Annotated in this window: 57 protein-coding genes and 1 tRNA gene (1 of these 58 only partly in view); 49 read left to right on the top strand and 9 right to left on the bottom strand. The window is 55.2% G+C overall.

The genetic code is table 11. The features are described 5' to 3' along the window. The 10 genes from FGQ86_RS11055 to FGQ86_RS11010 form a co-directional block, all read left to right on the top strand. On the top strand, nt 1-67 hold the final stretch of the coding sequence (locus FGQ86_RS11055; RefSeq protein WP_243127244.1) for an ABC transporter ATP-binding protein. The gene continues 1,694 nt to the left of window position 1, outside the view; the window shows 67 of its 1,761 coding nt (coding positions 1,695-1,761); its start codon lies off the left edge, out of view; it ends in the stop codon at nt 65-67. 65 nt (nt 68-132) lie between these two features. Continuing rightward, nucleotides 133-954, top strand: coding sequence for a DUF5011 domain-containing protein (locus FGQ86_RS11050; RefSeq protein ID WP_138304072.1), 822 nt, complete (start codon nt 133-135; stop codon nt 952-954). Between the two features lie 11 nt (nt 955-965). Further along, nucleotides 966-1,571: a Wzz/FepE/Etk N-terminal domain-containing protein gene (locus FGQ86_RS16485; protein WP_138304070.1), complete on the top strand. Its 606-nt coding sequence runs from the start codon at nt 966-968 to the stop codon at nt 1,569-1,571. After that, the gene (locus FGQ86_RS11040; RefSeq protein WP_138304068.1) at nt 1,505-2,383 is read left to right on the top strand and encodes a CpsD/CapB family tyrosine-protein kinase; all 879 of its coding nucleotides are present in this window, start codon (nt 1,505-1,507) and stop codon (nt 2,381-2,383) included. Before FGQ86_RS16485 ends, FGQ86_RS11040 begins: the two co-directional genes overlap by 67 nt. Further along, nucleotides 2,373-3,824: a polysaccharide biosynthesis tyrosine autokinase gene (locus FGQ86_RS11035; RefSeq protein WP_138304066.1), complete on the top strand. Its 1,452-nt coding sequence runs from the start codon at nt 2,373-2,375 to the stop codon at nt 3,822-3,824. The genes FGQ86_RS11040 and FGQ86_RS11035 overlap by 11 nt, the downstream gene beginning before the upstream one ends. Continuing rightward, nucleotides 3,748-4,923, top strand: coding sequence for a CpsB/CapC family capsule biosynthesis tyrosine phosphatase (locus FGQ86_RS11030; protein WP_171031554.1), 1,176 nt, complete (start codon nt 3,748-3,750; stop codon nt 4,921-4,923). The genes FGQ86_RS11035 and FGQ86_RS11030 overlap by 77 nt, the downstream gene beginning before the upstream one ends. 368 nt (nt 4,924-5,291) lie before the next feature. Next, nucleotides 5,292-6,455, top strand: a complete 1,164-nt coding sequence (locus FGQ86_RS11025; RefSeq protein WP_147581206.1) for a hypothetical protein — start codon at nt 5,292-5,294, stop codon at nt 6,453-6,455. Further along, nucleotides 6,452-7,333, top strand: a complete 882-nt coding sequence (locus FGQ86_RS11020; RefSeq protein ID WP_138304060.1) for a hypothetical protein — start codon at nt 6,452-6,454, stop codon at nt 7,331-7,333. Before FGQ86_RS11025 ends, FGQ86_RS11020 begins: the two co-directional genes overlap by 4 nt. Beyond that, nucleotides 7,296-7,910 carry a hypothetical protein gene (locus tag FGQ86_RS11015; RefSeq protein WP_033126754.1) on the top strand — a complete coding sequence of 205 codons (615 nt, stop codon included), beginning with the start codon at nt 7,296-7,298 and terminating at the stop codon, nt 7,908-7,910. Before FGQ86_RS11020 ends, FGQ86_RS11015 begins: the two co-directional genes overlap by 38 nt. A gap of 12 nt (nt 7,911-7,922) precedes the next feature. Beyond that, the gene (locus tag FGQ86_RS11010; RefSeq protein WP_138304059.1) at nt 7,923-8,567 is read left to right on the top strand and encodes a GDSL-type esterase/lipase family protein; all 645 of its coding nucleotides are present in this window, start codon (nt 7,923-7,925) and stop codon (nt 8,565-8,567) included. A gap of 29 nt (nt 8,568-8,596) precedes the next feature. Here the strand turns inward: FGQ86_RS11010 and FGQ86_RS11005 are convergent, their stop codons facing one another. Further along, nucleotides 8,597-9,298 carry a pentapeptide repeat-containing protein gene (locus tag FGQ86_RS11005; protein ID WP_138304057.1) on the bottom strand — a complete coding sequence of 234 codons (702 nt, stop codon included), beginning with the start codon at nt 9,296-9,298 and terminating at the stop codon, nt 8,597-8,599. Continuing rightward, complete coding sequence (locus FGQ86_RS11000; protein WP_033126751.1) at nt 9,295-9,945, bottom strand: DUF1847 domain-containing protein; 651 nt, start codon at nt 9,943-9,945, stop codon at nt 9,295-9,297. The genes FGQ86_RS11005 and FGQ86_RS11000 overlap by 4 nt, the downstream gene beginning before the upstream one ends. A 247-nt stretch (nt 9,946-10,192) precedes the next feature. On the opposite strand from FGQ86_RS11000, the gene FGQ86_RS10995 reads away from it, so the two are divergent. The 3 genes from FGQ86_RS10995 (at nt 10,193) to FGQ86_RS10985 (ending at nt 14,218) form a co-directional block, all read left to right on the top strand. Further along, nucleotides 10,193-11,491: a 5-bromo-4-chloroindolyl phosphate hydrolysis family protein gene (locus FGQ86_RS10995; protein ID WP_243127242.1), complete on the top strand. Its 1,299-nt coding sequence runs from the start codon at nt 10,193-10,195 to the stop codon at nt 11,489-11,491. 21 nt (nt 11,492-11,512) lie between these two features. Continuing rightward, complete coding sequence (locus tag FGQ86_RS10990) at nt 11,513-12,586, top strand: toxic anion resistance protein (protein WP_243127252.1); 1,074 nt, start codon at nt 11,513-11,515, stop codon at nt 12,584-12,586. Between the two features lie 207 nt (nt 12,587-12,793). Continuing rightward, nucleotides 12,794-14,218, top strand: coding sequence for an alanine/glycine:cation symporter family protein (locus FGQ86_RS10985; protein WP_138304053.1), 1,425 nt, complete (start codon nt 12,794-12,796; stop codon nt 14,216-14,218). Here the strand turns inward: FGQ86_RS10985 and FGQ86_RS10980 are convergent. After that, complete coding sequence (locus tag FGQ86_RS10980) at nt 14,213-14,683, bottom strand: GNAT family N-acetyltransferase (RefSeq protein WP_033126749.1); 471 nt, start codon at nt 14,681-14,683, stop codon at nt 14,213-14,215. The two genes, FGQ86_RS10985 and FGQ86_RS10980, sit on opposite strands and share 6 nt — an antisense overlap. Nucleotides 14,684-14,961: 278 nt before the next feature. On the opposite strand from FGQ86_RS10980, the gene FGQ86_RS10975 reads away from it, so the two are divergent. Next, nucleotides 14,962-15,711: a carboxymuconolactone decarboxylase family protein gene (locus FGQ86_RS10975; RefSeq protein WP_033126748.1), complete on the top strand. Its 750-nt coding sequence runs from the start codon at nt 14,962-14,964 to the stop codon at nt 15,709-15,711. A 16-nt stretch (nt 15,712-15,727) separates the two neighbouring features. On the opposite strand, the gene FGQ86_RS10970 is transcribed toward FGQ86_RS10975, so the two are convergent. Beyond that, nucleotides 15,728-16,912 (bottom strand): MFS transporter, encoded by a 1,185-nt coding sequence (locus FGQ86_RS10970; RefSeq protein WP_138304052.1) that lies wholly within the window; start codon nt 16,910-16,912, stop codon nt 15,728-15,730. Between the two features lie 249 nt (nt 16,913-17,161). On the opposite strand from FGQ86_RS10970, the gene FGQ86_RS10965 reads away from it, so the two are divergent. After that, on the top strand, nt 17,162-17,530 hold the full coding sequence (locus FGQ86_RS10965) for a UvrB/UvrC motif-containing protein (RefSeq protein ID WP_033126746.1): 369 nt from the start codon (nt 17,162-17,164) through the stop codon (nt 17,528-17,530). Next, nucleotides 17,520-19,964: an ATP-dependent Clp protease ATP-binding subunit gene (locus FGQ86_RS10960; protein ID WP_138304050.1), complete on the top strand. Its 2,445-nt coding sequence runs from the start codon at nt 17,520-17,522 to the stop codon at nt 19,962-19,964. Before FGQ86_RS10965 ends, FGQ86_RS10960 begins: the two co-directional genes overlap by 11 nt. A gap of 85 nt (nt 19,965-20,049) precedes the next feature. Here the strand turns inward: FGQ86_RS10960 and FGQ86_RS10955 are convergent, their stop codons facing one another. Next, nucleotides 20,050-20,511, bottom strand: a complete 462-nt coding sequence (locus FGQ86_RS10955) for a MarR family transcriptional regulator (RefSeq protein WP_033124651.1) — start codon at nt 20,509-20,511, stop codon at nt 20,050-20,052. A gap of 187 nt (nt 20,512-20,698) precedes the next feature. Here FGQ86_RS10955 and FGQ86_RS10950 point away from each other — a divergent pair, with 187 nt between their 5' ends. The 11 genes from FGQ86_RS10950 (at nt 20,699) to FGQ86_RS10895 (ending at nt 33,586) form a co-directional block, all read left to right on the top strand. Next, entirely contained in the window at nt 20,699-21,253 is a 555-nt protein-coding gene (locus FGQ86_RS10950; RefSeq protein WP_052083817.1) for an inorganic diphosphatase, read from the top strand. Next, nucleotides 21,243-22,022, top strand: coding sequence for an HD domain-containing protein (locus FGQ86_RS10945; RefSeq protein ID WP_207742295.1), 780 nt, complete (start codon nt 21,243-21,245; stop codon nt 22,020-22,022). The genes FGQ86_RS10950 and FGQ86_RS10945 overlap by 11 nt, the downstream gene beginning before the upstream one ends. 27 nt (nt 22,023-22,049) lie before the next feature. Beyond that, the gene (locus FGQ86_RS10940) at nt 22,050-22,910 is read left to right on the top strand and encodes a YitT family protein (protein WP_033124653.1); all 861 of its coding nucleotides are present in this window, start codon (nt 22,050-22,052) and stop codon (nt 22,908-22,910) included. Nucleotides 22,911-23,064: 154 nt separating this feature from the next. After that, nucleotides 23,065-24,180, top strand: a complete 1,116-nt coding sequence (locus FGQ86_RS10935; protein WP_033124654.1) for an aminoglycoside phosphotransferase family protein — start codon at nt 23,065-23,067, stop codon at nt 24,178-24,180. A gap of 352 nt (nt 24,181-24,532) precedes the next feature. Further along, entirely contained in the window at nt 24,533-26,719 is a 2,187-nt protein-coding gene (locus FGQ86_RS10930) for a PTS transporter subunit IIABC (RefSeq protein WP_138304048.1), read from the top strand. A 30-nt stretch (nt 26,720-26,749) separates the two neighbouring features. After that, entirely contained in the window at nt 26,750-27,577 is an 828-nt protein-coding gene (locus FGQ86_RS10925; protein ID WP_033124656.1) for a PRD domain-containing protein, read from the top strand. 284 nt (nt 27,578-27,861) lie between these two features. After that, nucleotides 27,862-28,854: an Rpn family recombination-promoting nuclease/putative transposase gene (locus FGQ86_RS10920; protein ID WP_171031553.1), complete on the top strand. Its 993-nt coding sequence runs from the start codon at nt 27,862-27,864 to the stop codon at nt 28,852-28,854. Between the two features lie 508 nt (nt 28,855-29,362). After that, a complete protein-coding gene (locus FGQ86_RS10910; protein WP_138304042.1) occupies nt 29,363-29,794 on the top strand; it encodes a DUF3783 domain-containing protein in 432 nt (143 codons plus the stop codon). Further along, nucleotides 29,791-30,711, top strand: coding sequence for a leucine-rich repeat domain-containing protein (locus tag FGQ86_RS10905; protein ID WP_052083821.1), 921 nt, complete (start codon nt 29,791-29,793; stop codon nt 30,709-30,711). The genes FGQ86_RS10910 and FGQ86_RS10905 overlap by 4 nt, the downstream gene beginning before the upstream one ends. Then, nucleotides 30,708-32,069 (top strand): VWA-like domain-containing protein, encoded by a 1,362-nt coding sequence (locus FGQ86_RS10900; RefSeq protein ID WP_052083823.1) that lies wholly within the window; start codon nt 30,708-30,710, stop codon nt 32,067-32,069. The genes FGQ86_RS10905 and FGQ86_RS10900 overlap by 4 nt, the downstream gene beginning before the upstream one ends. Further along, complete coding sequence (locus FGQ86_RS10895; protein WP_033124659.1) at nt 32,060-33,586, top strand: AAA family ATPase; 1,527 nt, start codon at nt 32,060-32,062, stop codon at nt 33,584-33,586. Before FGQ86_RS10900 ends, FGQ86_RS10895 begins: the two co-directional genes overlap by 10 nt. 144 nt (nt 33,587-33,730) lie before the next feature. On the opposite strand, the gene tpiA is transcribed toward FGQ86_RS10895, so the two are convergent. Then, on the bottom strand, nt 33,731-34,522 hold the full coding sequence (gene tpiA / locus FGQ86_RS10890; protein ID WP_033124660.1) for a triose-phosphate isomerase: 792 nt from the start codon (nt 34,520-34,522) through the stop codon (nt 33,731-33,733). A 329-nt stretch (nt 34,523-34,851) separates the two neighbouring features. Between tpiA and pdxA the strand changes: the two genes are divergently transcribed. The 5 genes from pdxA (at nt 34,852) to FGQ86_RS10865 (ending at nt 39,740) form a co-directional block, all read left to right on the top strand. After that, nucleotides 34,852-35,871, top strand: a complete 1,020-nt coding sequence (gene pdxA / locus FGQ86_RS10885; RefSeq protein ID WP_033124661.1) for a 4-hydroxythreonine-4-phosphate dehydrogenase PdxA — start codon at nt 34,852-34,854, stop codon at nt 35,869-35,871. Next, entirely contained in the window at nt 35,871-37,214 is a 1,344-nt protein-coding gene (locus FGQ86_RS10880; RefSeq protein WP_033124662.1) for a four-carbon acid sugar kinase family protein, read from the top strand. Before pdxA ends, FGQ86_RS10880 begins: the two co-directional genes overlap by 1 nt. A gap of 42 nt (nt 37,215-37,256) precedes the next feature. After that, nucleotides 37,257-38,306 carry a 2-keto-3-deoxygluconate permease gene (locus tag FGQ86_RS10875; RefSeq protein WP_033124663.1) on the top strand — a complete coding sequence of 350 codons (1,050 nt, stop codon included), beginning with the start codon at nt 37,257-37,259 and terminating at the stop codon, nt 38,304-38,306. A gap of 136 nt (nt 38,307-38,442) precedes the next feature. Continuing rightward, a complete protein-coding gene (locus FGQ86_RS10870) occupies nt 38,443-38,946 on the top strand; it encodes a YcxB family protein (protein ID WP_033124664.1) in 504 nt (167 codons plus the stop codon). Nucleotides 38,947-38,978: 32 nt separating this feature from the next. Further along, nucleotides 38,979-39,740, top strand: a complete 762-nt coding sequence (locus FGQ86_RS10865) for a DeoR/GlpR family DNA-binding transcription regulator (RefSeq protein WP_033124665.1) — start codon at nt 38,979-38,981, stop codon at nt 39,738-39,740. 139 nt (nt 39,741-39,879) lie between these two features. Here FGQ86_RS10865 and FGQ86_RS16480 read toward each other — a convergent pair whose 3' ends face one another. Beyond that, nucleotides 39,880-39,969 (bottom strand): putative holin-like toxin, encoded by a 90-nt coding sequence (locus tag FGQ86_RS16480; protein ID WP_138304041.1) that lies wholly within the window; start codon nt 39,967-39,969, stop codon nt 39,880-39,882. A 208-nt stretch (nt 39,970-40,177) separates the two neighbouring features. Here FGQ86_RS16480 and FGQ86_RS10855 point away from each other — a divergent pair, with 208 nt between their 5' ends. The 9 genes from FGQ86_RS10855 to mscL all read left to right on the top strand — a co-directional run bounded on the left by FGQ86_RS10855 (nt 40,178) and on the right by mscL (nt 46,705). Continuing rightward, on the top strand, nt 40,178-41,038 hold the full coding sequence (locus FGQ86_RS10855) for an N-acetylmuramoyl-L-alanine amidase (RefSeq protein WP_138304039.1): 861 nt from the start codon (nt 40,178-40,180) through the stop codon (nt 41,036-41,038). Between the two features lie 135 nt (nt 41,039-41,173). Beyond that, entirely contained in the window at nt 41,174-41,890 is a 717-nt protein-coding gene (locus FGQ86_RS10850) for a sigma-70 domain-containing protein (RefSeq protein ID WP_033124667.1), read from the top strand. A gap of 68 nt (nt 41,891-41,958) precedes the next feature. Further along, nucleotides 41,959-42,870, top strand: a complete 912-nt coding sequence (murB, locus tag FGQ86_RS10845; RefSeq protein WP_138304036.1) for a UDP-N-acetylmuramate dehydrogenase — start codon at nt 41,959-41,961, stop codon at nt 42,868-42,870. 2 nt (nt 42,871-42,872) lie between these two features. Then, nucleotides 42,873-43,754 carry an RNase adapter RapZ gene (gene rapZ, locus FGQ86_RS10840; RefSeq protein ID WP_033124669.1) on the top strand — a complete coding sequence of 294 codons (882 nt, stop codon included), beginning with the start codon at nt 42,873-42,875 and terminating at the stop codon, nt 43,752-43,754. Nucleotides 43,755-43,790: 36 nt separating this feature from the next. Then, nucleotides 43,791-44,717 carry a DNA-binding protein WhiA gene (whiA, locus tag FGQ86_RS10835; RefSeq protein WP_087175516.1) on the top strand — a complete coding sequence of 309 codons (927 nt, stop codon included), beginning with the start codon at nt 43,791-43,793 and terminating at the stop codon, nt 44,715-44,717. After that, entirely contained in the window at nt 44,692-44,949 is a 258-nt protein-coding gene (locus FGQ86_RS10830) for an HPr family phosphocarrier protein (RefSeq protein ID WP_033124671.1), read from the top strand. Before whiA ends, FGQ86_RS10830 begins: the two co-directional genes overlap by 26 nt. Before the next feature lie 84 nt (nt 44,950-45,033). Further along, entirely contained in the window at nt 45,034-45,993 is a 960-nt protein-coding gene (locus FGQ86_RS10825) for a YegS/Rv2252/BmrU family lipid kinase (protein ID WP_033124803.1), read from the top strand. Between the two features lie 117 nt (nt 45,994-46,110). Further along, nucleotides 46,111-46,182 (top strand) — tRNA-Glu (locus FGQ86_RS10820). A gap of 124 nt (nt 46,183-46,306) precedes the next feature. Further along, the gene (gene mscL / locus FGQ86_RS10815; RefSeq protein ID WP_033124672.1) at nt 46,307-46,705 is read left to right on the top strand and encodes a large conductance mechanosensitive channel protein MscL; all 399 of its coding nucleotides are present in this window, start codon (nt 46,307-46,309) and stop codon (nt 46,703-46,705) included. 82 nt (nt 46,706-46,787) lie between these two features. On the opposite strand, the gene FGQ86_RS10810 is transcribed toward mscL, so the two are convergent. Next, entirely contained in the window at nt 46,788-48,071 is a 1,284-nt protein-coding gene (locus FGQ86_RS10810) for an aminotransferase class V-fold PLP-dependent enzyme (RefSeq protein ID WP_087174785.1), read from the bottom strand. 143 nt (nt 48,072-48,214) lie between these two features. Here FGQ86_RS10810 and FGQ86_RS10805 point away from each other — a divergent pair, with 143 nt between their 5' ends. From FGQ86_RS10805 to FGQ86_RS10770, 8 genes are all read left to right on the top strand, one after another. Further along, a complete protein-coding gene (locus FGQ86_RS10805) occupies nt 48,215-49,129 on the top strand; it encodes a LysR family transcriptional regulator (RefSeq protein WP_138304033.1) in 915 nt (304 codons plus the stop codon). Nucleotides 49,130-49,300: 171 nt separating this feature from the next. Then, entirely contained in the window at nt 49,301-50,035 is a 735-nt protein-coding gene (locus FGQ86_RS10800) for a carboxyltransferase domain-containing protein (protein WP_138304030.1), read from the top strand. 3 nt (nt 50,036-50,038) lie between these two features. Then, the gene (locus FGQ86_RS10795; protein WP_138304028.1) at nt 50,039-50,992 is read left to right on the top strand and encodes a biotin-dependent carboxyltransferase family protein; all 954 of its coding nucleotides are present in this window, start codon (nt 50,039-50,041) and stop codon (nt 50,990-50,992) included. A 48-nt stretch (nt 50,993-51,040) separates the two neighbouring features. Then, nucleotides 51,041-51,475, top strand: a complete 435-nt coding sequence (accB, locus tag FGQ86_RS10790) for an acetyl-CoA carboxylase biotin carboxyl carrier protein (RefSeq protein ID WP_138304026.1) — start codon at nt 51,041-51,043, stop codon at nt 51,473-51,475. 12 nt (nt 51,476-51,487) lie between these two features. Beyond that, nucleotides 51,488-52,831 carry an acetyl-CoA carboxylase biotin carboxylase subunit gene (gene accC, locus FGQ86_RS10785; protein ID WP_033124678.1) on the top strand — a complete coding sequence of 448 codons (1,344 nt, stop codon included), beginning with the start codon at nt 51,488-51,490 and terminating at the stop codon, nt 52,829-52,831. 75 nt (nt 52,832-52,906) lie between these two features. Next, nucleotides 52,907-53,866, top strand: a complete 960-nt coding sequence (locus tag FGQ86_RS10780; RefSeq protein ID WP_033124679.1) for a D-2-hydroxyacid dehydrogenase — start codon at nt 52,907-52,909, stop codon at nt 53,864-53,866. A 58-nt stretch (nt 53,867-53,924) separates the two neighbouring features. After that, entirely contained in the window at nt 53,925-54,680 is a 756-nt protein-coding gene (locus FGQ86_RS10775; RefSeq protein ID WP_033124804.1) for a 5-oxoprolinase subunit PxpA, read from the top strand. A 29-nt stretch (nt 54,681-54,709) separates the two neighbouring features. Next, nucleotides 54,710-56,059: a dicarboxylate/amino acid:cation symporter gene (locus FGQ86_RS10770; RefSeq protein ID WP_138304023.1), complete on the top strand. Its 1,350-nt coding sequence runs from the start codon at nt 54,710-54,712 to the stop codon at nt 56,057-56,059. A 141-nt stretch (nt 56,060-56,200) separates the two neighbouring features. On the opposite strand, the gene FGQ86_RS10765 is transcribed toward FGQ86_RS10770, so the two are convergent. After that, on the bottom strand, nt 56,201-56,277 hold a 77-nt coding region (locus FGQ86_RS10765), incomplete at its 5' end, for a DUF4368 domain-containing protein (protein ID WP_138304086.1).

Here is a 56,277-nt window from a genome sequence, read left to right as displayed (position 1 = left end):
GGTGCAGGAGGGACATATGGCAGAGGTGACAGAGGAGGAAGTGGAGGAATTTCTCCAGGCCTTCTGATGGATACAGGAAATAGGGTACATACTGGTACGTGATTGCAGACAGATGATATAGGAGAGTGGCAAATGAGATATCTCAGACTGGCAGTGATCATCATTTTCATAGGCGCCCTGGGCGTGTACGGTGCGTCCCGGGTAAAGGAGTGGCGGGAGCGGGATCCCCATGTCCCAACCATCTCCAGCGACAGGAATGTGCTGGATGTGTCCTGCTCCGCTACGGAGGAGGAGCTGATGGAAGGGCTGACGGCTCAGGACGAGGAGGACGGGGATCTGACCAGCGGCATCATGATTGGCAGCAGATCCCATTTTACAGAGCCCGGCGTCTGTACCATAACCTACGTGGTGTTCGACTCTGCCAGCCAGTCCGCCACCTTTGAGCGGGAGACTCATTTTACAGACTACCGGACGCCACAGTTTTCTTTAAGCGAGCCTCTCGTATTTACAGCGGAGAGCGGGGACAGCACAGGCATACACGTGGGGGCCTCGGACATGCTGGACGGGGATCTGAGCATTGATGTAAAGATCACGGACAGCACGGTCAACTACCAGACGCCGGGAGCCTACACAGTGACTGTGGAGGTGTCCAACAGCTACGGGGATGTGTCGTCAGCGGTTCTCCCTGTGCATGTGCTGGAGTCCTGGCAGAATGAGCTGGATATCCAGCTTACAGCAGGGATCGTGTACCTGAAGACAGGAGAGGGACTGGACGCGGGCTCCTACGTGGCGGGACTAACTGACGGGGAAGGCAATGCCCTGGATCCGGGGCTTGTGCAGGCCCAGCCGGCAGTGGATGCGTCCACTCCGGGAATCTATGAGGTGCAGTACATAGCGGCAGACAGTCAGGGACGGCAGGGCAATACGTGGCTGACCGTGATCGTGGAAGAATAGGAGGAAGCAGGATGGAAGAGACAAAAGAAATACGCCTGGACGAGATCAGCATCTGGTGTATCCTGCGGGATGTGGTGAGAAATGCCTGGGTCGTAGTCCTGGCCGTGGTGGCGGCCTATCTTGGCATCGCGGGAGTCCTGGGCCTTCTGTACGAGCCAGTGTACACGTCCAGCGCCACCCTTGCCGTCACAGCCCGGGGCAACAGCGGCGGAGCCTACTCCTCGCTGAATATCACCACCCAGATGGCGGATGTGTTTACCGAAGTGTTCCAGAGCGATGTACTGCGGGAGCAGATCGCCCTGGACATGGGACGGGACAGCGTGTCAGGAGAGATCACGGTCAGTGTGATCTCGGAGACGAACCTGGTGACTCTGCAGGTGACCTCCGTGACGCCCCAGGACGCCTATGAGATGATCCAGTCCGCTTTGCGGAACTATGAGGGCGTGTCCGACTACCTTTTTCCAATGCCCGCCTGCAGATTGTGCAGAGCCCCCAGATCCCCTACGGCCCCTCCAATGTGCAGAATATCCGGCGCTATCAGCGGCTGGGCATGCTGGGGGCGGGAGCCCTGGTGGTGGCGTGTATTGCCCTTTTTAACATCATGCGCTTTACAGTGAAGACGAGAAAGAGCGCGGAGAGAAATCTGGACGGCCGCATCCTGGGAGAAATCCCCTTTGAGCAGAAGTATCACTCCTGGAAGGAGGCTCTGCACAGGAGCAAGCAGGCACTTCTCATTCAGTCGCCTGCTGTCAGCATGCAGTTCGCGGAGGCGCTGAGGCGTGCCTCGGCCAGGATCGAGCAGCACATGCGCCGAAGAGGGCAGAAGGTGCTGATCGTCACCAGCATCGGGGAAAATGAAGGGAAATCCTCTGTGGCGGCCAACCTTGCCATTGCCCTTGCGGAAAAGGGGCGGCGGGTGCTGCTGGTGGACGGGGATCTGAAAAAGCCGGCCCAGTACCGGGTATTTGACCAGCAGGACGCAAAATTGATCCAGCTCTCTGAGTGGCTGGAGAGTGGGAAGACCTTTAAGGGGCTTTTGCATTTTGAGAAGAAGTCCGGGATCTTCTGCATTTTCCAGAAGACCTCCGTGCGCGCCTCGGGCAGACTCCTGAAGTCGGACAAGATGAAGAGCCTCATGGAGGCCTGCAGGGAGCAGGTGGATTTTATCGTGATAGACACGCCTCCCCTGGCGGAGGTCAGCGACGGGGAGCTTCTCCTGGCCTACGGAGACTGTGCCCTTGTGGTGACCAGACAGGACTGGGTGGACGTGAGGATCCTGAACGACACGGCCGACACAGTGCGCCAGAGTCAGTCCGAATTTCTCGGCTTCCTGCTGAACGCATTTCACAGGGACAGGCTGTCCGCTTTGTCGAGATACGGTAACTACAGACATTACAGAGGATCGCAGGAGGTGCCGGATGGAAGATAAAAGACAGGAAGAGGAGATGGAAATAGATCTTCTGATGCTGGTGCAGGATGTGTGGAAGGGCGTGAAGAAATTCTGGTTCCTGGCTGTGCTGCTGGCGCTGGCCGGGGCGGCCTTCATGTATCTGCGCTCCTCCCGGGGCTATGTGCCTATATATCAGTCGGAAGCTACCTTCACAGTCATGACAAGCACCTCTGACGGGCAGGAGGGGAGTGCGGGGTACAATTTCTACTACGACACGACTACGGCGGGACAGCTTGGCACCACCTTTCCCTATATTCTTGGCAGCGAGCTGCTGACTGATGCCATCTGCGCGGACATGGGGACGGAGTATGTGAACGGGAGCATTTCCGCCAACGTCATCCAGAATTCCAACATGGTGACCATGGCGGTGGTGAGCGCCAGCCCGGAGGACGCCAGGGCAGTTCTGGAGTCGGCTATGAAGGTGTACCCGGATGTGGCCAGATTTGTGCTGGGAAATATCCAGTTCAACATTATTGATCCGCCTTCTCTGCCAAAGGAACCTTACAACATCCCCAGCTACACGAGGCAGACGGCGAAAGGGGCCTTGGCCGGGGTGGCGGCGGGCTGCCTGTTCATCCTGCTCTACGCCTTTTTCAAGAGGACTGTGCGGAAGACGGAGGAGCTGGACGCGGTGACCAGCCTGAAGTGCATCTCCAGTCTCCCGGAGGTGCGCCGGAGAGCCCGGCAAAGGGGGAAAAAGGAGATTTCCATTTTGGACGAGAGGGGGATGTCCGGATATCGGGAGGGGATCCGCTCCCTCTATATCCGTATTGCGCGGGAGATGGAGAAGAAGGAGGCAAAGGTTCTTCTCATCACAAGTACCACAGCCGGGGAGGGGAAGTCCACTGTGGCCAGAAATCTGGCCTATGCCATGGCTGAGACGGGCCAGAGGGTTCTTCTCCTGGACGGGGATCTGAGAAAGAAAAAGGACAGAAAGGAAGCTGTCGGCCAGGAGGACTATGGCCTGGGACATGTCCTGGAGGGGGTGTGCCGTACGAAGCAGGCTCTGAAAAAAGAGGAGGAGAGCGGCATTTACCACATGCCGGCAGGCGAGAGCCGTAAAAGGCCGGGCTCTCTCCTGGCTTCCGACACGATGGAAAAGCTGATGCGGGAGCTGAGAGGGTGCATGGACTATATTATCGTGGACGCTCCGCCCTGCGAGCTCTTTGAGGACGCCTTTGTGCTGGAGCGGTACGCGGATACGGCTGTCTTTGTGGTCCGCTATGACTATGTCCAGAGATACCGGGTGCTGGAGTGCGTCACCTCTCTGTCTGAGAGCGGCAGCAGCCTTCTTGGATATGTATTTTCCGGGGTGCCTGTCAGGGAGGCGGGATACGGGTACTATGGGTACTACGGCTACGGAAATTACGGCGGCTCTGTTCCTTCTGGCATTTTACAGAGGGCGGGTTCCCGAGGATAAGGCGGAGGTAAAGAGCCTTGGCAAGGCGGCCATCCTGCTGGAGCCGGAGGAGCTGCCGGATCTGATCGGTATCCTGCAGGAGGACGGGCGTCTGAGGGCAGGGGACGGGTTTGGCCTGGATATTACGGAAAATGTCACATGCAGAAGAACCTGGCTTTCAGGTGAAGATTATACTATACTGTTTAGAGTATCCAACGGGTACGGGGACACGGCGGAGGCGACGGTGAGCGCGGTCATATCCGGCGAGGTGGAGCACCCGGAGCTGGAGCTGTCGGCTATCTCTGTGACCATCCCTGTGGGGGAGGCATTTGACCCGTACAGTTATATCCTGTCCGCCCGGGACAGCGACGGCACGGACCGGCAGGGCGATGTGCAGGTGGGAACGGTGCCGGATACCTCGGTGCCGGGCACCTATCAGGTGGCCTATACGCTGACCTCCTCTGACGGCATGGAGCAGGTCAAGAAATACCTGACTGTGGCCACGCCCCACTGCAGCCTGTCCCGGCTGCGGGAGGAGCCCGGACTTGCCCGGCGCATCCGGCAGATGACAAAAGAAATCAATGAGAGGCTGGAGGAGGACAGGATCTCCCTCCAGCTTCTTGCGGGCATGGAGATCATGGCGGAGGAGACACGTGTGGAGGAGCTGGCCGGAGCGCTCCGGGAGGAGAGCCTGCTGACACTGAACGGAACCCGCTATCCGCTGGTGGAATTTCCCTTCCGCTGCTCTCCGTCTCTTGTCTACCGGACGGTGGAGCACTTAAGGGAGAACGGGTTTGTGCCTGTGATCGCCCATCCGGAGCGGTACAGATGCGTTGTGCAGCACCCTCAGCATGTCTACGAGTGGTACCGCATGGGAGCGGTGATCCAGGTAAATAAGGGCAGCGTCCTTGGCAGGTTTGGGCGTTCCATCCAGCGGACGGCGGATCTTCTCCTGAGGCACCGGCTGGCGGCTGCAGTGGCCTCAGATGCCCACAGCCCGGGGATGCGCACCCCGGACATGACCTGGCTGCGGGAGCTGCTGGCAGAGCGCTACGGCGCCTATTGTCCCGGTTGCTTTTGGATGAGAACCCGGAGAGGATCGTGCGGAACCGGGAAGTGATATGGGAAGAGCCGATGGAGATTGAAGAGTAAAAGTGAACAATAAATGAACAATATTGTTGAAACACCGCCCGATTTGATGTATAATTTTTGTACCAGAAAGGGGCGGTGTTTTTGAAATTGAATCAGGGGGACACAGCTTACGATTTTTTAGCTGTATTGTGTTCCATGCTTCCCAAAGAACAGGAGCGGAAGTGTGCTATAAAATGGAAAACCGCAGGCTATAATAAAGTAGAAAAAGCGATAAAAGAATATCAAAAATACGTGGATATCATTCTAAAGTCATCGCTTGAGCAATATGCATTAGACGATCAGGCGGTCTGTCAGATCAACCAGTTCTTAGAACAGGCTGAGGAACCGGATGAGCAGATGATGAATGAAATTTATCTGCTGGCAGTCCGGATAGAGAAGCAGCTTTCGGCGTGTACAGAGCTGATATGCGAGGGGATGGTGACCAGACTGAAGCCGCTGAACAGAAATTACAGGGAGACCGGGATCAGTATTTACCCCTATTTTGCACCGGAATGGGACACTGGAAAGTCTGAGAGAAATCGGGAATATCTTCTGAATACGGAGTTTGCCAATCATATTATGATAAGGGCGGAGGATGAATCTCCTTTTGAAATTGCCATGCATTACTGGAATGATACAGGACTTCTGCGCAGAGCTGAACAAGGCTGGTCCTTGAAGATTGCCATTACTCCTGTACACGATTCCCTGACTTTGAAAACCAGGGAAGAAGAACTGGAAGAGGGAACAGTGCTCTGTGTAGAAGGGGTGGAGGATGAAGAAAAGGTGGAGGAACGGATTCAGCGCATTTTCGCCACTCTTTTCACAGGAGAATACAGCATCATTATTTTCCCGGAGGCAGTGGGGACGGCAAAGGTGGAGGAAAAAATAAAGGAGACCATGCGTTTCCATCCGGAATACTGTACTTTTGTGCTTCTGCCCACATACTGCGAAAATGGTGATAATATTCTGACAGTGCTGGGACCGGGAGGTCTGGAGGTACTCAGGACAAAAAAGGGAACCCCGTTTATTCTGCAGGAAGACACTGGTATATTAAAGAGAGAAAAGCTAAACTATACGAATGTATTGAACATCCTGGTGACGCGGGAGCTGGGAAATGTGGCTTTCCCTGTCTGCGCAGAACTGGTAGATCCTGCATGCTATGATGTTCTCTGCCGTGTCGGCAGGGCAGATACTATTTTATGCCCTTCCTATTCGCCGGGGATCGGTGCGTTTGAGAAGACTCTCATGAAGGGGATTGCGGCTATGATGATGGGAGTATGGGTAAATACCTGTTCTGCCAGATATGTATCCAGAAGCGGGAATGTCTCGGACGTAGTTGGTATGGTGCAGATCCCTGATGGAGGACCGGAGGGCGAGACGCTGCATAGGATCAGGCGGGAATGCAGCGGAAAGTGCCGGGAGAGCGGGTGTTTTTTTGAAATTGTCATTACATGCGAGGAAAAGACTTTCCGGGTGCAGAGCAAAATGTACGATGTGTACAGGATGGGAGGTGTATCATGAAAGAAAAGGAAAAGCGGAGAATTAATTTTTTTGTAGATGCCCCTAGCGATATCCACGTTAAAATGAAAAGTCTTTTGACGGAAGCGGTTGACCTGATGGTCGATGCGGATATAGAGAAGCTGGAAGAGCTTTATGTGGAAGTAAAAAGCAGTAAATATTCCGGCCAGGGCTATCTGGAGACGCTGTCTGACTATGATGGAGCAAAGGAGAAGTGCTTTGATGTAGGATACACATATGCACTGTTGGAAACAATGCGGTCATACGCTGGAAAGGCTGCGACAGACAAAGAAATCGAACGTATAAAGACAAAATATAAAAATAAAATTTTCAAATGTCTGGGAGAAAGAGGGACTGTATTTCACCGCGATCTTGCCATATATCTGGGGATATCCAACAGCGCTCTCAATGCGGTCATAAAGAGGATGAATGAGACTGGTGTAAAGACCGTAAATGTGGAAAAGGCAGGAAAATATACGCTGTACTCCCTGACGGCCCAGGCTTATCGATACGTGTACAAACATGGCATACTTACACAGGAAGAGGAAAGAGAGCCTCGTTTTAATACACTTATATACGTGAAAAGATTTGAAGACGAGAAAAAGAGAGAGCAGAGCAGTCTGTTCTGCGACGCGACGTTTGAAATGGGATCCGCCCTGGAACAGTTTTTCCAGATGAAAAGGCGGTGTGCAATGTACCATAACCTTTTGACTGAGTACAGGAAGACGCGTAATACAGAGGAGAAGATTACTGCGGAAAGAAAGGAACAGACAGCAGGAGTCTGGAGTCAGTTGGTCGTTTTTAAACAACCAGGGAATAGCAGGATTAAGGAGAGGAACAAGTATGAGAAGCAGTTTAGAATGTCTGCAGGAGTTTATTGACAAAAATGGCGAAGAGTGGCAGAAAAGGCTTTCCACATGTATGAAAAGCGATGAGGAGCTTTCCCCTGACGAAAGAGCATGCTTCCAGGATTTTGTGGAGGCATACAGAGAGGCGGTTATCGCGGGAAAAAGCGATGAGCTGGGAGCTGTAAAAAAGCGTATTGCCAATGATCTGCTTGCGGATGAGCTGAGGGAGTATATCGACCAATATCTGACAGGGTTCTATGCGGCCGAACCGCTCAGAACGCTGGAGGTAAAAGATTTTGACAGCGCGAAAAAGCTGGCGGATCTGATTTTTGAAGAGAAGATTGTGCGGTTTAATCCGGCGATATATGAGAAATATGCAGATTTTGGCTTTGACGCAGAGCAGACTTTTGCCAGTGTTGTCAACGTAGTAGCTTCTCTTGCAGAGTTTACCGTTGAAGGAAATCTTCAGAAAAAGGCTATAGAAGAAGCGGTTTATACGAACATACGTATAACCAGAAAACTAAGCAGCTATATTGCCGAGAAAACAGACCGGAATTTTGAACAGATTAGGGCCGGACTGATACTGCGAAGACTTTCCGAGAACAATTAGATTATAAGAGAGATGAATATCAGTAAGAGAACAATGATTTTTCTTGGCGACAGCATCACAGACGCTGATCACAATTTTTCTCCAAAAAGAGAGGGAGAGCCCAGTCTGGGCAACGGGTATGTCCGGCAGATTGCTGATCTCCTTGAGACAAAGATGCCCGGGAAAACAAACATCCGCAATGGAGGACATGACGGCTTTACCGTGCAGGGGCTTCTGCGGATGCTGGACTATGACTGCCTGAGCTACAAACCGGACGTGGTCAGCATTCTCATAGGGAGCAATGACGCGGCCGTGTGTATGAATACAGGGAGAACGCTGGAGGCGACCGGCTTTGCGGAAAATTACCGGTGCCTGCTGGGACGGATACAGGAGAAAACAGAGGCTCGTCTTGTCTGTATGGGCCCCTTTATCTTTCCACAGCCTTTGGAGTACAGCAGATGGATACCGATCATTCGGAAGATCGAGGAGACGGAGCAAAGGATCGCAGGGGAGCACCATGCCCTTTTCCTCCCTCTTCATGACCTGCTGAACCGGGAGGCACAGAGGGCTGGCTATGACGGGATCACACCGGACGGTATCCATCTGACCTGGGAGGGAGCGGGGGTGGTTGCCCGGACATGGATCAGAGAGGTGGACAGGGCAGGGATTTTTAGTTGAGAACCAAATATGAAAGAAGCGAAGGCACATCAGTATGCCTTCGCTTCTTCTCTTGTCATCCAGAAATGGATCCCAGTGGTGGAGTCCATCCACCGGTCCTCGTTAAAGTCCGGCACCTCCACCCACTGGCCCTTCCGGTAGACAAAGTTCTCATCCACAAGGGACCAGGCCTCGTCGTACTCCTCCTTGTAATCAAAGCTCTTGATGGAGAGCACCTTTGCCTTGCTGCACCGGCAGGAGTTCATGGTGGCGGAGGTGCGCTTGGCGTCAGCCGGGATGAGGAGCTGGACGAGTCGGTTGTTGAAGCACTTCTTGTAGCCAAGGAAGGCCCCCTTCTCCGGACAGTAGAGGCGGAAGAATTTTGTGTTCTCGTCAGAGATGATGCCGTCCAGGTTGGCGTGCTCCAGCACGGCGCTGAACAGATTGGCTCCGGAGATGTCTGCCCCGGACAGGTCGTCGTACCGCATGGCGGCGCCCTTTAAATTGGCCTGGCGGAAATTGGTGCCCCGGAAGCTGCAGTCGTCAAAGAGGGCGTTCTCCACGGCGCAGCTGTGCATGTCCGCATGGTCAAAGGAGATGTGGTGGAAGCTGGTCAGGGAGAAGTCCACCCAGGACAGATCCCAGCCCGACAGATCCGCGTCGGACAGCTCCATGTCCTGCAGGTTCAAAAGCTCTCCCTCTTTTCGCTCTTTTAATTTTTCTCTCAGAGTCTCTGTTGTCAGTGTGATCATGCGTTCTCACCTTCCTTCTCTTCCTCCTGGAAAAGCCTGGAATAATAGGATTTTGCGGTGTAGAGAGCGGCCACCGGGTTGTGTCCCAGCACCCGGTCCTTTGTCACCGCTGTGGTGGTCAGGGCTTCCGAATATTTGTAGAAGAGGCTGTCGTGGCCCACGCAGAGTCCTACCACCACATTCAGGTCTGTCCCGGCCTCATTCAAAAGCTTTGCCTGGAGGATGGGATTGCAGGCGGTCTTCCCCACGGCGTTGCACTTTTCGTCAATGCCAAGCTCCACCTTGGGCACAGCGCCCACCTTGCAGCAGACGCCGTACACCTGGAAGCCGTGCTTTCGGAAAATGGCGGCCAGGGTGCGGCTCTCGGACAGAAGGCCCACGCAGGTGGCGATGCCCAGCTTTTTGGCTCCGATCTTCCGGGCAAAATCCATGATCTCCTCCACCCGGGTGTACTGGCAGTAGTGCTCACACTCCACGTTGGCGGAGGCCAGGGTTACTTTGTGATTTTCTGCCTGGCCATAGCAGTCCAGCGCCTCCCCGAGTGTCTCCGGGTTCATGTGGGTGGTCACGCAGAAATCAGGATATGTTTTGTCCCCTGTCTGACAGTTCTTCACTGCGCAGTCAATGCAGGACAACTCTTTCTTCATAGTAGCTCACTCCTTTTTGCTCTGCATCTTTGAGCGGTGCTTTTCATTGCATGTCTCTGTATGCAGGATGCTTCTGTGTCTGTATGATCACAGTATAGCACATCCGGAGCATATCCGGGAGAGGTTGAGATTGCAGTTTTTGCCTGTATGCTATATAATTTTCACATAGCGTAAAATTAAGAGGATGATCTTCCCGGAAAAGGCTGCTGAGGCTCTTTTCCTGCGCGGGAAGAACAGGAGGATACAGGTGAACCAGGATTGGGAAAGATGGGGCCGGGACATCCGGGATATCGTGCAGGATGCAGTGGACTCCCAGGACTTTCAGAAGCTGAACGAAACAATTTCAAATACAGTCAACGAGGCTATTTTTAATCTGCGGGAAAATATCCGCCGCAGGCCGGGAGGCCCCGGCCCTGGCCCGGGAATGGGACCCGGCGATCCCGGCAGCTTTGGCGATCCGGGCGGCTTTGGCGGCCCCCAGGGCTCCTGGGAAGGTCAGGAATATCAGACTGGCCAGGGGAACGGAGCCTTTGAAGGCGGATCCATGGGACAGATGAGGCAAAGGCGGGCAAAGCCGCCGGTTCTGTTTGCAAGGAAGGGCGGCATCTCCCTGGCGGGGACGGCGCTGCTCACGGTGGGATTTCTCTTTACCTTTGCCTGCGTGTGCACAGTCATCGCCGGCGTGGCGGACGTCCTTGTGACCGGCTTTGGAGGGGCTGAGGCGGGGGCTTTCTTTGTGCTGGCCTGCCTGACCGCCGCCGGTGTCTGGATGTTTTGCAAGGGAAGGGGCATGAGAGGCCGGGCAAAACGGTTCCGCAGATATGTGGAGGCGCTGCAGGGCCGGGCCTACTGCAATATATCTGACATTGCCCAGCGGACCGGCGAGAAGCCCAAAAGGATCGTAAAGGATCTGCGTCGGATGATAGCGGACCGCTGGTTCCTCCAGGGACATCTGGACGAGCAGGGAGCCTGCCTCATGGTGACGGACGCGGCCTATGAGGAGTACAGAAGGATCCAGCAGCTGCGCCGGGAACAGCAGCAGGCGGAGGCGGAGCAGCCGGCCGGGCAGCAGTCCGGACAGGGCGGTGAGAACGCCGGGTATTCGCCGGAGGTACAGCGGGTTCTCGCAAAGGGAAGATGGTATGTGGATAAGATCCGAGAGTGCAATGATGCCATCCCCGGTGTGGAGATTTCCCGAAAGATCGACCGTATCGAGCTTCTGGTGCGGCGCATTTTCGACCGGGTGGAGGCGGATCCCGACGCGGTGGACGACATCAAAAAGCTGATGGAGTACTATCTGCCCACCACAGTCAAGCTGCTGGAGGCCTATGAGCAGCTGGACGCCCAGCCTGAGGCGGGGGAGAACATCCGCCAGGCAAAGGAAGAGATCGAGAAGACACTGGACACGTTGAACACAGCATTTGAAAAGCTTCTGGACAGCCTCTTTGAGGACGTGGCCTGGGATATCAGCTCAGATATCTCCGTGCTGGAGACTATGCTGGCCCAGGAGGGTCTGACAGAAGACGGATGGAAGAGAAAGGAATAGACTATGAGCGATGGATTTACAATGACCACAGGACAGGGAGAGATGCAGGGAAGCGCCCAGGGAAGCGCCCCGGATACGGCTCTTACGGAAGAGGAGAAAAAGATGGCGGCGGAGTATGCCCGGCAGATCGATCTGTACGACTCCGGGGCTGTGCTCCAGTACGGAGCCGGGGTGCAGAAGAAGATGGCGGATTTTTCCGAGAAGGCGCTGGAAAATGTGCGCACAAAGGATCTGGGAGAGATCGGGGACCTGCTGTCCGGCGTGGTGACAGAGCTGCGGGATTTTGACGAGGAGGAGACAAAGGGCTTCTTCGGCTTTTTCAAGAAGAGCGCCAACAAGGTGACGGCGCTGAAAGCCAAGTATGAGAAGGCGGAGGCCAATATTTCGAAGATATGCGAGACACTGGAGGGATACCAGAGACAGCTTTTGAAGGACGCGGCCATACTGGACAAGATGTATGACCAGAACCTGGAGTATTTCAAGGAGCTGTCCCTCTATATTGCGGCGGGGAAGAAGAAGCTGGAGGACACCAGAAATGTCCAGCTCCCGGATCTTGTGCAGAAGGCAAACAGCACCGGACTTCCGGAGGACATCCAGGCGGCTAAGGATCTGGAGGCCATGTGCGAACGGTTTGAGAAGAAGGTACATGACCTGGAGCTGACAAGGATGATCGCCATCCAGACAGCGCCCCAGATCCGACTTGTGCAGAACAACGACACCCAGATGGTGGAGAAGATCCAGTCCACCATTGTCAACACCGTACCTCTCTGGAAGAGTCAGATGGTGCTGGCCCTGGGAGTGGAGCATTCCGCCCAGGCGGCCCAGGCCCAGAGGGAAGTGACGGACATGACAAACGAGCTGCTGAAGAAGAATGCGGAGCGGCTGAAGATGGCCACCATAGAGTCCGCCCGGGAGTCGGAGCGTGGCATTGTGGATATGGAGACGCTGAAGACCACCAACGAGGCCCTCATCTCCACCCTGGACGAGGTGATGAAGATCCAGCAGGAGGGCCGCGAGAAGCGGCGCGCCGCGGAGGAGGAGATTGGCCGACTGGAGGGAGACCTGAAGGCCAAGCTTCTGGAGATCCGGAAGTAGGAAATACCCGGGCTGAAGTAAACGCAGAGAAATACAGAGGAATACAGAGACGGAAGGAGCCGGGGAGCGCGGAAAGCCCCCGGCTCTTCGCCTGTACTTTCGTGTTTTCAGGCTAATTGATCCGTTAATTTGACTTTTTCACTTTACAGGGGCAAACTTTCGCTTTATACTGGTGGGACAGGAAAAAAGAAGAAAGGAAACAGAAACATGGAATTTTTACATAAAGCGGGCAGCGCGGTGGTAAATCTCATTGAGGCTGTATACAGTCTGCTGTGGGGGGACATCGTCACTCTTCCCCTTCCCGGGGGCGGCACGCTGGGCCTTTCAATTCTGGTCCTCATCCTTGTGCCGGCGGGGATTTATTTCACCGTTCGGACGCGGTTCATGCCTTTCCGCATGTTCCCGGAGATGATCCGGGTGACAGTGGAAAAGAGAAATGTCTCTGAGGAGAAGGCTATATCGGGAGTCCAGGCCCTCATCGTCTCCACGGCCACCCGGGTGGGCATGGGCAACCTGGTAGGTGTGGTGGCGGCCATCTCCGCGGGAGGCGCGGGTGCTGTCTTCTGGATGTGGGCTATTGCGCTCCTGGGATCCTCCACGGCCTTCGCGGAGGCAACCCTGGCCCAGCTCTACAAAGAAAAAGATCCCCTCTACGGGGGATACAGGGGAGGCCCGGCCTACTACATACACAGCTTTTTTATCACGAGAAGGGGGAGTAAGAGAAAGAAATCCGTAGTGGCGGTACTCTTTGCCCTCTCCGGACTTCTGTGCTGGTGCGGCGTCAGCCAGGTGATCGGGAACTCCGTGTCCTCCGCCTTTGACAATGCCTTCGGCATTCCGCCCCTCTACTCCACCATTGTCCTTGTTATCCTGGCGGCTGTCATCGTGCTGCGCAAGCACGCCACCGTGAAGGTGCTGGACATCATGGTGCCGGTGATGGCAGGGCTGTACCTGGTGATCACAGTCTACATCATACTGACCAACCTGGGAGCTCTGCCGGGCGTGTTCCATCGGATCTTCGCGGAGGCCTTCGGCTTTCGCCAGGTGGCAGCGGGCGGCTTTGGAGCTGTCCTCATGAACGGCGTGAAGCGAGGCCTTTTCTCCAATGAGGCGGGCTCCGGCTCCGCTCCCTGCGCGGCGGCAGCGGCTGACATCAGCCATCCGGCCAAGGAGGGGCTTCTGCAGGCTCTGGGTGTGTTCATCGACACGCTGGTGATCTGCAGCTGCACGGCCATGATCATGCTCCTGACGCCGGAGGCCATGACCGCCGGGCTGGAGGGCATGGATCTTCTGCAGACAGCTATGAGCTATCACCTGGGCGAGTTCGGCGTGATCTTCACAGCGTTGATCCTGTGGCTGTTCAGCTTCTCCACCTTCATCGGCATCCTCTTCTACGCCAGGTCCAACATCGCCTATCTGTTCGGGGACAGCTGGACCTCCCAGACAGCCTACAAGATCCTGGCCCTTGTCATGCTCTTTGTGGGAGGACTGGCCGCCTACACCTTTGTGTGGGATATGGGGGACGTGGGAGTGGGCCTGATGACCATTTTCAACATGATCGCCCTCATCCCCATGGCAGGGGAGGCGGTCCGGTCACTGAAGGACTATGAGTCCTGCAAAAAGAACCTATAAGATGACTTCCATTCCTACCTTCTGCTCCTTCAGGCCGCAGGAACGGTAGAATTTCATGGCGCTCTCATTGCAGCTCCAGACGTTCAGGGTCACGTTGTAGCAGCCGTGCTCCCTGGCAAAGTCGAGGGCCGCATTGTAGAGCGTCTTTCCTATATGCTCTCCCCGCCGGGTCTCCTCCACGCAGAGGTCGTCAATGTAGAGCGTCTTGATATCGGTCATGATATTGTTGTCCTTGTATTGCTGGAAAATGCAGAAGGCGTAGCCCTGGAGACAGTCGTTGTCGTCCACGGCGGCCAGTATGGGGCGGTTTTCATCCTTTAAGATCTCCTTCAGCTCCTCATCCGTGTACTTGCTTTTTCCGTATTTAAAAAGGTCCGGCCGTCCCTTGTGGTGGACCATAGCCACCTGGGCCAGCAGGCTGTGGATCCTCTCTATGTCTTTTTCTTCTGCCATACGTACTCTCATGGTTCATCTCTCCTTTTGCGTGAATTTTCTTACAGATAAAAGTGTAACACATTCACGCGTGTTTGTGTACGGCAGTAATTTTATCTCACCGTGATCTGATATTTCTGATATTTCCTTTTCCCTGCAATGACAAGCAAGCTATCAAACTGCCAAGGCCCGCTTCTCCCGGGGGAATGCCGCCCGGGCATAGAAAAGAATACAGGAAAAGTATTAGACACTGGCAAGGAGACGGATTTACAATATAGGTATCGAGAGAAAAAGAAAGGAGTCCTGCAAAGATGGAACGCACAGATAGAACAGAAAAGAACAATGAGAAATGGTTTAAGGGAGCTGCCTTTGAGGGAGCTATGGATCCGGAATTTACCGATATTGCCAGAGGATTTCTCTGCGGGGATGTACTGAGCCGCGGATGCCTCACAGACAGGCAGAGGGCCCTTGTCACGCTGACTGCCCTGACCACCTGCCAGACGCTGGACAATATGGCCGCCTACACGGAGGCTGCCCTGGGAGCCGGGGCCACTCCGGAGGAGATCAAGGAGACACTCTACCAGTGCACGCCATATATCGGCATGGAGCGGGTGTGGGCTGCCCTGAAAGAGGTCAACAAGGCCTTTCAGGCAGCGGGCATAAAAGAGCCCTGCAGGAAGCAGGGGACGGTGACGGAGGAGACCCGCTTTGAGAAAGGGCTGGCTGTGCAGCAGGAAATCTTCGGCGCGGACAACATCAACAAGATGCGCGACGCCGCACCGGAGGAGCTGAAGCATATCCAGGACTATCTCTCCGCCTACTGCTTTGGCGATTTCTACACAAGGGGTACCCTGGATCTGAAAATGCGGGAGCTTATCACCTTCTGCGCCATCTGCTGCCTGGGCGGCTGTGAGCCCCAGGCCAAATCCCACGCAGGGGCCAACATCAGCGTGGGCAACACCCGGGAGATGCTCATTGATGCCGTGACCCAGTGCCTGCCCTTTATCGGCTTTCCACGCACGCTGAACGCCATTTCCTGCATCAACGAAGTGACCCGGTAAGCGGCCCGCAAAGCGCTCAGGCCAGGGTACGCCGGTTCAGGAGGAAGACCAGGACAGCCGCCGGAACGCAGAGGAGAAGAAACGGATAGAAGAGCCGCACATCCACGCTGCCGTAGAGAATCCCGCCCAGCATGGGGCCAAGGGTCATGCCCAGGTCCAGGCCGATATAGTAGGTGCTGTTGCCAAGGCCGGCGTGCTCCCGGCCCGCCATCACGATGGCCCGGGACTGGCAGACGGAGCTCATGATGCCGTAGCCTCCCGCCATCAGGACGGCCGCGGCGCACATGGGCAGATTGCTTCTCATCAGCGCCAGCAGGAGGATGGCCAGGAAGGCGCATATGGAGCTGCCGGTAAAGAAGACGGGAAAGCGCAGCCTGTCAAACAGGTTCCGCATGGTGAGCCGCAGGATCAGCAGGGCCGCCGCGTAGATGGGGAAGAACAGGCTGACAGTGACAGCCAGGCTTCGGGTCTCCGTGTACCGCACGATAAAGGACTGTGTGGCGCAGTAGGGGATGGCAAACAGCATAATAATGAGTGCGATGGGGAGTACCTTTGGCTCCACGATCCGCGGCGTTTTTCGGGAGTCTGTCTCTTTGTTCCCGCTTTTTCCGGCTTTGGAGGAGGCGGGGCGGGGGATAGGCTCCCCTTTATCTGCCACAAACTGGATCAGGATGAGGGAGAGGCCGGTGAAGATGGCGGCTATGACAAAGGAGACGCGGTAGCCAACCGTCTGGTAGAGGACCACGCCGATGGAGGGAGCCACAGCCATAGCCAGGGCGTTCATCATGCCGTAGATGCCCATGCCGGAGCCGATCCTGTCCGGGGGCAGGAGAAGGGAAAACCAGGTGGACATAGAGCTGGAGCAGAGGGCAAAGCCGATGCCGTTTACAATTCGGAAAAAGAGGACCATAAAGGGGCTGACAGAGAGCAGGTAGCCCACGGAGGCGGCGGTCATGAGCAGGAGACCTGCCATGGACAGGCGGTACTTGCTGATCCTGTCAATAAAGCTCCCCACGGCGGGGCGGCAGAACAGGGAGCAAAGGTTCATCATGCCGCCCACCATGCCCATAAAGGCCGCGCTGGCCCCCAGGCTTTCGGAGAAGCCGGTGATGAGGGGTGTCACCAGCATGGGGCTTGCGAAATAAAAAAAGCCGGATATTAAAAGAAGCAGAATGTTTTTGGACAGTATAGAATGTTTCATAATTTTTTCCTCCTGGTATCAGACAATAAAAAGACTACTCCCCTGTGAAAGGATTTGTCAATAGGGCTTTGCCGGGGGCCCTTCTATATAATATGCAAAAAAGAGGCCTTCGATAAATCTTAAAAAAGTATAAAAAACCTCAAAAATATTGACGCTTCTATAGTTTTGGATTATATTATTAAAAACTTAACTATTAAGTTTTTTAAATATATAGATTTCAGACAGAGAGACAAAGAGGTGAACTTTGATATGAAATGTCAGTTTTGTAATACAAATGAAGCGGATAAAATCTTTTATACCAACTATATGGGCGCTCTGTACCAGATCCCTGTGTGCGAGGGCTGTCTGCAGAGGATGTGGCAGCAGGCTGTGGCCGCCGGACAGGCGGAGGCCTTCCGCAACTACGCGGGCTGGTGGCCCGGCAGGCCGGAGCCGAGAAGGCTGGGAGAGAGGGCTTTCCCGGATCAGGCGGAGGAGGATCTGAAGCGTAAGCGGCAGCTTGCGGTACTTAAAGTCCGTCTCCAGGAGGCGGCAAAGAAGGAGAACTACGAGGAGGCCGCCCGCCTGCGGGACGACATTGCCACCATGGAGAAGGAGGTGTGCTCTCATGAAGGTTAATCTGGAGGTGTACAGTCAGAGCGGACTGCAGATTTTTCAGAACGCGCTCAAATTCGCGGCCCGGATGGGGCACGGTTACCTGGGCAGTGAGCATCTTCTCTGGGCTCTCGCCAAAGAAGGAGGAAGATCTGCCCGCCTGCTGAAGCAGTACGGCCTGGACGACAAGCTGGTGGAGGAGTACATACGAAGATATGACGGGAGCGCCGCGGGCATTAAGGCCCGGGCTATCCAGATCTCCGGCGAGGCGGACGAGGTCCTGGGCCAGGCCCAGACCGCGGCAAAGGCCCGGGGTCACGAGAAGACGGGGCCGGAGGATATCCTGGCGGGCATCCTGTCCACAGGGGAGTGTGCGGCTGTGCAGCTTCTCTGGTCTCTGGGCGTCAATACGGAGGAGATGAAAAAGGAGCTCCCCGTTGGGGAAGAGGAGTACGCCGCCGAGGAGGAGACGGTCCACACCCAGGAGGAGGAAGAAGAGGGCGAGTCCTACCTGGAGAAGTACGGCTCGGACATGACCCGGAAAGCGGAAGAAGGGCAGTTTGACCCGGTCATCGGCCGGGACGATGTGGTGGAGCGCCTGGTGCAGGTGCTCTCCCGCAGAACCAAGAACAATCCGGTTCTCATCGGGGACCCGGGAGTTGGGAAGACCGCCGTGGTGGAGGGGCTTGCCCAGCGCATTGCCAGCGGGCGTATCCCTCTCAACCTGAAGCACAAGAAAATTATTGCCGTGGATCTGGTGGGGATGATATCCGGCACCCGGTTCCGGGGCGATTTTGAGGAGAGGATGAAGGCCTTCCTGGGGGAGGCCCAGGAGGATGAGGACATTATCCTCTTTATCGACGAGCTTCACACCATCATGGGAGCCGGGGCAGGCACCAGCGAGGCCATGGACGCAGCCAACATCTTAAAGCCTGTCCTGGCCCGGGGCGACCTGCAGATTATTGGCGCCACTACGGGAAATGAGTACAGGCAGCATATAGAGAAGGACGCGGCCCTGGAGCGGCGGTTCCAGCCTGTCTCTGTGGAGGAGCCGGATGTCGAGGACACGGTGGAGATACTGGAGGGGCTGAAGAAGCGGTACGAGGACTTCCACGGCCTCACTATCACGGACGAGGCGGTGCGGGCGGCGGCCCAGCTTTCCGCCAGGTACATCCAGGATCGTTTCCTGCCGGACAAGGCCATTGACCTGCTGGACGAGGCGGCCTCCCGGATACGCACCCGGAGCATGACGGAGCCGCGGGAGCTGCAGGAGCTGGACGACCAGATAGCCGCCACCCGGAAGGAGAAGAAGGCGGCGGCCCAGGCCCAGGCCTACGAGCGCGCGGCAGTGCTCCGGGACCGGCAGAATGAGCTGGAGCGCATCCTGAGAGAGCGCCAGGAGACGTGGCAGAAATCCCAGAAAAAGGCGGTGGACGCCCAGGATATCGCGGCGGTCGTGGCCGCCTGGACGGGCATACCGGTGACCATGCTGACCATGGATGAGAAGGAGCGGCTCCGCTCCCTGGAGGCCGTCCTCCATCAGAGGGTGGTGGGACAGGACGAGGCTGTCCGGGCGGTGGCTCAGGCCATCCGGCGGGGACGCACAGGAGTGGCGGACCCCGGCAGGCCCATGGGCTCCTTCCTGTTCCTGGGCCCCACCGGCGTGGGGAAGACGGAGCTGTGCCGGGCGCTGGCCCAGGCCATGTTCCAGGATGAGAACGCCATGATCCGCCTGGACATGTCTGAGTACATGGAGTCCTACACCGTCTCCAAGCTGATAGGGTCTCCGCCGGGCTATGTGGGCCACGACGAGGGAGGCCAGCTGACCGAGCAGGTGAGAAAGCACCCCTACAGCATTGTCCTCTTTGACGAGATCGAGAAGGCCCACCCGGATGTGTGGAACGCCCTCCTGCAGATACTGGACGACGGCCGTCTGACAGACTCCCAGGGGCGGACCGTGAGCTTTAAGAACACGGTCATCGTCCTCACCTCCAATGTAGGTGCGAGAGACATTCTCGGAAAGAAGTCCCTTGGCTTTGTGCAGTCTGATAAGGATGAAAGATCCCAGCGGGATGAGAACATCAGAAGCCGTGTCATGGAGGAGGTAAAGCGCACCTTCCAGCCGGAGTTCCTGAACCGTCTGGACGAGATCATCGTGTTCCACGAGCTGGAGGAGAAGGATGTGCGCCAGATTGCCGGCCACATGACAGAGCAGTTTGCAAGGAGACTGGAGGGACAGGGCGTTCACTTACAGATAACGGAGCAGGCTGTGGACGTTCTGGCACAGGTGGGCTTTGACCCGGTGTACGGGGCAAGGCCGCTGCGCCGGGCGATCCAGTCCGCCCTGCAGAACAAGGTGGCGGATAAGCTGCTTGAGGAGGATTTTGATACAGACGAGGTCATCGTTGTGGACGCCAAGGAAGGCGAGCTTTGCCTGACTGTCTCCGGGAAGGAGTAGGATCGGGAGAGGGAAACGGCCCTGGATTTAGGGTGATCTGTCGTAAAAGACAGCATAAAAAATAAGGACAGCCGGCAGGCTGTCCTTATTTTTTGTCCTTTTGTCCCAGGCAGCAGGAGAGCTCATTGAGGGAGGTGAGAAGCTCTACAAGCTGGCGCATATTATCCTCGCCAAATTCCCGGAGGAGCTCCTCCCAGGCCTGGTCGCATTTTTCCATGGATCGGCGGGCTGCCTCCTCTCCCTCAGGGGTGGCGCTGATGGAGATCTTCCGGCGGTCCTTTGCGTCGATCTCCCGGACAATGTAGTTTTTCTTTTCCAGGGTGTTCAGTATATAGGAGACGGCCGGCTTGGAGATGCGGAGGCGCTCCTGCATCTTGGGCACGTTCAGGTTCGTGCAGGAGCTGCCGCTGACGCTGCAGCCTCCCAGGATATCCCGGAGGATCGCCATCTCATTCATCTGCATCTCACATTCCAGAGAAAAGGCAGCTTCCAGCTTTTTAAAACACATCATAGAAGAAAAAAATTGTTCCTGCAGCCTGTCGTCCATATAAACTCCTTAAATAATAAACGTTTAACAATTCCACACAAGAGTATAGCGCAATTTCCGCCGGATTTCAAGGAAATGGCTGGCTTTTCGTTGATTTGCCCTGTCAAAGGAGGTAAAATAATAGGCAGAAAAACGCAGGGGCGCAGGCGAGATTTTTGGCGTCCCGGAACGAGGAAGGAGCGGTATTATGAACATCTGGCACGATATCGGTGAGGAGAGGATTTTCCCTACGGATTTTATGGCAGTGATCGAGATTCAGAAGGGGAGCAACATGAAGTATGAGATGGACAAGGAGACAGGCATGCTCATGCTGGATCGGGTGCTTTTCACAGCCACTCACTATCCCATGAACTATGGCTTTATCCCCCGGACATACGGGGACGACAAGGATCCCCTGGATGTCCTGGTGCTCTGCTCGGAGGCCATTGTCCCCATGACACTGGTGCGGTGCTACCCCATCGGTGTCATGAGCATGGAGGACGGGGGCATGGGAGACGACAAGATTATCGCCATCCCCTACGGCGACCCCACCTACATGGGCTACACGGATATCAAGGAGCTGCCCAAGCATATTTTCGAGGAGCTGAAGCATTTCTTCTCCATCTACAAGAGCCTGGAGGGAAAGGAGACAGAGGTGAGCTCCTTTGGCGGCCCTATGGAGGCCGTGGAGATCATTGAGAGAGCCATTGACAGCTACAAGGAGAAGTTTGGGGAGAAGAATGGAGAACAGGATGGGGATTGATTACAGCCGGGCCAGGGAGGTCTTTGAGCAGTATCTGAACGGATATGACCGGAAGGACGGAAAGGTGAGGCTGAAGATTACTCACACCTACGGCGTGGTGGCCCAGAGCACGGCTCTGGCAAAGCGGATGCGTCTGGGGGAGGAGGACACGCAGCTGGCCTGGATCATCGCCCTGCTTCACGACATCGGAAGGTTTGAGCAGCTCAGGAGGTTTGACAGCTTTCTGCCGGAGACTATGGACCACGCCGCCTACGGGGTGGAGCTTCTCTTTGGGGAGGGGATGATACGGGACTTTCTCCCCGAGGACACCTGGGACGGCATCATCCGGACGGCCATAGCAAAGCACAGCGACTACAGGCTGGAAGGGGTGGAAGATCCCCGCACCCTCCTCCACGCCAGGCTCATCCGGGATGCGGACAAGCTGGACAACTGCCGGGTGAAGCTGGAGGACCCGCTGGAGACCTTTGCGGGGGGCACGGCGGAGGAGATCGGAGCTCAGAAGATTTCGCCGAAGGTGAAGGCGGAGGTGATGGCGGGGAAGTCTATTCTCTCCTCGGACCGGGTGACGCTGATGGATTTCTGGGTGTCCTACCTGGCCTATTTTTACGACCTCAATTTCCGGGAGAGCCTGGATATTGTGGAGGAGCGGGACTACGTGCGCCGGATCGCAGGGCGGATCCCCTGCTCCGATCCGGAGACAGCGCGCTCCATGGAGGAGATCGTGGGCGCTCTGACAGCCTACGTCCACTCCCACGGAAAGAGCAAATAGCGGGAGAGTCTGCAAGGGGGAGATCGTATGAAATTTGAACCAAAAAAAGATATAAAGAGGATCATAGTAATCTGCATTGCAGCGGTCATCATGGCCCTGAACATTAAATCCTTTGTCCGGACCGGAGGACTCTATCCGGGCGGGGCCACAGGTCTGGCTCTCCTCATCCAGAGGGCCGGGGACATGTTTTTCCATGTGACCATCCCCTACACGGTAGTCAACGTGGCGCTGAACGCGGTGCCGGTCTATATCGGCTTCCGCTATATTGGAAGGAAATTTACGCTCTACTCCTGCCTGATGATCGTGCTTACCAGTGTGCTGACCGATATGCTGCCGGGCTATGCGATCACCTACGACACGCTGCTTATCAGTATTTTCGGGGGACTTATTAACGGCTTTGTCATCAGCCTGTGCCTTCATATGAACGCCACCACCGGGGGAACGGATTTTATCGCCATCTATCTGTCGGAGAAGAAGGGGATAGACTCCTGGAACGTAGTGCTGGGGCTGAATGTGCTGATCCTGGCGGTTGCCGGTCTCCTGTTCGGCTGGGACAAGGCGCTGTACTCTATCATTTTCCAGTACACCTCCACCCAGGTGCTGCATATGCTCTACAAGAAATATCAGCAGGAGACAGTGTTTGCAGTAACCAACAGGGCGGAGGAGGTCTATGACGCCATAGCCGGGACGACTCACCACGGCGCCACCATCATCGAGGGGCAGGGAGCCTACGAGGACAGGGAGAGGAAGATCGTGTACTCGGTCGTATCCAGCGCGGAGAGCAAGAAAGTGATACGGGCCATCAAGGAGGCAGATCCCCACGCCTTTGTCAATCTCATGAAGACAGAGCAGGTGGCGGGAAAGTTTTACCAGAAGCCCAACGAGTAACAGAAGACGGCTTGAGCCGGGAGCGCCCATCGCCCATCCTGTGCAGATAATGCAAAATAAGGAAAATATCAGACAAAGATTTCCGGATTTCTTTATATTACAATTGTCCCAGAAAGAGCGAGAAGAACCTATAATTCCAGGAGGGAACAAGAATATGAAGGAACTGACACAGGAAAAAATTCACGAGGCGATTGAGAATTTCCGGTTTGAGGGAAGGCTGACAGACTGCAGACCCTACGGCAGCGGACATATTAACGACACATTTCTGCTCTCCTATGAGATCGGGGAGATGGGAAGGCTGAAGGTCATTCTCCAGCGGATGAACAACGAGGTGTTTGGGAAGCCGGTGGAGCTGATGGAGAACATCATGAATGTTACATCCTACCTGAAGGAGAGGATCGCGGAGAATGGGGGAGACCCGGAGAGAGAGACGCTGAATGTGATCCCTGCAAAGGACGGAAAGCCCTACTACGAGGACACAGAGGGAAATTACTGGAGGTCCTACAAGTTTATCACAGGCGCTACCAGCTATGACAAGGTGGAGAAGCCGGCGGACTTCTACGAGAGCGCCGTGGCTTTTGGGAACTTCCAGCGCCTGCTGGCGGATTTCCCGGCGGAGACACTCCATGAGACCATTGAGGGCTTCCACGATACGAGAGCACGCTTTGCCGTGTTTGAGCAGGCGGTGAAGGAGGACGTGATGGGCCGTGCCGCAGCCGTGAAGAAGGAAATCGAGTTCGTCCGGGCCAGGGAGAAATCCATTGCCAACTACTTCAGCGAGATGCAGGAGAAGGGCGAGCTGCCCCTGCGCGTCACACACAATGACACAAAGCTGAACAACATCATGATCGATGACAAGACAGGAAAGGGTATCTGTGTCATCGACCTGGACACTGTGATGCCGGGACTCGCCATGAACGATTTCGGCGACTCCATCCGCTTTGGAGCCAGCACTGCTGCCGAGGACGAGAGGGACTTAAGCCTTGTGTCCTGCAGCATGGATCTGTTTGACATCTACGCCAGAGGATTTATCGAGGGCTGCGGCGGCAAGCTGACAGAGAGGGAGATCCTGGAGCTGCCCATGGGAGCCAAGACCATGACCTACGAGTGCGGCATGCGCTTCCTGACAGATTATCTCCAGGGAGACACCTACTTCAAGATCCACAGAAAGGACCACAATCTGGACCGGTGCAGGACGCAGTTCAAGCTGGTGGAGGACATGGAGCAGAAGTGGCACACCATGCAGGCCATCGTGAGAAAGTACATGTAGCGCCGGCGCGGATGCAGTGTGACCCGTTGGCAGGAAATACGGGATCTGCGAAAAAAATCTTGACATACAGAGAAAAACAGGGTAAAGTTTAAGCATAGTATGTAACTGGGAAGCAGGCATTAACTATACATAAATGACAGGAGTGTTTATGTGGGTTAATGCCTTTTTATTTTATGTGAGTCCGTGCGACTCTCATAAAATAAAAAGCCACCGTAGGATGCGCACGGGCGTACAAGGAAGCCGCCTCCGGGCGGCCGCGCCCGGCGCGGGAGCTCCGGAGACCGGAGCTCCATCAGAAAGCCAGGGCAGGGACACACAGAGACATCTCCTCAAAAGAAAAGGAGAAAGAGAAATGAAAGACAAAATTTTTGGTGTTCTTCAGAGAGTGGGAAGATCCTTTATGCTTCCCATCGCAATCCTGCCTGTGGCCGGACTTCTGCTCGGTATCGGTTCATCCTTTACCAACGAGACCATGCTCAGCGCCTACGGCCTGACAGGCATCATGGGATCGGGGACGATCCTGAACGCGGTGTTCACGGTCATGAGCGCTGCCGGCAATGTGGTGTTCAACAACCTGCCCCTTGTGTTTGCCATGGGCGTGGCCATCGGCATGGCGAAAAAGGAGAAGGAGGTGGCAGCCCTGGCGGCGGTGATCGCCTTCTTTATCATGCACGCCTCCATCAGCGCCATGATCGACATCTACGGCGGAACAGGGAACATGCTGGACGGCGCCACCACATCTGTGCTTGGCATCACCTCCCTGCAGATGGGCGTCTTCGGCGGCATCATCGTGGGCCTCGGGGTGGCGGCTCTCCACAATCGGTTTTACAAGATCGAGCTGCCCCAGGTGCTGTCCTTCTTCGGTGGGACAAGGTTTGTGCCCATCATCAGCGCCCTGGTGTACACCGGCGTGGGCATTGCCATGTTCTACATATGGCCTGTGATCCAGACCGGCATCTACAGTGTGGGCGACCTTGTGCTGAACTCCGGCTACGCGGGAACCTGGGTGTACGGCCTCCTGGAGAGAGCCCTGATCCCCTTTGGACTTCACCACGTGTTTTATCTTCCCTTCTGGCAGACAGGCGTGGGCGGAACCATGGAAGTGGCAGGCCAGATGGTGGAGGGAGCCCAGAATATCTTCTTCGCCCAGCTTGCTGACCCGTCCACAGAGCATTTTGCCGTGTCCGCCACGCGCTTCATGTCCGGGAAATTCCCCCTCATGATCTTCGGGCTTCCGGGGGCCGCGCTGGCTATGTACAGGACGGCAAAGCCGGAGAAGAAAAAGGCTGTGGCCGGTCTTCTCCTCTCAGCGGCCCTCACATCCATGATCACAGGCATCACGGAGCCGCTGGAATTTACCTTCCTCTTTGTGGCGCCTCTGATGTATACGGTACACTGTGTGTTTGCCGGGCTGGCCTACATGCTGATGCACATTTTCAATGTGGGCGTGGGCATGACCTTCTCCGGCGGCCTGATCGACATGTTCCTCTTTGGCGTGCTCCAGGGAAATGAGAAGACCAACTGGATCTGGATCGTCATTGTGGGTATCGGCTACTTTGTGGTGTACTACTTTGTGTTCTCATTTATGATCAAAAAATTCGACTACAAGACGCCGGGAAGAGATGACAGCGAGGAGGTCAAGCTCTACACCCGCCAGGATGTAAACGAGAGAAAAGCCCGGCAGGGCGGCGGGGACGCAGAGCCTGAGGATCAGGTGTCTGCCATGATCTGCCGGGGACTTGGGGGAAAGAAAAACATCTCCGACGTGGACTGCTGCGCCACAAGGCTGCGCTGTACCGTGTTCAGGGCAGAGCTTGTGGACGACGCCCTTCTGAAGTCCACCGGGGCATCTGGCGTGGTTCACAAGGGGAACGGCGTGCAGGTCATTTACGGCCCCAAGGTGACGGTCATCAAGTCCAACCTGGAGGATTATCTGGAGACGGCGCCGGAGGAGGAAGTACAGCCCGCTGAAAAGGAGCCGGCACAGCCGGGGAGCAGGGGGCAGGAGAACGCTGCTGGAGCGGACAGAGCGGACGCCGGAGCGGCGCCGGCCAAAGAGGAAAAAGAGAGAAAGCCTGTAAAGAGCATCATCATCGGGAGCCCGGCGGACGGCGTCGCGGCGGACCTGTCCACAGCGCCGGACGAGGGATTTGCCGGAAGGATGATGGGGGACGGAGCGGTCGTGGAGCCCACGTCAGCGACCATCTGCGCCCCGGCGGACGGCGAGATCTGCTTCGTGTTCCCCACAAAGCATGCGGTGGGCTTCCAGACAGAGGAGGGCGTTGAGATGCTCCTCCACATCGGCATTGACACAGTGGGGCTGAACGGAGAGGGCTTTGAGATCCTGAAGGAGGAAGGAAAGGTGAAAAAGGGAGAGCCCATCATGAGGGTGGACATCGACTATGTGAAGAGCCATGCCCCCTCCCTGGTGTCTCCCATCCTCTGCACAGCCCTGGAGGACAACCAGAAGATCCGCCTCCTCGGGGAAGGGGAAATCCGGGCAGGCGAGGATCTGTTTGCGATTGATATTTACGAGTAGGAACATGTTCCGCGGGAGAGGAAAGAGAGTATGTATCGTGTGATAAAAGCGTTAAATCACAACGCTGTGCTGGTGCTGGACGGTGCCAGCCAGGAATATCTGATCATGGGGAAGGGGATCGGCTTTGGCAAAAAGGTCAGCGAGAGGATCGAGCCCGCGCCGGACAGCGTGGTCTATTCTCTGCAGTCTGTGTCAGAGAGAGGAAAGGCAAAGGACCTTTTCAAGGAGATCGATCCCAGATATCTGGAGATGGCGGACGCTGTCCTCAATGAGGCGGCGAAGGAGTTCGCTCACGTGGACCGGGGCGTGCTGTTTCCCATGGCGGACCACATTGCCTTTGCGGTGAGCCGGATGCGGCGGGGCGAGGTCATTGCCAATCTGCTGACCCAGGATATCCAGGTGCTCTTCTACAAGGAGTTCAAGGCGGCCTCCCTGGTCCGCAGGCTCCTTATGGAGGAGGAAGGGCTGGAGGTGCCGGACGATGAGATCGGCTACGTGGCCCTCCACGTCCATGCGGCCACCGCCGGGGAGAAGGTGTCAAGCGCCATGCAGATCGCTGCGGCTGTGCGGGAGTGCATCACCATGATCGAGGAAGACGCGGGGAAAAGGATCGCGGTACAGACTCTCTCCTACAACCGGCTCATGAACCACATCAGGTATATGGCGGCCCGGGCGGTCACCGGGGAGGAGCTGAAGCTGAACATGAACCAGTATATCAGCAGGGAGTTTCCCGGCTCCTACCGGATTGCAGAGACGGTGTGCGCCCACCTTGGGAAGCATCTGGGAAAGACTCTGTCCGACACGGAGATCGGCTATCTGGCCATGCACATTGAGAGAGTTTACACGGAAGACGAATAGACATGAGAGGCTGACAGCCTGTGCCCGGGAAGCGTGTCCCGGCGCAGGCTGTTTTTTGGCTGTATGGGGGCTGCCGTTTAAAATCCATGGTTTTTAATTTACATATTGACTTCGGAAGCCGGAGGTGGTATAGTCATTTTACATTTACAACAGGCAGATTTTTTCTTGTCTGCCTGGTCACTTTTATCCGACTGTCTGCAGGACGGATATGTTTCGGGATTTTCTGGCAGGATCTGCCGCAGGTTCCATTTGATGTAAGGAAAAACGAAAGAGGAGGTACGCCTATGGGGAAGAGCAGTACGGCTGTCAATCACTGGATGAGGGACAGGGGCAGATTTGCGGATCTGTTCAACGGAGTGGTCTTTGACGGAGAGCAGGTTGTCCGGCCGGAGGATCTGGAGGAGGCAAGAGGAGAGTCGGATATCCTGGTGCCGGATCAGGAGAAGAAGGAGAGGCAGGTGCAGAGGTACCGGGATATTGTCATGCAGTGGAAGAAGGGCCCTTATTTGGCCATGCTGGCCTGTGAGAGCCAGTCCAGCGTCCACTACGCTATGCCTGTCCGCAATATGCTCTACGACAGCCTCTCCTACACGGAGCAGATCCGCGGGATCGGCGAGAGCAACAGACGAAAAGAGGGAGCAGGGAAAATAACCGGGGAGGAGTTCCTCTCCGGCCTGCGAAGGGAGGACAGAATCTGCCCTGTTATCACGCTTGTGCTCTACTGCGGGGAGGATGAGTGGGACGGAAGCAGAGATCTCTACGGCATGTTCCCCGGCGGACAGGAGGAGCGGGTGCGGAAAATGCTGGAAAGCTATGTGCCGGATTACCGCATCAATCTGGTGGATGTGGGAAACATACGGGAGCCTGAAAGGTTTACCAGCGATTTACAGCTTGTCTTCGGTATGCTAAAATATAGGGGAGATATGGGAGAACTTCAAAAGTATGTGGACAGGCACAGAGAGTATTTTCAGAATGTAGACGCGGATACCTACCGCGCGGTAAGAGAGATGCTGCATGCAGGAGGCGTGATGGAAAGCATGAGAGAGGAAAAGGACAGAAAGGAGGGGACAGTGAACATGTGCAAGGCATTGGAGGATCTGTACCAGTCGGGCGTTGACAGCGGAATGGAGCAGGGGCTCCAGACGGGCATAAGGGCGCTTGTGGAGACCTGCCGGGAGCTGGGCCAGACAAGGGAAGTGACGGAGAAGAAGGTGGGCGAAAAGTTTACGGTTTCTCAGGAGAAGGTCCGGGAGTGCATGGAAAAGTACTGGGCTTGAGAATAGTAGCAGGTTGAAAATTTTCAGAGAACATGCTATAGTGAAAATGAAATAGGAGCAGCCGTCCACCAAGGTGGCTGGCTGGTTATATAAGGAAGTACAGAAGACCACCCTTTACACTCGCCAAAGTTTACGGGGTGGTTCTTCTGCGCTTAGGACATTATCTGATAAACGTAAAAACGAATGTCAGTAATGCCAGAATGAACATTCCAAAAGCCATCAGATCTTTAAAATCAAACGGTTTCTTATCCATCTGCATCACCTCCATCCTATGTAGTAGAGATAGAGGCCAGCCACCCTGCAACACGTCTGCTCCGTAAAAGAGAGTATAACATAAATTGAAAAAGGGACAATGGAATTCACATAATTTTCTGGAGAAATGTCTGACAGAATGTCTGACTAAAACAACACTGGCCATACACTACCACATCTGCTATACTGTTAAGAGGGAGCACACATGATATAGAGTGTATCCCGAGGTATTGCTTGAAAGGAGAGACAAAAGAGCATGGCAGCAAGAGGAAGTGTATTGTTGTACAATTTTACAGATAAAGCGAGAACAGATAAAGTAAAATTTATCTTCGTGCTCATGGGCATCAAGATCCGCAGCGTGGCGAAGGAGGATTACCTGCAGACCATCGGCGCCCTGTCCGGCGTGACCCGGATAGAGCGGACGGAGGAGGTCTATGAGGGAGAGGGCTTTGAGGAGGAGATGCTGGTCATCTGCAATCTCACGGACGCCCAGATGAACCAGATGCTGGCCTACTTCCGCAAGGAGGGGATCCAGATTGCACTGAAGGCGGCCCTGACTCCCACTAACATGAACTGGAGCTCCGTGGAGCTTCACGATGAGCTGGTGCGGGAGCACGAGGCGGTCCAGAAGCAGATCCGGGAGCAGAGAGAACAGAAAGGCCAGAACGAGCAGAAGAGCGAACAATGATGGAGATAAACAGAAAGGAAGAGGCAGGAGCGTTCACTCTGGAGGGAGCCCGCTACAGGCGGGAGCCGGAGGGAATCCTGCTGGAGCAGGCGGCGGACACAGAGGAGGTCCGCATACCAGATGAGATAGAGGGGGAGCCGGTCCGGTGGGCGGCTCCCTACGCCTTTGCCAGGACCAGGGCTGTGCGGATCGAGCTGCCGCCCCATATGGAGAAAATTGGAAACTACAGCTTTTACAGGTGCTTTGGGCTGCGCAGCCTGTCCTTCTCGGACGCTCTGATGGACGTGGGATCGGGGGCCTTCAATGGCTGCGCCCTGCGTAAGATACGCATTGACCACTACAGGGGAGAGAAGTCCTCCCTGAAATTCCTTGTGGATGAGCTGCGGTACGCCCTCTGTGTGACCCTTGTCTATCACCGGGCGGACGGAAGGGAGGAGGAGGCCAGGCTCCTCTTCCCCGAGCACTACGAGGAGGCGGTGGAGAACACTCCGGCCCGGATCGTGGAGACTCACTACCACGGATCCGGCGGGGACTATCGCCAGTGCTTTTATGACCGGGAGCTGAATTTCGCGGAGTACGACCGGCTCTTTCCCAGAGCCGTGGCCGAGGAGAGCCGGGAGGACGCCCTGCAGCTGGCGGCTCTGAGGCTGTGCTGGCCCTACAGGCTGGCGGAGGAGGCCAGGAAGAGATACGAGGCCTATCTGAGAGACCACATGTCCTGCGCAGGCAAAGTCTACGTGGAACAGGGGGATCTGCACATGCTTCGATTTTTCGGGGAGGCCGGCTATTGGGACCGGGAGGCGCTGGAGGCGGCCGTTGACGCGGCTGCAAAGAAAAAGGAGGCGGAGATGCTGGGCTTTCTCATGGATGAGAGAAGACGGCTGTTTCCGGGGAAGAAAAAGGTGTTTGAGCTATGACAGACCAGAGGGAAAAACAGCAGACTGCAGGTGAACAGCTTGCCGGTATCGGCAGGGATATACTGATCCTTGTAAGAAACGAGCTGTATCTGAGCATGCGGTTCCTGGATGTGGCTCTCTCCGGCTTTTCCTATGTGATGGATCTGACGGCGGAGCCGGCGGCCACAGACGGCTTTGCTATCTACTATCATCCGGGGCGGATAGGAGGCATCTACCGGGAGAGCCAGGTGGACATGTGCCGGCTGTACCTGCACATGGTGCTCCACTGCCTGTTCCGCCATCTTATCCGGAGAGAGGGGCGGGACCGGCGGCTCTGGGATCTGGCCTGCGATATAGCGGCTGAGTCCATCACGGACAGTATGTATATACGGACCGTGAGGCGGGGGAAATCCTGGCTGCGGCAGGAGACCTACCGGAAGCTGAGAGAAGAGATGAAGGTGCTGACGGCGGAGAAGATCTACGGCTGCCTGGAGAGATGGGATCTGCCGGAGCGAAAGCTGGGGGAGCTGGAGCGGGAGTTTTTCACGGACAGCCACAAGTACTGGCCTGCGGATGACGACCGGGAGAGAAAGCAGGAGATCGAGAACCGGTGGCAGAACCAGAGCGAGAGGACACAGACAGAGCTGGAGACCTTCTCAAAGGAGGCGGCATCGGCGGCGGGGGATCTTCTGGGCCAGGTGAAGGTGGAGAACAGAGAGCGTTACAACTACCGGGAGTTCCTTAAGAAATTCGCGGTTCTGAAGGAGGAGGTGTCTGTGGACCAGGACTCCTTTGACTACGTGTTCTACAGCTACGGCCTGTCCCTCTATGGGAATATGCCTCTCATCGAGCCTCAGGAGTGGAAGGAGACGAAGAAGATCGAAGAGTTTGTCATTGTGGTCGACACCTCCATGTCCTGCTCCGGGGAGCTGGTGAAAAAATTCCTGGAGGAGACCTACGGGGTCTTAAGCGAACAGGACAGCTATTTTCACAGGGTGAATATCCACATCATCCAGTGCGACGACCAGGTCCAGTCGGACCGGAAGATCACCAGCCGGGAAGAGCTGAAGGAGTACATGGATGAGCTGGAGCTGCGGGGCGAGGGAGGAACCGACTTCCGGCCCGCCTTCGACTACGTGAACGGACTCCTTGAGAAAAAGGAGTTCCATCAGCTGAAGGGGCTCATCTATTTCACTGACGGGCAGGGGGGTTACCCGTCAAAGATGCCGCCCTACGAGACAGCCTTTGTCTTCCTGGAGGAGGACTATGAGGACAGGGAGGTGCCGCCCTGGGCCATCAAGCTGGTGCTGGAGAAAGAGGAGATTGAGAATATGTCCGGGAGAGAACCGGAGGAAAAAGGAGATACAGCATGGATATAAAACGAGCCAAACAGGAAATCAAGGACTCCATAGAGGCCTATCTGGAAAAGGACGCCTACGGGGAGTACATGATCCCTGCCGTCCGCCAGAGGCCCATCCTTCTCATGGGTCCACCGGGCATCGGCAAGACTCAGATCATGGAGCAGATCGCCAGGGAGTGCGGGATCGGTCTGGTGTCCTACACCATCACCCACCACACCCGGCAGAGCGCCATAGGCCTCCCCTTCATCCGGGAGAAGGTGTACGGCGGGAAGACCTTCTCTGTCACAGAGTACACTATGAGCGAAATCATCGCCTCCGTCTACGACAAGATGGAGGAGACGGGACTTGGGGAGGGGATCCTCTTTATCGACGAGATCAACTGCGTCTCCGAGACGCTGGCCCCCACCATGCTCCAGTTCCTCCAGTGCAAGATGTTCGGCAACCAGAGGGTGCCGGAGGGGTGGATCATCGTGGCAGCCGGGAACCCGCCGGAGTACAATAAGTCGGTTCGGGAGTTTGACGTGGTGACTCTGGACCGGATCCGCCGCATCGACGTGGAGGAGAACTACGGCGTCTGGCGGGAGTACGCCTGGCAGGCAGGCATCCACCCGGCCATTCTGTCCTACCTGGAGCTGAAAAGAGAGTATTTTTACAGGATGGAGACCACGGTGGACGGCCGCATGTTCGCCACCGCCAGGGGCTGGGAGGACCTGTCGGAGTTCCTGAAGGCCTGCGAGGCTGTGGGAAAGAAGGTGGACCGGGAGGTGGTGCACCAGTACATTCAGCACTGGAAGATCGCCAAGGATTTCGCGGGTTACCTGGAGCTGTTTGCAAAATATAAAAAGGACTACGGGCTGGAGAAGCTCCTGGAGGGCAGGTACAGTGAAGATACACTGGAAAAGCTGAAGTTCGCCTCCTTTGACGAGCGGCTCAGCGTGGTGGGGATGCTCCTTGGAAAGCTCTCGGAGCTCTTCCGGGACAGCTATCTGGCCGACCGGTACGTGACAAAGCTCTTTGCATGTCTGAAGGGCTACAAGGCCTGCGGCAGTCTGGAGGAGACGGCCGCGGCCGCCGGGGAGCAATACGAAAGGCTGCGGCGGTCCGGGCAGCTCACAAAGGAGGCGGATCACATGCTGCGGCAGGTGAACGACACGCTGGAGAGGTATCAGCAGCTCCTGAAGGAGGAGAACCTGACGGCTCCTCAGCAGGCGGAGGAGGCCTTTGAGAGAGTGCGGGCCGAGTTCGAGAAGGAGACCAGGAAGCGGGAGGAGCTCCTGGAGAGGACCGGAAAGGCTTTGGACAATGCCTTTTACTTCATGGAGGCGGCCTTCGGGGACAGCCAGGAGATGGTCTCCTTTGTGACAGAGCTGAACACCAACTACTACAGCGTCCAGTACCTGAAGGAGAACGACTGTGACATGTACTACAAGTACAACAAGAGGCTCCTTGTGGACGAGCAGCGGGAGAAGCTTCTGGCGGCCATGGATGAGGCGGAGGACCGCATGAGGGAGCAGGGGGCGTCGGATATCGGATGACAGAGATAGAATACGTCTGTGCAGATGCAGGGTGAGACAGGTAAATAAAAGCCATCTCCGGGCAGGAAAGGTGCCCGCGAGATGGCTTTCTTATATTCTGAGATGCTTTCTGTAAGAAGAGGCAGGGCCGGAACACAGTTCCGCCTACTCCCCGTATTTCTCCCTGTACGTCTTCATGGCGTCCCGGATCAGCTTGTCGAACTTGTCCGCCTGCCAGGCTGCCCGGCCGGTGAAGAGGCCGTCGATGGAGGGCTGCACGATGAGCTCGTTGGCGTTACCCGGGTTCACGCTGCCGCCGTAGAGAACCGGGATGTCCGCGCCCGCGTCGCCGAAGATCTCCAGGAGGCAGGCTTTGATGACCTTGTGCATCTCCTCCGCATAGTCCGGTGAAGCGGGGGTGCCGTTGACGCCGATGGACCAGACGGGCTCATAGGCGACCCAGATGTTTGGAACATCTGATACCGGCACATCGTGGAAGCCCACCTTCAGCTGGGTGCGCAGCACCTCCGGGCTGATGCCGAAGTTCTTCTCCTCGGCTGTCTCGCCGATGCAAAGCAGTGTGGTAAATCCGTGCTTCAGGGCAGCCTTTACCTTCAGGTTCTCCTCCGCGTCCGTCTCGCCGAAGACGTGGCGCCTCTCGGAGTGGCCGATCATGACAAGGTCAAGCCCCAGCTCCTCCAGCATCAGCGGGGAGATCTCTCCTGTGAACTGACCCTCGTCCTCCCAGCACATATTCTGGGCGCCCAGCTTGACATAGGAGCGGTCCACGTTCTTTGCGGCGCTCTCCAGAGTAGTGTAGGAGGGGATGATGAAGAGCTCCATCTCCTCCCGGCTGATATCCTTTGTCAGGGCAACCAGGTCCTGCAGATATTTTACAGTGTCCTGGATGTTTTTGTACATCTTGAGATTGCTTCCGAAATACAGTTTCTTCTTCATTATTCTACATCCTTTCCCTTGATTTTTCTTGTTCCCGCAAAAAAATCGGCCCCTGAGGGCTTATTTTGTACCTGGATTTATTATATATGAAATGCGGAAAAAGAGCAATATATATCTTTCGGAAAAACGTCAAAAAAATAACAAAACGAAAAAACGAAAGAAAACGAAAAAACGGACAGAAAATCGTATAAGATATGCACAAAAAACACAAATAAAAAATATATAAATGTACTGAAATTACAAAAAGGAGTTGAAAAAGGAAAAAGGAAGTAATAGAATAAGAGCATAAAAAGAAAGGAAATCGAAAACAAAACGAAAGGAAGAGAAAAATGAGCGAAAAATTCAGACCTGTAACAGCAATCACTATGGGGGATCCGGCAGGCATTGGACCGGAGATCGTTGTCGGCACTATGCTGGACAAGGAAATACATGAGTGCTGCCGCCCCTTTGTGATCGGAAGTGAGGCAATCATGGAGAGAGCCGCAAAGGTTCTCGGCAAAGAGCTGAAGTACAATAAGATCAGCGATCCTTCTGAGGCAAAGTATGAATTTGGAACAGTAGATATCCTGGAGACAGGGGATTACGATACAGACTCTATCGAGTGGGGGAAGGAGCAGAAGCTGGCCGGACAGATGGCTGTAGACTGGATCATGAAATCCATTGAGCTTGGAATGGCAAAGAAGATTGATGCTGTGTCCACAGCGCCTATCCACAAGGGAGCCATCAAGCTGGTGGGCGTAAAGGAGCCGGGACATACGGAGATCTATCAGCATGCCACCAACTCACCCTACGCGCTGACCATGTTCTCCTGCCATAAGCTTCGTGTCTTCTTCGTGAGCCGCCATATGTCACTTGTTGACGCGTGTCACTATGCCACAAAGGACGTGATCCTCGAGGATGTGATCAACATTGACAAGGAGCTGAGAAAGGTGGGCATCGAGAACCCGCTGATCGCGGTTGCGGGACTGAACCCCCACAACGGAGACCACGGACTTTTCGGGACAGAGGAGATCACAGATATCGGACCGGCTGTTGAGGCCGCAAAGGAGAGAGGCATCAACTGCGTGGGACCCTGCCCGGCAGACTCGGTATTCCATATTGGAAAATCCGGCAAGTACGACGCGATCCTGTCCCTCTATCATGACCAGGGACACATCGCCTGCAAGACACTGGATTTTGAGAAATCCGTTACACTGACCTTTGGACTTCCCTTCATCAGAAGCTCCGTGGATCACGGAACAGCGTTTGATATTGCCGGAAAGGGAATTGCGGGCTGTGTGAGCATGATCGAGTCAACAAAGGTAGTCGCTGAGTATGCGGCGAAGCAGCATGAAAGGGGAGAAAGGTAATGCCATTAATCGGAGCAGTGGCGGACGACCTGACAGGCGCGACAACGACGGGTGTACTTCTTGCAAGGTCAAAAGCAAGGACAGCAGTATTTTTTAATGAAGAAGCAGCTTTAAAGGGAGAGGGAGTGGATGAGCTGGACGCCATCCTCATCAGCAGCAACAGCCGTCCTCTTCCGGCGAACGAGGCATATGCAAAGGTAAAATCGGCGACAGACGCCCTGAAGCGCATGGGCGTGAAATATTTTTCCAAGAGGATCGACACCACCCTGAGAGGCGGCGTGGGCGTGGAGATCGACGCCATGATGGACCAGGTGGGAGATGACTGCGTGGCGGTCGTAGTGCCGGCCATGCCCCAGTCCAGACGTATCCTTGTGGGCGGCTACTCTGTCATCGACGGCGTGGCCCTGATCAACACACCGGTGGCCCAGGATGTGCGGACGCCTGTGAAAGAAAACTATATTCCAAGACTTCTGGAGGGACAGACGAGGAGACAGGTTGAGCTTGTCACTTTGGACAAGGTGCTCCAGGGTGAGGAGGCTATCCGGGACGCCCTGAAGGAGGCCAGGGAAGCAGGCGGCGAGGTCATTGTCGTGGACGGTATCACCATTGAGGACGTGGAGGAGATCGCCAAGGCATGTATTGAGCTGAAGTGGAATGTGATCGCGGTGGATCCGGGTCCCTTCACAGCCAAGCTGGCTTACTACAGAAATCTGATTAAAGAAGAGGAGCCGAACATTCCGCCTGAGGCGGATGAGACCGGCAAGACGGTCCTCATAGCGGCCGGAAGCGCCACACCTGTCACGAAGAAGCAGATGGAGGTGCTCTGCCAGGATCCCAGACATGTGCGCATCAGCGTGGATCCCATCAAGCTCATCGAGGGCGGGGACACAGCTCTGGACGAGGTGTTCCGGGCCGTACATATCGCGGAGGATCTGCTGAAATCCGACAACCAGCCCAGAGCCATCCTCTTTGAGACAGCCCTCCACGGGGAGCTTCTCAACCTGGATGAGGAGGACAACAAGCGGCATTATGCGGGCGGCATGAGCGCCAACAGGATCAATGCCGGACTTGGAACGATCATTTCCCAGCTCCTTGAGATCTGCGGAAGAGATAAGATTGCGGGACTTTATACAACGGGTGGTGACACCATGGTCAATGTGTGCTACCAGCTTGGTGTAGAGTGCATAGAAGTAATGGATTATGTAATTGCCCAGACAGACATTGGCAGGCTTGTGGGAAGCTATGACGGGCTTCCGATCGTGGGCAAGGGCGGACTCACCGGAAACGACCACACAGCATGCGATATCGTGGATCGTCTGTTCCGGGAGGCTGCAAGAAAGTAGGAAACCACAAAGTATGAAGTAAGGTTTGGAGGAAGTGCAAAAATGAGTGAAAACACAGAAGTAAAGAAACCAAAAGATCTGGATCTTTTGAACAAAATGAAAAAGCTGCCGGGCGGACTTGTCATCATCCCCCTGGTAATCGCGGTGCTGCTTGCCACGTTCTGCCCCCAGGTTTATCAGGTGGGCGGCTATGTGACAGCCCTGTTCTACGATGGCAACTCCTGTATGATGGGATTTTTCCTGATCGTATGCGGATCCGCCATCAACATTAAGCAGGTTGGTATGCCTCTCTACAAGGGCGTGACGCTGACAGCCACCAAGTTCCTTCTTGGCGTGATCATCGGTATGCTGGTAAGCGCCATCTGCGGACCGGAAGGGTTCCTTGGCATCGCTCCCTTCGTATGGATCGCGACCATCACGAACTCAAACGGATCCCTGTACATTTCCCTGTCCGCTCAGTTTGGTAACGCGACAGACACAGGAGCTATCTCCATCCTGTCCCTGAACGACGGACCGTTCTTCACACTGATCGCTCTGGGAGCTACAGGACTGGCGTCTATCCCGATCGACTCTCTGATCGCAGTACTTGTTCCGCTGCTCATCGGCTTCATCTGGGGTAACTTAGACGCAGGCTTCAGAAAGGCATGCGCGACAGCTCAGCCGATCGTCACCTTCTTCATGACGATCTCCATCGGAGCAAAGACAGATGTCAACACCATCATCACAGCAGGCGCTGCCGGCATCGTTCTCGGTCTGGTATCCGCTGCTACAGCAGTGATCTTCTTCTTCACAAACAACATTCTTCTTCCGAAGAAGGAGAGAAACGCCATGGGCGCTGCCATCGGTACGACCGCTCTGAACTCTGCCATGACACCTGCGGCAGTAGGCGAGGCAGACCCGGCTATGGCTCAGTACGTAGATATGGCTACAGCACAGTGCGCGACAGCATCCGTTGTTACCCTGTTCCTCTGCCCGTTCATCACAGCATTCTTCGACAAACTGATGCAGAAGAAACAGCTTGGCATCTACTCACCGGAGGGCTGGGCACGCTACAAGGTTGACTCAAGCGTACCGGCTCCGGTAGCAGAATAAGAAACCGAAACAAAAATAAACGAAAAAAATCGAACATAATTCATTACAAAAAAGTGAAAAAAGTCCTCTTATATGTTACAATAGGGTTGTGCATATTAAGAGGACTTTTTAAAATCAGGAGAGAGGTACTTTACATATGGAAAAACTGAAGGTGCAGCTTACAAAGGAGCAGTTGTTTGACTTCCTTTTATATCATACATTTTCAAAGGCATCCGGCTTCCTTGTGAATATGCTGGGAATGTGCGTGATCGTGCTGGGAGCCGTCATGCAGTTCATTGGAAAGATCCAGTTTGGGCAGTTTGTCCTCTATGTGATCGCCGGTGTCGTGGTACTGGGCTATACGCCGCTGCTGCTAAGGCACAGGGCAAAGAAACAGATGGAGGTCAATCCGGAGTACAGAGACCCCAGGGAATACACCTTTTCCGATGAGGGAATCTGTGTGGCACAGAACGGGGAGGAGAAAACGTATGACTGGAGTAAGATCCAGCGCACGGTGACAACTCCCAAGACCATCGGCATCTACTACGGAAAGGACCTGGCCTTTATCATCCCGAAGGAGGCCTTTGGAGACAGGTTCGTGCCGGTTATGCAGATGGTGGTGCAGCACATTGGGCTGAACAATGTAAGGCTGACTCAGTAGCAGAATATTTTTGAGATACAGGGGGAGTCGCTATGGAAGAGCGCAGGCAGGCAATACTGAGAGAACTGGAAGAAAAGGGGAAGGTCCGGGTGGCGGACTTGAGCCGTGAGCTCGGATGCTCGGAGGTGACCATCCGCAACGACATCAAGAGCATGAGCGCGGAGGGATTGCTGAAGCGCACCCACGGCGGCGCGGTCAGCCTGGAGCAGAACATGGCCCGGAAGTACAGGGCTGAGACCATTTACCGGCATGTGGACCGGAAAAAGGCCATCGCGGCCCGGGCCTATGAGTACATTGAGGACAGGGATACCATCATCATAGACGACGCGTCCAGCAGCTTTTACCTGGCCCTGCACATCAAGAGCCATCCGGAGAAAAGAGTGGCTGTGGTCACCAACTCCCTCCTCGTGGGGAATGAGCTGGCGGGCATCGACCATGTGGAGCTGTACATGATCGGCGGCTATGTGGGCGGCCATCTGGCGGCCAGCATGGGAGAGTCGGCTGTGGAGAACATGGAGCACTTCCACGTGGACAAGGGCTTTATCGGCGTCCACGGCATTAATTTTGAGGCGGGACTCACCTCCATCGCCACACCCCAGATGCAGGTGAAGCGGGCTATACTGAAGGCCTCCAGGGAGGTCTACGTGCTGGCCGACAGCAGCAAGTTCGGCGGCGGTTATCTGTCCGTCATCTGCCCCATTGACCGTGTGGACACGATCATCACGGACAGGGAGGTCTCAAAAGAAAATATTGCTATCGCCAGAGAGATGAAGGTGCCTCTCGTGATCGCGTAGTTTCGTGGAAGAGTATTGAAATACAGAAATTGCTGTGTTATAGTATACATATAAAGAGCAGCCGCTGTAAGTGGCCGGCTCCCAAGAAATAGTTATAAAAACTGCCCTGGCTCGCCAAAGTCACAGGGCAGTTTTATTTTCACCGATTGTTCCTATCTATGTAGGTCAGCAATGCAATCAGAAACATTCCAAATGTCAGCATAAGAGATAAGGCATCAGAAATATCCATATGCATCCCTCCCTTCATTTTTATCATGCGGGAGGCATCCACCCTGTATGCGGCTGCTCACAGAGAGAATAACATAAACAAACATAAATCTCAATTGTTCCAGGAGAGCTTTATGTTTTTTGTATAGTATTACATAAAAATATATCCGTGGCAAAACGTCATCCTCCTGCATATGCTGAGATAGACAGTATATGCGGGAGGTATTTTTATGCCCTATTCGATCATGATGGATGCCGGACACGGGGGCCGGGATCCCGGAGCAGTCTACAATGGACGGCAGGAAAAGGACGACACGCTGCGGCTCGCACTGGCTGTGGGGGAGATCCTGCAGAACCGGGGGATCGACGTGGAGTACACCAGAACGACGGACGTGTATGAGACGCCCTACGAGAAGGCCATGGAGGCCAACCAGGCGGGGGTGGATCTTTTCATCTCCATCCACCGGAATTCATTTCCAACGGACAACGAGGTCTCCGGGGTGGAGTCCCTTGTGTATGACCTGTCCGGGCTGAAGCTGGAGATCGCGGAGGCCATCGATGAGGAGCTGGCCACGGTGGGCTTTGTGGACCTGGGAGTGAAGGCAAGGCCTAATCTTGTGGTGCTCAAGAGGACAAAGATGCCGGCTGTGCTGGTGGAGGCGGGATTTATCAACTCGGACACGGACAATATGCTGTTTGACCAGAACTTTGACGATATTGCCCTGGCTATCGCGGAGGCCATACTGGACACACTGCAGCGGAACGGCCTTGTGGAGGACAGCTCTCAGGGGACGCCGGAGGCCGAGGCAGGCGGTATGGGAAATCAGAATACGGCCTACGAAAATGACAATGAGTTTGAGAACCAGACAGTGCCGGACTACCGGGTGCAGGCCGGCGCCTTCCGCAACAGGTCCTATGCGGAGCGGCTGCGGAACGAGCTGCTGGAGCAGGATTTCCCGGCCTACATCGATGACTCGGACGGCTACCTCCGGGTTCAGGTGGGAAATTTTGGCACTCTGGACGAGGCGGCGGACATGGAGCAGAGGCTGAAGAGGGCCGGCTACGCCACGGTGATCGTCGCGGCGCCGTAAGTGACGGCGCCGGGCGCGCCCGGACCGCCGCAGGGGCGGACCGGCAGAAGGGGCGGCCTCACACGCGGCGATCCCGGTATGGCTTTCCCGGCGGATTTGTGATAAGATAGGTCCAGTAAATCTGGAGGTAAAGACATGGCAGATAAGATGAGTTTCCAGCAGAAGCTGGCAGACATCATGAAGCTGGCGCAGGAAAACGGCATGCGCATGACAGCGGAGGAGACAGAACAGTTTTTTGAGGACGACGGGCTCACGAAGGAGCAGATGGATCTTGTATTCGACTACCTTCTCTCCCAGAAGGTGGCGGTGCAGGGGTATGTGAGAAAGCCCGGCACAGTGCAGGAGTCCGGGGATGGAGAGGAAATGCCCGGGTCGGATGCCCTGAGCGCGGAGGAAAAGGAGTACCTGGAGGACTATCTCCGCCAGATAGGGGAGCTGCAGGCGACCTCTGAGGAGGAGGCAAGGCTTGCCCTCTATCTCCGGCTGGTATACGAGGAGGCGGTGAAGCTGCACAGGGAGGAGGTCTTTATCGGCGACATGATCCAGGAGGGCAATGCGGCCCTTGTGGAGGCGATGGATCTGCACCCTGCCGGGGAGGGCGAGCAGGAGCTGGTGATGGCTGATGTCCGCGCGGCCATGCGGGCTCTTCTCGCGTCCCAGACAGAGATGAAACGGCGGGATCGGAAGATGGTGAACCAGGTCACAAGGCTGGACGAGACGATCAAGCAGATGACTGACGAGCTGGGCCGGAAGGTGGACGTGCAGGAAGTGGCAGAGCGGTTGGAACTGACAGAGGAGCAGGTCAGGGATATCCTGAAGCTGACAGGGGAGGAGCCGGAGGACGAAAAATAGCGCGGCGTTGAATTTCTCCTTCAAGTGTTGTATGATGAACAGTGGAAAAAGACAGAAAGGTTTAGGTTATGAAAGAGAAATTTGAGCATAGATTAGAACAGGCAGTGGGCGCTGAGAGGATTTTCCGCGAGGAGCCCATGAAGCTGCACACCACCTTCCGCATCGGGGGACCGGCGCAGTATCTGGTGGCGCCCCGCACAAAGGAGGAGGTGCAGGAGGTGGTCCGCCTCTGCAGGGAGGAGGGGATGCCCTGGTATATTATAGGAAACGGGAGCAACCTTCTTGTCTCGGATAAGGGATACAGAGGCGTGGTGATACAGCTCTTCAAGGATTTCGCTGACATCCGGACAGAGGGGACGAGGATCTTCGCGCGGGCCGGAGCCTCCCTGGCAAAGATCGCGGCGGAGGCTCTCAGGAACAGCCTGACCGGCTTTGAGTTCGCCGCCGGCATACCGGGAACCCTGGGCGGCGCCTGCATCATGAACGCCGGCGCCTACGGCGGTGAGATGAAAGATGTGCTGGAGTCTGTCACTGTCCTTGACGGCCAGGGGGACATCCGGGTGCTGCCAAGGGAGGAGCTGGACATGGGCTACCGCACCAGCCGGGCGGCCCGGGAGGGCTATATCGTCCTGGAGGCGGTGATCGACCTGGAGCCGGGAGATGAGTCAAAGATCCGGGAAAAGCTGGAGGATCTGAAGGAGAGGCGCACCAGCAAGCAGCCCCTGGAGTATCCAAGCGCGGGGAGCACCTTCAAGAGGCCGGAGGGCTACTTTGCCGGCAAGCTGATACAGGATGCGGGCCTGCGGGGCCTGCGCGTAGGGGATGCCATGGTGTCGGAGAAGCACTGCGGCTTTGTCATCAACTGCGGAAGCGCTACCGCGGCGGACGTGGACAGGCTGATCCGTCAGGTACAGGAGCGTGTGAGAGAAAACTCCGGAGTGACGCTGGAGCCGGAGGTAAAGAGACTGGGAGAGTTTTAGACATGAGATTTATCATTGTGACCGGAATGTCGGGGGCGGGGAAGAGCACAGCCCTCAAGATGCTGGAGGATGCAGGCTACTTCTGCGTGGACAATCTGCCTGTGCAGCTTGTGCCCAAGCTGGGGGAGCTGCTCATTGTGCCGGGGACGGAGATTAACAAGATCGCCCTGGGCATGGACATCCGCAGCGGCCAGGGGATCGACGACCTGGAGCAGTCCCTGGAGGCCCTGGACCGGATGAAGATCAAGTACGAGGTGCTGTTTCTGGAGGCCTCCGACGAGGTGCTGATCAAGAGGTACAAGGAGACCCGGCGCAGCCATCCCCTGGCCGGGGGCGGCCGGGTGGACGAGGGCATACGCAAGGAGAGGGAGAAGCTGGCCTTCCTGAAAAAGAGGGCGGACTACCTGGTGGACACCAGCCGGATGCTCACAAGAGAGCTGCGGGCAGAGCTGCACAAGATCTTTGTGGAGAACAAGGACTACAAGAACCTCTACATCACCGTGCTGTCCTTTGGATTTAAATACGGGCTCCCGAGCGACGCGGATCTGGTATTTGATGTGCGCTTTCTGCCCAACCCGTACTATATCGATGAGCTGAGGCCCAAGAGCGGGCTTGATCCGGAGGTGCGGGACTATGTTATGTCCAGCGACACGGCCCGGCAGTTTCTTGACAAGCTGACGGACATGATCCGCTTTCTGATCCCCAATTATGTGTCTGAGGGGAAGACACAGCTTGTCATCGCCATCGGCTGCACGGGAGGAAAGCACCGGTCTGTCACGCTGGCGGGCGCCCTCTACGGGGAGCTGGCCAGGGAGGAGCAGGACTACGGCATCAAGATCGAGCACAGGGACATCGGCAAGGATGCGGTGACAAAGGGAAAATAGCAGCGGAAAACGCGGAGAAAAGAAGCAGGGATAGATATGTCATTTTCAGGCAAAGTGAAAGAGGAGCTGGCGAGAGTGTGTCCCAGAGCCAGGCACTGCAGGCTTGCGGAGCTCGCCGCAATCACAGGCATGTGCGGGGAGTGGAGAGAGGAGGAGGGCTGTCTGTCCTTCCTTGTGCACTCGGAAAATATTGCCGTCGTGAGAAAATGCTTTACATTGATCGAAAAAACCTTTAATATAGGTAATGAAATTGCTGTCCAGACAGCGGTGCGCAGAAATATGCACAAGGACAGCAGCGTATACTATTTGTGTGCGTCCGGGGAATGTCTGCGGGCTGTGCGCCACGCGGACGTGCAGGCGGTCTGCTGTAAGAGGGCTTACCTGCGCGGCGCTTTCCTGTCTTCAGGATCCATGAGCGACCCCGGAAAATCCTATCACTTTGAGATTGTCTGTAATACTTTGGAAAAAGCGCAGTATCTTCAGCAGCTTATGCAGGACTTCGGCCTGGAGGCCCGCATTGTGAGAAGGAAAAAGAACATTATCGTATACCTGAAGGAGGGTGACCGCATCGTGGACGCCCTGAACGTGATGGACGCTCCGGTGGCTCTGATGGAGCTGGAGAATGTTCGGATCCTGAAGGATATGCGCAATAATGTGAACCGGAAGGTAAACTGTGAGACAGCCAATATCAACAAGACAGTCTCTGCCGCAGTTAAGCAGAGGGATGATATTGAATACATCCGCGACACGGTGGGACTTTCAGGATTGCCGGACGGACTGCGGGACGTTGCCCTTACACGCCTCGCATATCCCGATGCATCATTGAAGGAGCTGGGAGAGCTCCTGGAGAACCCGGTGGGGAAATCCGGAGTGAACCACAGGCTCAGGAAGTTAAGTGAAATGGCAGATAAGTTAAGGGATAGCAAGGAGGTACAATATGATCAAGAAACCAGTGACAATTAAACTTAGGGACGGTCTTGACGCAAGACCGATCGCGCTGCTTGTGCAGGAAGCCAGCCAGTATTCCAGCCATGTGTACATAGAGGTGGCTGACAAGAAGGTGAACGCCAAGAGCATTATGGGTATGATGAGCCTGACCATGGGCGAGGGCGATGAGTTTACAGTTGTCGCGGATGGCGAAGACGAGGAAGCGGCAGTAGCTGGCGTGGAGAGATTTCTCTCGGAGCAGAAATAGATGAAATAAAAGATCTGTAAAGGGAAAGGGCATTTTGTAAATGCCCTTTTTTGGCCTAGGCAGACAGCGGAAGGGGAGACAGAGATGAAGAGACTGTTGTTTGTGTACAACCCCCATGCGGGGAAGGGGCTCCTGAAGCCCAAGGTATCGGATATTATCGATATTTTCGTGAAGGCGGGCTACGAGGTGACGGCCTATCCGACCCAGGCCTACCACGATGCCTACAGGAAGATACGGGAATTCACGGACCACTATGACCTGGTGGTGTGCAGCGGTGGCGACGGCACCATCGACGAGGTGGTGACCGGCATGATGGCCAGGGAGGACAGGGTGCCCGTGGGCTATATCCCCACCGGGACCACCAATGATTTTGCCCACAGCCTTAAGATCCCCAGGGATATACTGGCCGCTGCGGACAACGCTGTGAACGGGCAGGCGTTTCCCTGTGATGTGGGACAGTTTAACGACGGCATTTTCGTGTACATTGCGGCCTTTGGCCTGTTCACGGATGTCTCCTACCAGACCAACCAGACGGCCAAGAACATACTGGGGCATCTGGCCTATGTGCTGGAGGGGACAAAGCGGCTCTTCAACATACCCTCCTACCGGATCAAGGTGACTCACGACGGAGAGGTGATCGAGGATGAGTTTATTTACGGCATGGTGACCAACTCCCGCTCTGTGGGAGGCTTTCGGAACATGGTGGGAAAGAACGTGTCCTTTGACGACGGCGTCTTTGAGGTGACCTTGATCAAGATGCCGAAAAACCCCATTGAGCTGCAGGAGATCATCACAGCTCTTCTGACCGAGCAGACCAACGGCAAGCACATGTATTCCTTCAAGAGCGGCCATCTGGTCTTTGAGTCCCTGGAGGAGATCCCCTGGACACTGGACGGGGAGTTTGGAGGAGACCACGATGTGGTGGAGATCCACAATCTCCAGAAGCAGCTTCAGATCATGGTGCCGGCAAAGCATATAGCCGAGCTGTCAGAGGCCGGGAAAGCGACGGAGGAGCAGGTGGAAGAGAAGAGGAAGGAACCGTAGAGGTTTCCCCCCTCTTTTGCGGCTTTTTTCACGACTGAAAAAATTTTTGAAAAAAATGAAAAAAATGCTTGCAATCTGTCGGGATGTTTGATATTATAATCAGGCAGCAAGCAATACGGCTCCGTGGTCAAGAGGTCAAGACGCTAGCCTCTCACGCTGGAATCAGGGGTTCGATTCCCCTCGGAGTCACTGAAGGATCTTCGAAGTGCAGTCATGCAGTCTCGAAGATCTTTTTTTGTTGTAAGGGGCATTCGCCCCCTGCGGAAAACGCTCCGCCTCAGAGGCGGGCAGGACAAAAGAAGAAAGGAAGAAAATGAAGAAGTTTATCGAGGAATTCAAGACATTTGCCCTCCGGGGAAATATGATGGATATGGCCATTGGTGTCATTATCGGCGGTGCCTTTTCCGGGATCGTCACATCGCTCACGGACAATTTTATCAACCCCATCCTGAATGTGGTTACAGGGGGACGGCTGTACAGCCTGCAGGATGTGGCAGGATTTGCCTCTGCCTTTCTGTCCTCTCTGGTCAATTTCTTTATCATGGCGTTTGTGCTGTTCTGCCTGCTGAAGGGAGTCAATAAGCTGATGAGCCTTGGGAAAAAGCCGGAGGCGGAGACGGCGCCGACAACAAAGAAATGCCCCTACTGCATGAGCGAGATCGATATTGCGGCAACCCGCTGCCCGCACTGCACTTCTCAGCTTGCGGAATAATACGGCGAGAGGCCCGCAGACACTGTGAATGTCTGCGGGCCTCTCAATGTATATCATGAAATGAGTAAAGAGTGGAGCATATTTATACGGACTCGGCAATCTCCTTTGTGATCCTCAGGAATTTGTCGATGTCCTCTGTGCCGTGGCAGTGAAGCGGTGATACGCGGATCGCTCCGGGAATCCCCAGCGTATCCACGATCCTCTTGGAGTACATGCTGCTTCTCACGCGCTCAAATACGGTGACGCCGCGCTTCATGTACTCGACCACGCAGTCGGGGTAGTCGATCCCCTTGATGCCCATGGCAACGATCAGGTCTTTGTATGTAAGGTCTTCCATGTCCACGTAAACCTCCACGTTCGGGATGTGGCGAAGACCCGGGGTCCCCGGGGTTCCCTCCAGCATACGGTACAGAAGAGCACGCTCCTGCATATGGATGCGGGTCATGCCCTCCACAAAGAGCTCGCGCTTGTCCTGGCTGTGGATGAAATGCTCGCCGATGGAGCATACATAGTCGATGACAGCCATCATGGCGGCAAAGTTGCCGGGGGTAGGTGTTCCCAGCGCCCACACGTTGGCGTCCTTGAAGGTCAGCTTGTGGTGCATCATGGTAGCTACCCGGTCAGATACGTAGGCAAATCCGCAGCCTCTCACGCCGAAGAATTTATAGGGCGCGATGTTGGCGGCGTCCACGCCCCAGTCCTCCACGTCGATGACAGCGTGGGGCGCGTGCTGCACAGTATCCGTGATCACATAGCACTCCGGGTTGACTTCCTTTACCCTGCGAACGATCTCCTTGATGTCCATGATGTTTCCGGAAATATTGGAGGCGGCCATGATGCTGACAAGACAGGTGTCCTTGTCTACATATTTCATCACTTCGTCCGCGTCAATTCCGCCGGTGGTCCTGTTGGCCGGAACCTCCCGGAACTCTCTTCCTGTCTTTGTGCAGGCGTACTCGACAGCATCGTGTGCTGACGGGTGCTCCAGGCAGGATGTAACAGCATTTGTTCCCCATTTTACATTGCTTAAGATGACATCCACGATCTGGAACATAGTCTGGGAAGCGGACAGCTCTGTCACGAGAGCGCCGCTCTTCGCGCCGAAGATAACCTCCAGTATTTCCTTTGTTCCCTCGGATACATAGTGAGCCAGCTTCAGCCCTCTGGCATAGTTCCTCTCCGGGCAGTCCGGAAACTGCTCTGCAGCCATCTTGGCCTCAACGGCTGCTTTCAGGCGAAGTGATCCGCCGGAGTTCTCAAAGAAAAGACGGGGTCCGTAGAGCGGATCCGCATCAGCGTAACAGAACTGAGCTTTCAGGTGTTTCTGATAGTCTTCCGGGAATAAAATTCCATGTTCTGCGTTCATAGTTTTTCCTCCTTTTCATCAGGATTAAGTCCCCTTTGTTTGTTGCCTTTATCATATCATGCACAAAAAAAATTGTGAAATGAATATTTTCATTGTATAATATTGAAAAAATTTATATTTGCCGATGCAAGAGGAGGGAACTTATGAACCTGGCGGAGATTGAGACATTTTTGATGATCGTGAAGACAAAAAATATCACAAAGACGGCGGAAAATCTTTTCCTGTCCCAGCCCACCGTGAGCCACAGGCTGAAATCCCTGGAGGAGGAGCTGGACGTAAAGCTCATCGCGAGGAAGAAGGGCTACAAGCAGATCGAGATCACGACCCAGGGCGAAGCATTTATCCCCATTGCGGAGCGCTGGGTTTCCGTCTGGAGAGAGATGCAGTACTTGAAGCACAGCCAGGAGACGCTCTATCTGACTGTGGGATGTACGGACACCATGAATTCTGTGCTCATGGAGCTCTACCATCAGATGCTGGGGGAGAAGGAGCAAAATATCAACCTTCATATTAAAACACACTATTCCTACGAGCTCTATGAGCTGCTGGAGAACCATGAGATCGACATTGGGTTTGTCTACCATCACCTGCATTTCAGGAATATCGAGGTGGAGCCGGTCCTGCGGGAGAAAATGTATATCGTGCAGCCCGAGCCCGCGCTGATAGAGAAGAGGGTCATCCAAATTGATGAGCTGGACCCGGCCAACGAGATCTTTGTGAGCTGGGACGGGGATTTTCAGATCTGGCATGACCAGAAGGTGGGGAAGGGAAAGCGCCCAAAGGCGTGGGTGGACAGCTTCTGCCTTCTGTATCACCTGCTGGACGAGGAGGGGGCGTGGGCGATCGTCCCCGCATCGGTGGCGCGTCGGATCGCAAACCTCAAGTCGGTGTGCGTCAGCCGGATCGGGGGCGGCGTCACTCCGCCGGAGCGGACGATCTACAAGATCAGGCACAAGTATCCCAACGAGGCTACTCTGAAAGCGGTCAGGATATTTGAGGGAAAGATGGAAAACTATCTGAAAGAGATCGGGTGGGAGCTGCCGGATGAGGAAATTTAAAATAAATATAGAAGTTGTTAATATTTCAAGAAGAAATAATCTATTTTATGAAATAAAAACCTTGTGCTATACTGTGAATAGTTAATAAAGAAACGAATGAATTGGACGAAAAATTAAGACAATTCAACAAAAACGAAACAGGTTGAAGTCAAATGAAAGGAGTGAACGAGCATGGAGGCAGAATTTCTGACGGGCGGCGACGAGTCTTTGTATGTGAAGCTTGGGGATGAGATCAGTCTGGAAGTCAACGGGAGAGTGAAGAGCCTGATGCAGAGACTGGAGGCGGACCCTGTGGAGGGCATTGCGGAGATGGTCCCCACCTATGCGACGCTGATGATCCACTACAGACCGGAGAAGATCCTTTACGGTCAGCTCGTGGAGGAAGTGAAGAAGAGACTGGACGGAGCAGGGGAAGAGAAGACGGAAGTCTCCCAGATCGTGAAAGTGCTCCCCATCTGCTATGACAGGGAGTTTGCGCTGGACCTGGACGAGTGCGCGGCCTTTGAGAAGATATCTGTGGAGGAGTTCATCCGCATGCACTCAGAGCATGAGTACTATGCGTACATGCTGGGAGTTGCCCCGGGACATGCCTACATGGCCAGGTTCGAGGAGCCCTTCCACTTCAAGAGAAGGACGGAGCCCAGAGTACGCATCAACGGCCGCTCCATCGTGGCGGCGGAGACCCAGTCCAACCTGATCCCCTTTGACCAGCCCTGCGGCTGGAATGTGGTGGCAGGCACACCCTGTAACATCTGCGACTACTCCAAGGAACAGCCCTTCCTTGTAAACGCGGGGGACTGGGTGAAATATCAGCCTGTCAGCCGGAAAGAGTATGATCTCATCCGTGCGGACGTGGAGAGAGGAACCTATAAACTGGAGACATATGTGAAAAAGGCGGTGAAATAAAAGATGGGAATTATCGTTGAAAATCCGGGTATCCAGACGACCGTGCAGGATGAGGGGCGATTCGGATACCAGCAGTTCGGCGTATCGCCGGCAGGTCCTATGGATACAAAGTCCTTTTTCCTCGCCAATATACTGGCAGGTAATAAGAGAGGGGAGAGCGCCCTGGAGGTCACCTTCATGGGTCCTGCATTGAAATTTGAAGAGGACAATATCATAGCGGTGACGGGGGCCAACGTATCTCCGGCAGTGAACGGAGAGGCAATTCCCATGTACCAGGCCGTGCTCATCCACGCGGGAGACACACTTTCCTTTGGAGTGGCAAACGGCGGCAGCCGCGCCTACATCGCTTTTGCCGGCGGATTGGATGTTCCGGTAGTCATGGGCAGCAAGTCTACATTGATGAGGAATAAGCTGGGCGGCGTGGAAGGACGAAAGCTGGAGAAAGGGGACAGGATCGGTTTTGTGAAGCCGAAGACCAGTCTTCCGAAGATGGAGCTGAGAAAACTGGAGCCGGAGAAATTCCCCCAGAAGGAAATCACGGTGCGGGTGGTGACCGGGCCTCAGGACACAGCCTTTACAGAGGAAGAAGTGCGGAAATTCTTCTGGTACAGCGCCACCATCACCAATGAGTCGGACAGAATGGGCATCCGGCTGGAGAGGGAGGAGCCCCTGCACCATATCAAAGATGGAAATATACTGACGGACGGCGTTGCTTTCGGCTCCATCCAGGTGCCCACAAACGGGCAGGTCATTATCATGATGGCAGACCGGCAGACGACAGGCGGCTACACAAAGATAGGGACGGTCATTTCTGTGGATCTTCCCAAACTGGCTCAGGCCCAGCCTGGCTACAAGGTACATTTTGTGAGAGTAGGCATTCAGCTTGCCCAGGAGCTGTATCTGCGGCAGCAGAAAGAACTGAAGAACCTGGAGAGATGTCTGGGACAGAGGAGCTGAGAAACCTTGCCGCACAGGTGCGGCGCCACATAGAAGGGGAAATGAAACATGAAACTGGAAAAGATCACAGCCCTGCTCCACGAAGTGGACAGATCCGGCGTGACAGAATTTGAGATACAGGACGGAGACTTCCGCATCTCTATCAAAAAGACGGCGGCCCAGGCGGAAAGCGGCCAGGCAGCCCCGGCGGTGAGCGGCCGGCAGGCGGAGCCTGAGGAGAAAGAGGAAGAAGTGTCCATCCAGGAAGGAACCATCATACGCTCGCCCCTTGTAGGCATCTTCCATGCCTCCGACAGCCAGAGTGGAGAGCCCTTTGTGACTGTGGGAAGCACGGTGGAACAGGGACAGGTGATGGGAACCATCGAGGCAATGAAGATGATGAACGATGTAGTGGCAGGATGCGGCGGCACAGTGTCTGAAGTCCTTGTAAAGGACGGGGAACTGGTAGAGTACGCGCAGCCTCTCTTCGTCATCGAGGGATAGGAGCAAAAAGAGATGTTTCGGAAAATACTGATTGCAAACAGAGGAGAGATCGCTGTGCGCATCATCCGGGCCTGCCGGGAGATGGGCATCCGCACCGTGGCAGTGTACTCCGAGGCAGACGAGGATGCCATGCATGTGAGACTGGCAGATGAGGCAGTCTGCATCGGTCCGGCGGCTCCGTCCGCCAGCTACCTGGATATGGACCGGCTCATCAGCACGGCCCTGGCCACAAAGGCGGAGGCCATCCATCCGGGATTTGGCTTTCTCTCCGAAAATGCAGATTTTGCAGAGAAATGTGCGAAGTTCGGCATTACATTTATCGGACCTTCCGGTGAGCTTATCGACAAGATGGGCAACAAATCCGAGGCAAAACATACCATGAAAGAGGCGGGGATCCCTGTGGTTCCGGGAACGGACAGCCCGGTGTACGAGGCGGAGGAAGCCCTGGAGGCGGCGGAGGTCATCGGCTTCCCCGTCATGATCAAAGCCTCTGCGGGAGGCGGCGGAAAAGGCATGCGCCTGGCCTGGAACAGCCAGGAGTTCCCGGGGCTCTTCCACGCGGCAAAGCAGGAGGCGGTGAACGCCTTCGGGGACGGCAGCATGTACCTGGAGCGTTATGTACAGTCTCCCAGACACATCGAAGTCCAGATCATGGCCGACAAGTTCGGGAATGTAATCCATCTGGGCGAGAGGGACTGCTCGGTGCAGAGAAGGCACCAGAAAATGATAGAAGAGTCACCCTGTGCCTTTATCTCCCCGGAGACCCGGGAAAAGATCTGTGCCACAGCAGTGCAGGCGGCGAAGGCCGTGGGATACGAGAATGCGGGAACCATCGAGTTCCTCCTGGACCAGTCCGGCGAGTTCTTCTTCATGGAGATGAACACCAGGATCCAGGTGGAGCACCCGGTCAGCGAGCTGGTCTCCGGTGTGGATTTGATCCGGGAGCAGATCAGCGTAGCTGCCGGCCTTCCCCTAAGTGTGAAGCAGGAGGACATCTGCTTCAGGGGACACGCCCTTGAGTGCAGGATCAATGCGGAGGACCCGCTGCATAATTTCATGCCCTGCCCGGGGACGGTGGAGAAGCTCTATCTCCCGGGCGGCAACGGAGTGCGGATGGATACAGCCATCTACCCGGGCTACACCATACCGCCCTACTATGATTCCATGATCGTCAAGATCATCGCCTATGACAGGGACAGGATGAGCGCCATCCGGAAGATGATCAGCGTCCTGGGCGAGTTCAGGATCAAGGGAGTGACTACAAATCTGGATTTCCTCTACGATGTGCTGAATCATCCGGATTTCCAGAGCGGCATGTTCAGTACAGACTTCATAGAGAGACACTATGAGCTGTAGGATATAAAATCACTATCAACAAGATGCCGGCCGCCGGGCCGGCGCAGTATCAACACAAGAAAGGAAGAAGCGAATATGAAGATCGTAGTATTAGACGGTTACACACTGAACCCTGGAGATATTTCCTGGGAGGGAATGGAAGCTTTTGGCGAGGTGACGGTGTATGACCGCACAAAGGCTGAAGATGTAGTGGAGCGCATCGGGGATGCAGAGGTAGTCTACACAAACAAGACTCCTATCACAAAAGAGACAATGGACGCCTGCCCCGGCATGAAGTTCATCGGCGTTCTGGCAACAGGCTACAACATCGTGGATGTAGCTGCCGCAAAGGAGAAAGGGATCCCGGTATCCAACATTCCAACATACGGAACAGCCGCCGTTTCTCAGTTTGCCATCGCCCTTCTGCTGGAGCTGTGCCACCATATCGGCGAGCACTCTGACGCTGTAAAAGCAGGCGAGTGGACAAGCAATCCGGACTGGTGCTTCTGGAAATATCCTCTTGTTGAGCTGGCTGGCAAGAACATGGGTATCATCGGCTTTGGCCGGATCGGACAGGATACAGGTAAGATCGCCCAGGCTCTCGGAATGAAGGTTCTGGCCTACGATGCATTCAAACGCCCGGAACTGGAGAGCGACACATGCAAATATGTGGATCTGGACACGCTGCTGGCGCAGTCCGACGTAATCTCCCTGCACTGCCCGCTGTTCCCGGATACAGAAGGCATCATCAATAAAGACACCATCGCCAAAATGAAAGACGGCGTCATGATCATAAACGACTCAAGAGGCCCCCTTATTGTAGAGCAGGATCTCAGAGACGCTCTTGACAGCGGCAAGGTGGCAGGAGCTGCCCTGGACGTTGTATCCACAGAGCCCATCCAGATGGATAACCCGCTCCTTGGAGCAAAGAACGTGATCCTCACACCCCATATCGCATGGGCGCCGAAGGAGTCAAGGCAGAGGCTGATGGACATCGCGGTTGATAACCTGAAATGCTACGTGGACGGCAAACCGCAGAATGTCGTAAATGCATAAATATTTTAAAGAGGGATGCAAAACACAGCAAAAACAAAAAGAAAGGGTGGAAAAGACTATGTATCAGGTGGATTTGAACAGTGACATGGGTGAAAGCTTCGGCGCCTATAAGCTGGGCGGCGATGAGGAGATCATCAAGTATGTGACAACGGCAAACGTAGCCTGCGGATGGCATGCGGGAGATCCCATGGTAATGGACAAGACAGTCCGCATGGCAAAGGAGAGGGGCGTCATGGTAGGCGCGCACCCGGGATATCCGGATCTGATGGGCTTCGGACGCCGCAAAATGGTTCTGGCTCCTGCAGAGATCAAGAACTATGTGAAATATCAGATCGGAGCACTCTCCGCTTTCACACAGAGCTACGGTATGAAACTGCAGCATGTGGCTCCCCACGGCTCTATGGGCAACCAGTGCCAGTATGATGAGGAAGTTTCCACAGCGATTGTGGACGCCATCTGCGAGGTGGACAAGGACCTCATCGTCTACTACTGCGCAGGCGCTGTCTTAGGACAGATCGCTGAGAGCAGAGGCCTTCGCACGGCTTCCGAGATCTTCGCAGACCGTGCATACATGGATGATCTTTCTCTCGTTCCGAGAAAGATGGAGGGTTCCATGATCACAGACGAGAACATTGCCATTGAGAGATGCGTACGCATGATCAAAGAAGGCAAGGTAACATCCATCAACGGAAAAGAACTGGACATCAAGGGCGACACACTCTGTGTACACGGCGACGGGCCCAAGGCGCTTGCCTTCGTTCAGAAGATCCGTGAAAGATTTACACAAGAGGGGATTGAGATCAAACATCTGTAGAAGATGCAAAGTAAAGGAGTGAAGAAAATATGAGTAACACACAGAAGAAACAAATGTCTGTTGTCAAGAAGATGATCATTGCTTTGGTGGGCGGACTTGCAGTCGGACTTATCTTTATGTTTATCCGCAGCTCCATGCTGGAATCCGGAAATGAAGGTACATGGGACATCATCAATAAGATCCTCTTCCAGGATATCACAGCTGCTGACGGAACTGCGGCGCTGGGTCTTTTCTACATCATCGGACAGCTCTTTATGAGGGGTCTGCAGGCAGCCATCGTACCATTAGTACTTGTTTCCCTGAGCCTTGCCATGTGCAGTATCTCCAGCTCCACCAAGCTGGGAAGGATTGCAGGACGCACGGTGCTCGGCTTCGTCTGCTTCTACGTTGTGGGCGCTTTCTTCGGAGGCCTTGTGGCATATGCCATGAAGAGCGCGGGCCTCTTCAATGTAGAGCTGCCAGCTGAGGCGGTCACAGAGGCGGCCACCATCGACCAGTTCAACCCGCTGGCTACTATCGTGACAGCGGTCCCCTCCAATATTACAGAGGTATTCAGCAGCAACAACAGCATCCTGGCAGTCGTTGTGGTAGCTATCGTCATCGGCTTGTGTCTGCAGGCGCTGGGCGAGAAGGGCGAGCCTCTGAAGAAGGTGTTTGAGAGCGTCAGCGAAGTGGTCAACATGTATCTGACCTTCCTCATCAACAAGGTAGGCCCTGTTGCCATCTTCTGCCTCGTATCCCGCACCTTCGCCATCTACGGCGCTGAGTACCTGGCGCCGGCGGCAGCCTACATTGTGGGAGCTATGCTTACCCTGTTCGTGCTCGTGGTAACCCTGTACCCAATCGGTATCTGGCTCACCACAAGGCTGAATCCATTCAAGTTCTTAAAGAAGATCGCGAAAGTCGGTGTGTTTGGATTCTCCGTAAACTCATCCGCAGCCACACTGCCTCTGAACACCAGAACATGTCTGGACGAGCTGGGCTGCAGCGAGGAGATCACAAGCTTTGTGCTCCCCACAGGTATGACCATCAACATGAACGGTACCACAGTCATGCACATGTTCGCTGTTACTTTCATCGCCACCAGCTCGGGCATCGACGTGACACCGGCAAACCTGATCGTCATCGCATTCCTCTCCATCTGCGCGGCCATGGGCTGCCCGGCTATCCCGATCGCAGGAACAACCCTGATCGTGACCATCCTCTCCGGTATGGGCTGGACCTCCGATCTGTGCATGATCGCTTACGCACTGGTCGTAGCTATCAACCGTCCTGTTGAGATGGCGCTCCTGCCTCTGAATGTTATCGGCGACGCTGCTACAAACGTCATCGTAAACGCAAAAGAGAAGGAGATCGATCTGGACGTATACAACAGCTAATCAGATATACATACATCCTGTAACCAGACGGCATAAAGATCCCGGGACTGTTTACTGATGTGCGATAAAGAAGTAATAGAAGTGTAAAAAATTTTGCCGTTCCTATCCGGCACTTGCGCATTGTGTCGGATAGGTCGGGCGTTAGGCTTCGGGCAAGTCAATCTTGCCGACAAAGCTGTAATAAATCTCAATGTCCTGCCTGCGGGTGCCGTTCTCGT

The organism is Clostridium sp. BSD2780061688st1 H5 (assembly GCF_005845155.1).
GTDB lineage: Bacteria > Bacillota > Clostridia > Lachnospirales > Lachnospiraceae > Claveliimonas > Claveliimonas intestinigallinarum.
The sequence above is the reverse complement of the archived record's forward strand: the minus strand, read 5'-3'. Positions and strand labels throughout refer to the sequence as shown.

Coding starts and splice junctions, on each gene's coding strand:
- FGQ86_RS10980 (WP_033126749.1), bottom strand. CDS start 14,683: ATGAGAGTACGTATGGCAGAAGAAAAAGACATAGAGAGGATCCACAGC.
- FGQ86_RS10955 (WP_033124651.1), bottom strand. CDS start 20,511: ATGGACGACAGGCTGCAGGAACAATTTTTTTCTTCTATGATGTGTTTT.
- FGQ86_RS11015 (WP_033126754.1), top strand. CDS start 7,296: ATGAGAAGCAGTTTAGAATGTCTGCAGGAGTTTATTGACAAAAATGGC.
- tpiA (WP_033124660.1), bottom strand. CDS start 34,522: ATGAAGAAGAAACTGTATTTCGGAAGCAATCTCAAGATGTACAAAAAC.
- FGQ86_RS10850 (WP_033124667.1), top strand. CDS start 41,174: ATGGCAGATAAGATGAGTTTCCAGCAGAAGCTGGCAGACATCATGAAG.
- FGQ86_RS10865 (WP_033124665.1), top strand. CDS start 38,979: ATGGAAGAGCGCAGGCAGGCAATACTGAGAGAACTGGAAGAAAAGGGG.
- FGQ86_RS11025 (WP_147581206.1), top strand. CDS start 5,292: ATGATGAATGAAATTTATCTGCTGGCAGTCCGGATAGAGAAGCAGCTT.
- FGQ86_RS10830 (WP_033124671.1), top strand. CDS start 44,692: ATGATCAAGAAACCAGTGACAATTAAACTTAGGGACGGTCTTGACGCA.
- FGQ86_RS10775 (WP_033124804.1), top strand. CDS start 53,925: ATGTATCAGGTGGATTTGAACAGTGACATGGGTGAAAGCTTCGGCGCC.
- accB (WP_138304026.1), top strand. CDS start 51,041: ATGAAACTGGAAAAGATCACAGCCCTGCTCCACGAAGTGGACAGATCC.
- FGQ86_RS10910 (WP_138304042.1), top strand. CDS start 29,363: ATGGCAGCAAGAGGAAGTGTATTGTTGTACAATTTTACAGATAAAGCG.
- FGQ86_RS11005 (WP_138304057.1), bottom strand. CDS start 9,298: ATGATCACACTGACAACAGAGACTCTGAGAGAAAAATTAAAAGAGCGA.
- FGQ86_RS11050 (WP_138304072.1), top strand. CDS start 133: ATGAGATATCTCAGACTGGCAGTGATCATCATTTTCATAGGCGCCCTG.
- FGQ86_RS16480 (WP_138304041.1), bottom strand. CDS start 39,969: ATGGATATTTCTGATGCCTTATCTCTTATGCTGACATTTGGAATGTTT.
- FGQ86_RS11020 (WP_138304060.1), top strand. CDS start 6,452: ATGAAAGAAAAGGAAAAGCGGAGAATTAATTTTTTTGTAGATGCCCCT.
- FGQ86_RS10905 (WP_052083821.1), top strand. CDS start 29,791: ATGATGGAGATAAACAGAAAGGAAGAGGCAGGAGCGTTCACTCTGGAG.
- FGQ86_RS10795 (WP_138304028.1), top strand. CDS start 50,039: ATGGGAATTATCGTTGAAAATCCGGGTATCCAGACGACCGTGCAGGAT.
- pdxA (WP_033124661.1), top strand. CDS start 34,852: ATGAGCGAAAAATTCAGACCTGTAACAGCAATCACTATGGGGGATCCG.
- mscL (WP_033124672.1), top strand. CDS start 46,307: ATGAAGAAGTTTATCGAGGAATTCAAGACATTTGCCCTCCGGGGAAAT.
- FGQ86_RS10950 (WP_052083817.1), top strand. CDS start 20,699: ATGAACATCTGGCACGATATCGGTGAGGAGAGGATTTTCCCTACGGAT.
- FGQ86_RS10945 (WP_207742295.1), top strand. CDS start 21,243: ATGGGGATTGATTACAGCCGGGCCAGGGAGGTCTTTGAGCAGTATCTG.
- rapZ (WP_033124669.1), top strand. CDS start 42,873: ATGAGATTTATCATTGTGACCGGAATGTCGGGGGCGGGGAAGAGCACA.
- FGQ86_RS11030 (WP_171031554.1), top strand. CDS start 3,748: ATGGGTACTACGGCTACGGAAATTACGGCGGCTCTGTTCCTTCTGGCA.
- FGQ86_RS10985 (WP_138304053.1), top strand. CDS start 12,794: ATGGAATTTTTACATAAAGCGGGCAGCGCGGTGGTAAATCTCATTGAG.
- FGQ86_RS10780 (WP_033124679.1), top strand. CDS start 52,907: ATGAAGATCGTAGTATTAGACGGTTACACACTGAACCCTGGAGATATT.
- FGQ86_RS10920 (WP_171031553.1), top strand. CDS start 27,862: ATGGGGAAGAGCAGTACGGCTGTCAATCACTGGATGAGGGACAGGGGC.
- FGQ86_RS10770 (WP_138304023.1), top strand. CDS start 54,710: ATGAGTAACACACAGAAGAAACAAATGTCTGTTGTCAAGAAGATGATC.
- FGQ86_RS10960 (WP_138304050.1), top strand. CDS start 17,520: ATGAAGGTTAATCTGGAGGTGTACAGTCAGAGCGGACTGCAGATTTTT.
- FGQ86_RS10855 (WP_138304039.1), top strand. CDS start 40,178: ATGCCCTATTCGATCATGATGGATGCCGGACACGGGGGCCGGGATCCC.
- FGQ86_RS11010 (WP_138304059.1), top strand. CDS start 7,923: ATGAATATCAGTAAGAGAACAATGATTTTTCTTGGCGACAGCATCACA.
- FGQ86_RS10975 (WP_033126748.1), top strand. CDS start 14,962: ATGGAACGCACAGATAGAACAGAAAAGAACAATGAGAAATGGTTTAAG.
- FGQ86_RS10825 (WP_033124803.1), top strand. CDS start 45,034: ATGAAGAGACTGTTGTTTGTGTACAACCCCCATGCGGGGAAGGGGCTC.
- FGQ86_RS11040 (WP_138304068.1), top strand. CDS start 1,505: ATGCTGGGGGCGGGAGCCCTGGTGGTGGCGTGTATTGCCCTTTTTAAC.
- FGQ86_RS10935 (WP_033124654.1), top strand. CDS start 23,065: ATGAAGGAACTGACACAGGAAAAAATTCACGAGGCGATTGAGAATTTC.
- FGQ86_RS10970 (WP_138304052.1), bottom strand. CDS start 16,912: ATGAAACATTCTATACTGTCCAAAAACATTCTGCTTCTTTTAATATCC.
- FGQ86_RS10800 (WP_138304030.1), top strand. CDS start 49,301: ATGGAGGCAGAATTTCTGACGGGCGGCGACGAGTCTTTGTATGTGAAG.
- FGQ86_RS10965 (WP_033126746.1), top strand. CDS start 17,162: ATGAAATGTCAGTTTTGTAATACAAATGAAGCGGATAAAATCTTTTAT.
- FGQ86_RS10940 (WP_033124653.1), top strand. CDS start 22,050: ATGAAATTTGAACCAAAAAAAGATATAAAGAGGATCATAGTAATCTGC.
- FGQ86_RS10875 (WP_033124663.1), top strand. CDS start 37,257: ATGAGTGAAAACACAGAAGTAAAGAAACCAAAAGATCTGGATCTTTTG.
- FGQ86_RS10870 (WP_033124664.1), top strand. CDS start 38,443: ATGGAAAAACTGAAGGTGCAGCTTACAAAGGAGCAGTTGTTTGACTTC.
- FGQ86_RS10925 (WP_033124656.1), top strand. CDS start 26,750: ATGTATCGTGTGATAAAAGCGTTAAATCACAACGCTGTGCTGGTGCTG.
- FGQ86_RS10990 (WP_243127252.1), top strand. CDS start 11,513: ATGACCACAGGACAGGGAGAGATGCAGGGAAGCGCCCAGGGAAGCGCC.
- FGQ86_RS11035 (WP_138304066.1), top strand. CDS start 2,373: ATGGAAGATAAAAGACAGGAAGAGGAGATGGAAATAGATCTTCTGATG.
- murB (WP_138304036.1), top strand. CDS start 41,959: ATGAAAGAGAAATTTGAGCATAGATTAGAACAGGCAGTGGGCGCTGAG.
- FGQ86_RS10930 (WP_138304048.1), top strand. CDS start 24,533: ATGAAAGACAAAATTTTTGGTGTTCTTCAGAGAGTGGGAAGATCCTTT.
- FGQ86_RS10900 (WP_052083823.1), top strand. CDS start 30,708: ATGACAGACCAGAGGGAAAAACAGCAGACTGCAGGTGAACAGCTTGCC.
- whiA (WP_087175516.1), top strand. CDS start 43,791: ATGTCATTTTCAGGCAAAGTGAAAGAGGAGCTGGCGAGAGTGTGTCCC.
- FGQ86_RS10880 (WP_033124662.1), top strand. CDS start 35,871: ATGCCATTAATCGGAGCAGTGGCGGACGACCTGACAGGCGCGACAACG.
- FGQ86_RS16485 (WP_138304070.1), top strand. CDS start 966: ATGGAAGAGACAAAAGAAATACGCCTGGACGAGATCAGCATCTGGTGT.
- accC (WP_033124678.1), top strand. CDS start 51,488: ATGTTTCGGAAAATACTGATTGCAAACAGAGGAGAGATCGCTGTGCGC.
- FGQ86_RS11000 (WP_033126751.1), bottom strand. CDS start 9,945: ATGAAGAAAGAGTTGTCCTGCATTGACTGCGCAGTGAAGAACTGTCAG.
- FGQ86_RS10805 (WP_138304033.1), top strand. CDS start 48,215: ATGAACCTGGCGGAGATTGAGACATTTTTGATGATCGTGAAGACAAAA.
- FGQ86_RS10810 (WP_087174785.1), bottom strand. CDS start 48,071: ATGAACGCAGAACATGGAATTTTATTCCCGGAAGACTATCAGAAACAC.
- FGQ86_RS10895 (WP_033124659.1), top strand. CDS start 32,060: ATGGATATAAAACGAGCCAAACAGGAAATCAAGGACTCCATAGAGGCC.